The 57121-nt window shown below is 55.1% G+C and carries 59 protein-coding genes, 1 pseudogene and 1 riboswitch (1 of these 61 cut by a window edge); of the genes and pseudogenes, 22 read left to right on the top strand and 38 right to left on the bottom strand.

Translation table 11 applies throughout. The annotated features are described in order from the left end of the window. The 5 genes from LOL23_RS18105 to LOL23_RS19115 all read right to left on the bottom strand — a co-directional run. On the bottom strand, positions 1-707 hold the 5' end (the start) of the coding sequence (locus LOL23_RS18105) for an efflux RND transporter periplasmic adaptor subunit (protein ID WP_237174055.1). It extends 796 nt beyond the left edge of the window; only the first 707 of its 1503 coding nucleotides appear in the window; it begins with the start codon at positions 705-707; its stop codon lies beyond the left edge, outside the window. After that, positions 697-1977, bottom strand: coding sequence for a TolC family protein (locus tag LOL23_RS18100; RefSeq protein WP_237174054.1), 1281 nt, complete (start codon positions 1975-1977; stop codon positions 697-699). The genes LOL23_RS18105 and LOL23_RS18100 overlap by 11 nt, the downstream gene beginning before the upstream one ends. Positions 1978-2250: 273 nt before the next feature. Then, positions 2251-2625, bottom strand: a complete 375-nt coding sequence (locus LOL23_RS18095) for a DUF4148 domain-containing protein (RefSeq protein WP_237174053.1) — start codon at positions 2623-2625, stop codon at positions 2251-2253. A 193-nt stretch (positions 2626-2818) separates the two neighbouring features. Beyond that, positions 2819-3445 carry a cation efflux transmembrane domain-containing protein gene (locus tag LOL23_RS18090; protein WP_255772795.1) on the bottom strand — a complete coding sequence of 209 codons (627 nt, stop codon included), beginning with the start codon at positions 3443-3445 and terminating at the stop codon, positions 2819-2821. Between the two features lie 182 nt (positions 3446-3627). Then, complete coding sequence (locus LOL23_RS19115; protein WP_369414151.1) at positions 3628-3843, bottom strand: transposase; 216 nt, start codon at positions 3841-3843, stop codon at positions 3628-3630. Between the two features lie 255 nt (positions 3844-4098). On the opposite strand from LOL23_RS19115, the gene LOL23_RS18085 reads away from it, so the two are divergent. After that, positions 4099-4383, top strand: a complete 285-nt coding sequence (locus LOL23_RS18085; protein WP_255772794.1) for a DUF4148 domain-containing protein — start codon at positions 4099-4101, stop codon at positions 4381-4383. Between the two features lie 79 nt (positions 4384-4462). On the opposite strand, the gene LOL23_RS18080 is transcribed toward LOL23_RS18085, so the two are convergent. Next, entirely contained in the window at positions 4463-4711 is a 249-nt protein-coding gene (locus LOL23_RS18080) for a hypothetical protein (protein ID WP_237174052.1), read from the bottom strand. Here LOL23_RS18080 and LOL23_RS19110 point away from each other — a divergent pair. From LOL23_RS19110 to LOL23_RS18070, 3 genes are read left to right on the top strand one after another with little or no spacing between them, the layout of a single operon-like run. Beyond that, entirely contained in the window at positions 4616-4825 is a 210-nt protein-coding gene (locus tag LOL23_RS19110; RefSeq protein ID WP_369414154.1) for a GtrA family protein, read from the top strand. The two genes, LOL23_RS18080 and LOL23_RS19110, sit on opposite strands and share 96 nt — an antisense overlap. Next, the gene (locus LOL23_RS18075) at positions 4794-5840 is read left to right on the top strand and encodes a glycosyltransferase family 2 protein (protein WP_237174051.1); all 1047 of its coding nucleotides are present in this window, start codon (positions 4794-4796) and stop codon (positions 5838-5840) included. The genes LOL23_RS19110 and LOL23_RS18075 overlap by 32 nt, the downstream gene beginning before the upstream one ends. Positions 5841-5862: 22 nt before the next feature. Next, the gene (locus tag LOL23_RS18070) at positions 5863-7368 is read left to right on the top strand and encodes an ArnT family glycosyltransferase (protein WP_237174050.1); all 1506 of its coding nucleotides are present in this window, start codon (positions 5863-5865) and stop codon (positions 7366-7368) included. A gap of 60 nt (positions 7369-7428) precedes the next feature. On the opposite strand, the pseudogene tnpC reads toward LOL23_RS18070, so the two are convergent. The 23 genes and pseudogenes from tnpC to LOL23_RS17955 all read right to left on the bottom strand — a co-directional run bounded on the left by tnpC (position 7429) and on the right by LOL23_RS17955 (position 24805). Then, positions 7429-8918 (bottom strand): annotated as a pseudogene (gene tnpC / locus LOL23_RS18065) (IS66 family transposase). Between the two features lie 58 nt (positions 8919-8976). Beyond that, the gene (tnpB, locus tag LOL23_RS18060; RefSeq protein WP_237174049.1) at positions 8977-9309 is read right to left on the bottom strand and encodes an IS66 family insertion sequence element accessory protein TnpB; all 333 of its coding nucleotides are present in this window, start codon (positions 9307-9309) and stop codon (positions 8977-8979) included. Beyond that, positions 9306-9713, bottom strand: a complete 408-nt coding sequence (gene tnpA, locus LOL23_RS18055) for an IS66-like element accessory protein TnpA (protein WP_237174048.1) — start codon at positions 9711-9713, stop codon at positions 9306-9308. Before tnpA ends, tnpB begins: the two co-directional genes overlap by 4 nt. Before the next feature lie 562 nt (positions 9714-10275). After that, positions 10276-10809 (bottom strand): copper chaperone PCu(A)C, encoded by a 534-nt coding sequence (locus tag LOL23_RS18050; RefSeq protein WP_237174047.1) that lies wholly within the window; start codon positions 10807-10809, stop codon positions 10276-10278. 64 nt (positions 10810-10873) lie between these two features. Beyond that, positions 10874-11425 (bottom strand): M23 family metallopeptidase, encoded by a 552-nt coding sequence (locus LOL23_RS18045; RefSeq protein WP_237174046.1) that lies wholly within the window; start codon positions 11423-11425, stop codon positions 10874-10876. Between the two features lie 223 nt (positions 11426-11648). Further along, the gene (locus tag LOL23_RS18040; protein WP_237174045.1) at positions 11649-12299 is read right to left on the bottom strand and encodes a DsbA family protein; all 651 of its coding nucleotides are present in this window, start codon (positions 12297-12299) and stop codon (positions 11649-11651) included. Continuing rightward, positions 12296-12730, bottom strand: a complete 435-nt coding sequence (locus tag LOL23_RS18035; protein ID WP_237174044.1) for a disulfide bond formation protein B — start codon at positions 12728-12730, stop codon at positions 12296-12298. Before LOL23_RS18035 ends, LOL23_RS18040 begins: the two co-directional genes overlap by 4 nt. Positions 12731-12809: 79 nt before the next feature. Then, the gene (locus LOL23_RS18030) at positions 12810-13556 is read right to left on the bottom strand and encodes a cytochrome c biogenesis CcdA family protein (RefSeq protein WP_237174043.1); all 747 of its coding nucleotides are present in this window, start codon (positions 13554-13556) and stop codon (positions 12810-12812) included. Positions 13557-13591: 35 nt separating this feature from the next. Beyond that, positions 13592-14206 carry a TlpA family protein disulfide reductase gene (locus LOL23_RS18025; RefSeq protein ID WP_237174042.1) on the bottom strand — a complete coding sequence of 205 codons (615 nt, stop codon included), beginning with the start codon at positions 14204-14206 and terminating at the stop codon, positions 13592-13594. A 19-nt stretch (positions 14207-14225) separates the two neighbouring features. Continuing rightward, on the bottom strand, positions 14226-15077 hold the full coding sequence (ccmI, locus tag LOL23_RS18020) for a c-type cytochrome biogenesis protein CcmI (protein ID WP_237174041.1): 852 nt from the start codon (positions 15075-15077) through the stop codon (positions 14226-14228). Further along, positions 15074-15529 carry a cytochrome c-type biogenesis protein gene (locus LOL23_RS18015; protein ID WP_237174040.1) on the bottom strand — a complete coding sequence of 152 codons (456 nt, stop codon included), beginning with the start codon at positions 15527-15529 and terminating at the stop codon, positions 15074-15076. The genes ccmI and LOL23_RS18015 overlap by 4 nt, the downstream gene beginning before the upstream one ends. Beyond that, positions 15526-16050, bottom strand: a complete 525-nt coding sequence (locus tag LOL23_RS18010; protein ID WP_237174039.1) for a DsbE family thiol:disulfide interchange protein — start codon at positions 16048-16050, stop codon at positions 15526-15528. The genes LOL23_RS18015 and LOL23_RS18010 overlap by 4 nt, the downstream gene beginning before the upstream one ends. Continuing rightward, a complete protein-coding gene (locus LOL23_RS18005) occupies positions 16047-18008 on the bottom strand; it encodes a heme lyase CcmF/NrfE family subunit (protein ID WP_237174072.1) in 1962 nt (653 codons plus the stop codon). Before LOL23_RS18005 ends, LOL23_RS18010 begins: the two co-directional genes overlap by 4 nt. Before the next feature lie 5 nt (positions 18009-18013). Then, positions 18014-18460: a cytochrome c maturation protein CcmE gene (gene ccmE, locus LOL23_RS18000; protein WP_237174071.1), complete on the bottom strand. Its 447-nt coding sequence runs from the start codon at positions 18458-18460 to the stop codon at positions 18014-18016. Continuing rightward, on the bottom strand, positions 18444-18605 hold the full coding sequence (ccmD, locus tag LOL23_RS17995; RefSeq protein WP_237174070.1) for a heme exporter protein CcmD: 162 nt from the start codon (positions 18603-18605) through the stop codon (positions 18444-18446). Before ccmD ends, ccmE begins: the two co-directional genes overlap by 17 nt. Before the next feature lie 29 nt (positions 18606-18634). Then, positions 18635-19372, bottom strand: coding sequence for a heme ABC transporter permease CcmC (ccmC, locus tag LOL23_RS17990; RefSeq protein WP_237174038.1), 738 nt, complete (start codon positions 19370-19372; stop codon positions 18635-18637). 10 nt (positions 19373-19382) lie between these two features. Further along, the gene (ccmB, locus tag LOL23_RS17985) at positions 19383-20066 is read right to left on the bottom strand and encodes a heme exporter protein CcmB (protein ID WP_237174037.1); all 684 of its coding nucleotides are present in this window, start codon (positions 20064-20066) and stop codon (positions 19383-19385) included. After that, positions 20063-20677, bottom strand: coding sequence for a cytochrome c biogenesis heme-transporting ATPase CcmA (ccmA, locus tag LOL23_RS17980; protein ID WP_439652107.1), 615 nt, complete (start codon positions 20675-20677; stop codon positions 20063-20065). Before ccmA ends, ccmB begins: the two co-directional genes overlap by 4 nt. Before the next feature lie 810 nt (positions 20678-21487). Further along, entirely contained in the window at positions 21488-21871 is a 384-nt protein-coding gene (locus LOL23_RS17975) for a hypothetical protein (protein ID WP_237174035.1), read from the bottom strand. Between the two features lie 318 nt (positions 21872-22189). Then, on the bottom strand, positions 22190-23164 hold the full coding sequence (locus LOL23_RS17970) for a F510_1955 family glycosylhydrolase (protein ID WP_237174034.1): 975 nt from the start codon (positions 23162-23164) through the stop codon (positions 22190-22192). A 107-nt stretch (positions 23165-23271) separates the two neighbouring features. Next, a complete protein-coding gene (locus LOL23_RS17965; protein WP_237174033.1) occupies positions 23272-23649 on the bottom strand; it encodes a DUF4148 domain-containing protein in 378 nt (125 codons plus the stop codon). Between the two features lie 113 nt (positions 23650-23762). Further along, positions 23763-24008 (bottom strand): DUF2933 domain-containing protein, encoded by a 246-nt coding sequence (locus LOL23_RS17960; RefSeq protein ID WP_237174032.1) that lies wholly within the window; start codon positions 24006-24008, stop codon positions 23763-23765. A 245-nt stretch (positions 24009-24253) separates the two neighbouring features. Beyond that, on the bottom strand, positions 24254-24805 hold the full coding sequence (locus tag LOL23_RS17955; protein ID WP_237174031.1) for a hypothetical protein: 552 nt from the start codon (positions 24803-24805) through the stop codon (positions 24254-24256). A gap of 217 nt (positions 24806-25022) precedes the next feature. Between LOL23_RS17955 and LOL23_RS17950 the strand changes: the two genes are divergently transcribed. The 7 genes from LOL23_RS17950 to LOL23_RS17920 all read left to right on the top strand — a co-directional run bounded on the left by LOL23_RS17950 (position 25023) and on the right by LOL23_RS17920 (position 35075). Further along, positions 25023-25295: a hypothetical protein gene (locus LOL23_RS17950; protein WP_237174030.1), complete on the top strand. Its 273-nt coding sequence runs from the start codon at positions 25023-25025 to the stop codon at positions 25293-25295. A 75-nt stretch (positions 25296-25370) separates the two neighbouring features. Then, complete coding sequence (locus LOL23_RS17945) at positions 25371-26666, top strand: TolC family protein (protein ID WP_237174029.1); 1296 nt, start codon at positions 25371-25373, stop codon at positions 26664-26666. 9 nt (positions 26667-26675) lie between these two features. Then, entirely contained in the window at positions 26676-28205 is a 1530-nt protein-coding gene (locus LOL23_RS17940; RefSeq protein ID WP_237174028.1) for an efflux RND transporter periplasmic adaptor subunit, read from the top strand. Then, positions 28202-31351, top strand: coding sequence for an efflux RND transporter permease subunit (locus tag LOL23_RS17935; protein ID WP_237174027.1), 3150 nt, complete (start codon positions 28202-28204; stop codon positions 31349-31351). The genes LOL23_RS17940 and LOL23_RS17935 overlap by 4 nt, the downstream gene beginning before the upstream one ends. Positions 31352-31405: 54 nt before the next feature. After that, complete coding sequence (locus LOL23_RS17930) at positions 31406-31798, top strand: copper-binding protein (RefSeq protein WP_237174026.1); 393 nt, start codon at positions 31406-31408, stop codon at positions 31796-31798. A gap of 410 nt (positions 31799-32208) precedes the next feature. Continuing rightward, positions 32209-34464 (top strand): heavy metal translocating P-type ATPase, encoded by a 2256-nt coding sequence (locus LOL23_RS17925; RefSeq protein WP_237174069.1) that lies wholly within the window; start codon positions 32209-32211, stop codon positions 34462-34464. Positions 34465-34643: 179 nt separating this feature from the next. Continuing rightward, positions 34644-35075 carry a DUF305 domain-containing protein gene (locus LOL23_RS17920; RefSeq protein WP_237174025.1) on the top strand — a complete coding sequence of 144 codons (432 nt, stop codon included), beginning with the start codon at positions 34644-34646 and terminating at the stop codon, positions 35073-35075. A gap of 37 nt (positions 35076-35112) precedes the next feature. On the opposite strand, the gene LOL23_RS17915 is transcribed toward LOL23_RS17920, so the two are convergent. From LOL23_RS17915 to LOL23_RS17890, 6 genes are all read right to left on the bottom strand, one after another. Then, positions 35113-35487: a hypothetical protein gene (locus LOL23_RS17915; RefSeq protein ID WP_237174024.1), complete on the bottom strand. Its 375-nt coding sequence runs from the start codon at positions 35485-35487 to the stop codon at positions 35113-35115. Between the two features lie 161 nt (positions 35488-35648). Next, positions 35649-36065: a DUF411 domain-containing protein gene (locus LOL23_RS17910; RefSeq protein WP_237174023.1), complete on the bottom strand. Its 417-nt coding sequence runs from the start codon at positions 36063-36065 to the stop codon at positions 35649-35651. A gap of 70 nt (positions 36066-36135) precedes the next feature. Beyond that, the gene (locus LOL23_RS17905) at positions 36136-36609 is read right to left on the bottom strand and encodes a c-type cytochrome (RefSeq protein WP_237174022.1); all 474 of its coding nucleotides are present in this window, start codon (positions 36607-36609) and stop codon (positions 36136-36138) included. Positions 36610-36623: 14 nt separating this feature from the next. After that, entirely contained in the window at positions 36624-37130 is a 507-nt protein-coding gene (locus LOL23_RS17900) for a cupredoxin domain-containing protein (protein ID WP_237174021.1), read from the bottom strand. Between the two features lie 68 nt (positions 37131-37198). Next, the gene (locus LOL23_RS17895; RefSeq protein WP_369414150.1) at positions 37199-38425 is read right to left on the bottom strand and encodes a copper resistance protein B; all 1227 of its coding nucleotides are present in this window, start codon (positions 38423-38425) and stop codon (positions 37199-37201) included. After that, complete coding sequence (locus LOL23_RS17890) at positions 38422-40287, bottom strand: copper resistance system multicopper oxidase (protein ID WP_369414149.1); 1866 nt, start codon at positions 40285-40287, stop codon at positions 38422-38424. The genes LOL23_RS17895 and LOL23_RS17890 overlap by 4 nt, the downstream gene beginning before the upstream one ends. A gap of 286 nt (positions 40288-40573) precedes the next feature. Beyond that, positions 40574-40709: riboswitch (yybP-ykoY riboswitch) on the top strand. A 37-nt stretch (positions 40710-40746) separates the two neighbouring features. Between LOL23_RS17890 and mntP the strand changes: the two genes are divergently transcribed. After that, the gene (mntP, locus tag LOL23_RS17885; protein WP_237174020.1) at positions 40747-41310 is read left to right on the top strand and encodes a manganese efflux pump MntP; all 564 of its coding nucleotides are present in this window, start codon (positions 40747-40749) and stop codon (positions 41308-41310) included. A 298-nt stretch (positions 41311-41608) separates the two neighbouring features. Here the strand turns inward: mntP and LOL23_RS17880 are convergent, their stop codons facing one another. Continuing rightward, positions 41609-41893, bottom strand: a complete 285-nt coding sequence (locus LOL23_RS17880; protein ID WP_237174019.1) for a DUF2933 domain-containing protein — start codon at positions 41891-41893, stop codon at positions 41609-41611. A gap of 364 nt (positions 41894-42257) precedes the next feature. Between LOL23_RS17880 and LOL23_RS17875 the strand changes: the two genes are divergently transcribed. Then, a complete protein-coding gene (locus LOL23_RS17875) occupies positions 42258-42458 on the top strand; it encodes a hypothetical protein (RefSeq protein ID WP_237174018.1) in 201 nt (66 codons plus the stop codon). Between the two features lie 144 nt (positions 42459-42602). Beyond that, entirely contained in the window at positions 42603-43814 is a 1212-nt protein-coding gene (locus tag LOL23_RS17870) for a multidrug effflux MFS transporter (protein WP_237174017.1), read from the top strand. A gap of 276 nt (positions 43815-44090) precedes the next feature. On the opposite strand, the gene LOL23_RS17865 is transcribed toward LOL23_RS17870, so the two are convergent. After that, a complete protein-coding gene (locus tag LOL23_RS17865) occupies positions 44091-44417 on the bottom strand; it encodes a four-helix bundle copper-binding protein (RefSeq protein ID WP_237174016.1) in 327 nt (108 codons plus the stop codon). Between the two features lie 275 nt (positions 44418-44692). Here LOL23_RS17865 and LOL23_RS17860 point away from each other — a divergent pair, with 275 nt between their 5' ends. The 4 genes from LOL23_RS17860 to LOL23_RS17850 all read left to right on the top strand — a co-directional run bounded on the left by LOL23_RS17860 (position 44693) and on the right by LOL23_RS17850 (position 48494). Then, complete coding sequence (locus tag LOL23_RS17860; RefSeq protein ID WP_237174015.1) at positions 44693-45376, top strand: heavy metal response regulator transcription factor; 684 nt, start codon at positions 44693-44695, stop codon at positions 45374-45376. Positions 45377-45379: 3 nt separating this feature from the next. After that, positions 45380-46795, top strand: coding sequence for a Cu(+)/Ag(+) sensor histidine kinase (locus LOL23_RS17855; protein WP_237174014.1), 1416 nt, complete (start codon positions 45380-45382; stop codon positions 46793-46795). A 387-nt stretch (positions 46796-47182) separates the two neighbouring features. Further along, positions 47183-47542 carry a helix-turn-helix domain-containing protein gene (locus tag LOL23_RS19105; RefSeq protein ID WP_369414146.1) on the top strand — a complete coding sequence of 120 codons (360 nt, stop codon included), beginning with the start codon at positions 47183-47185 and terminating at the stop codon, positions 47540-47542. 697 nt (positions 47543-48239) lie between these two features. Then, positions 48240-48494 carry a helix-turn-helix transcriptional regulator gene (locus LOL23_RS17850; RefSeq protein ID WP_237174013.1) on the top strand — a complete coding sequence of 85 codons (255 nt, stop codon included), beginning with the start codon at positions 48240-48242 and terminating at the stop codon, positions 48492-48494. A gap of 182 nt (positions 48495-48676) precedes the next feature. Here LOL23_RS17850 and LOL23_RS17845 read toward each other — a convergent pair whose 3' ends face one another. After that, on the bottom strand, positions 48677-48856 hold the full coding sequence (locus LOL23_RS17845; RefSeq protein ID WP_237174012.1) for a hypothetical protein: 180 nt from the start codon (positions 48854-48856) through the stop codon (positions 48677-48679). Positions 48857-49017: 161 nt separating this feature from the next. Here LOL23_RS17845 and LOL23_RS17840 point away from each other — a divergent pair, with 161 nt between their 5' ends. From LOL23_RS17840 to LOL23_RS17825, 4 genes are all read left to right on the top strand, one after another. After that, on the top strand, positions 49018-50325 hold the full coding sequence (locus tag LOL23_RS17840) for a tyrosine-type recombinase/integrase (protein WP_237174011.1): 1308 nt from the start codon (positions 49018-49020) through the stop codon (positions 50323-50325). A gap of 15 nt (positions 50326-50340) precedes the next feature. After that, on the top strand, positions 50341-50586 hold the full coding sequence (locus LOL23_RS17835; RefSeq protein ID WP_237174010.1) for a hypothetical protein: 246 nt from the start codon (positions 50341-50343) through the stop codon (positions 50584-50586). 1164 nt (positions 50587-51750) lie between these two features. Continuing rightward, a complete protein-coding gene (locus LOL23_RS17830) occupies positions 51751-54429 on the top strand; it encodes an AAA family ATPase (protein WP_237174009.1) in 2679 nt (892 codons plus the stop codon). Between the two features lie 142 nt (positions 54430-54571). Next, the coding region (locus LOL23_RS17825) for an NACHT domain-containing protein (RefSeq protein WP_369414145.1) at positions 54572-57121 on the top strand (2550 nt) is incomplete at its 3' end.

The raw sequence follows: 57121 nt of genomic DNA, 5'->3' as shown, positions 1-57121 counted from the left end.
GCGGCACTCGAGATCGTCGCTAAAACCTGCCCAGCCTTTACTTGCTCACCGAGGGTCGCCGGCACGCTTTGGACAATTCCGGAAAGCCGCGGCACAACATGTGCGGTCCTGTCTTCGTTGAACTTGATTTCACCGGGAAACTTCAGGGTTTTCTCAAGTGTCGCTGGGGCTGCAGTATCTATTAATAGTCCAGTTGCTGTAATCTGCTCTCTTGATAGCTCGATTTTTCCTTCTTGGCGCTCGAGGTGAGCCGAGATGGTTTTGTTCTGTGCGCCAATCTTCAGTTCGACGCTCAAAGAGAAAAAATGCGGTTCTGCAATCACTTGTTCGCTTTGCAGATATCCGCTCGCTGGAGTGAAGCTGAGGGTCTGCACCTCTCCATTCGGTCTTGAAACCTGGCCCTTTGCTGTTATGTTGTCGAGCGCAATAGCCCCGCCCAACGAGCTCACCCAGATACGCAAGCGAGGCTCGCCGCTGCCTTCAGCCAGCAACAATTCAACGCCAATCTCTCCGGCTTGGGTTATCTCACCACCATTCGGCCCCTTCTCACGGCTATCCGCGTGACTCTCTTCGGTCGCAGAGTGGGCGTCGTGATCCTCATCGGCCGCGTAAGCCGCATTGGTAAACATAGGGGTCACGGCAATCAGTCCCAGGGCAAGTGCCACTTGCAGTGCTCTAGCGGTCAACGGTTGTCTGTTATTGTTCATACGTATTGTTTGTTTTTGGGGCTAAGATTCGCTCTATTCGTGCGAGGGCTTGATAACTATCGGATAATGCGGTGAGATAACGGGTTCGCGCTTGGAACAATGTGCGTTGCGCGTCAATGACTTCAGTAAATCCAAACTTACCTGCTTCGAACCCTTTCCTTGCAGTCTCGTAGGCGCGATTTGCAGTAGGAAGAACTAACGAGTCGAGCTTCCCTGCTGCAGCTTTGGAAATATCGAACGCGCTTGCGGCCTGCTGAAGCTCGACCATCAGGCGAGTTTTGAGTTCTCGGTAATCATCTCGGCTTTTATAGGCCAGCATCGATGCCTCATAGACATTTCCCTGATTCCGGTCAAAGAGCGGTAAGGGGATCGCTACACCAACGATGGTCTGGTTACGACCGAGTTCATTGTTTCGAGCTACTCCAACACTCAGCTCGATGTCTGGATACCTTTTACTGCGCTCGACTTGAATTTGAGCGCGACTTCGCTCAACGGCCAGTCGCGCCGATTCCACCAGAGGTGAGTCTCCAAGCGCGACTGCAAAATCGTCCAGTGTTGGTCTCGTTGGCAATGTATCGATATCTCCTCTCGCCTTCGTAAACATCGGTGACGGATTACCCCACAGTGCCGAGAGCCTTTGGCGAGCCGCCTTGAGTGCACTTTGCGCCTCATTCTGTTCAAGCTGTGCGTTCGCCACCTCGACCTGCGCCCGATTTTCCTCCAGCGGCGCCACCTTTCCTGCCGCGACACGCTGGGTGGCCACGTACAGCGCCCCGCTTGCGATATCGACCGCGCTGGCCGTCAAAGCGACTTGCTCTTGAGCGATGAGAACATCAAAGAAAGCAGAAATCGTCCGTGACCGAACGTCAGCGCGAACCCCCTGTAGATCACTCCTTGCAACATCCCGTGTTAACTCAGCGGCGGTGATGCGCGCACTGCGCTTGCCGCCCAACTCTATCGGAATGCTTAACGTACTAGTGGTTGTTCGTGTAGGCCTTCTGCTCGTGTCCTCGATTTCGAAGCTCAAAACCGGATTTGGGATTACACCCGCTTGGGTCACGATTCCCTCGGAGGACGCAGCGAGATATCGAGCGGCCGAAAGAGAAGGGCTCCTCGCGAGAGCTAGGTTCAGCGCCTCATCAAGTGTCAGCTCGGTGGCTGGCTCAAGTTGCACCGCCGGACTATCTCTAAGATAGTCATAAGCAGGCTGCGCGAATGCCGGCCCACTAATTACGGAGATAATTCCGATTAAGTAAAGAAAACTTCGCATGGAGTTACGCCAAAATGGTCCTGGACAACTGAACTGAAAGTAAAAAGGAGGTCGACATGCCGACCAATAAGGTTTTCATAGAGCTGGAAGACAGCCTTGTACTGCGAGGCGGCTCAACTCAGCCCTGTCCAGAAGTATCGATAGATGTGGCGCGCAGAGCCAAACGCGGCAATGAGGCCCACATTCATGGGACGCCGTACGCGTTCCGGGCAGGAATATACCAGGTAGACACATATCGGACCGTACTTGCTAGGCCAGCTTTCGATCCAAAGCTCAGTATGGAACCGGTTGCATAAGGCCTGCCGCTTCGTACGCCGCCAGTTCGGCTCGCACCTCGGCTCGAGTCTTGGAGCTTTTAACTGCGGATGCAGGCGGGTAATCGAGCTCGCCATTACTTAACATACCAGCCTTGCGAGCCGCATCCAGTTCGGCGAGTACCGTTTGGCGGGACTTGGAACTTGACCGATCCGAAATGACTGGGGGATAGTCGAGTTCACCGCTACTCAAGAGGCCCGAGGCCCGAGCCTCTTGCAATTCGGCGACCACTTGGGCTCGAGTTTTCCTTTCGGGGACATCAACTGGTGTGGCCTGAGCGGCGCCAGCCACCAGCGAGAAAGACAGCATTAGACCGGTAATCAAGGTCTTCATAAAAACTCCATCGGATAAATACTAACTACGGCGGAAAAGCTAGCCGTCGTTGACGTTCGCAACGCGCTTACGATGGAGATACTTTAATGAATCGTTCCGGACAACTAGGGGACACTTAGATTACTTTTTTGTTATCTGGCCCGAAGGCGCTTGGACTATCAGCGCTCCTCAATAGGACTTGAGCGCCGTTGACCTAGGAGGTTTTTGAATAAGCTGCAGTCTTAGCGGCCTCTTCAAGTATTTCTTTCCCGCCGTAGGCAGCGACCCCCGCCACTACTACACCGAGAAGTAGATCGGGCGCATTGGAATCTAGCCACATTACGAGTGCGCCTGAGACAACGATCCCAACGTTCGCGATCGAATCATTACTGGTGAAAATCGATGAGGCCTTGAAGTTAACGTCGTTGCCACGATGGCGCGACAACAGCCGTAGGCATACCAAATTCAGACCTGCATTGACAGCTGCCATCGCCATCATGGCACCGCCGATGGGAGCCTCACCGCCGAAGAACCGGCGAACGGCTTCCAAGAGCACGCCCAACGCCAGCCCTACCAGTAACCAACCGGATAAGCGTGCGGCCAACACCTTGATGCGTGCGGCACGACCGATGGCATAGAGGCTGACGCCATAAACCGACGCATCGGCAAGGTTATCCAGGGCCGCTGCAATTAACGCAGTTGATTCAGCCCAAAATCCAACCATTACCCCTGCCACACACTGCCCTAGATTGATCGTAAGCACCCACTTCAAAGTACTTCGATCGAGGGCCCGAATCTCATTGGTAGACTTGCCGCTATTCTTTGGTTGGCGCTCATTCATATTGTTGTTGGTCAGACGGTCTCGGGCGAAAGAGGTTTACTATCGTAGTGCACGATACGTTATCTGCCAAGGTGGACTAAAAGCTCGCCTCAAGGCTTGCGGCAGCTAGCGCAGGCTGTTCTGTCGTCTCAGCCTCAACCAACTCGGCCGACGCCAAGGCAACAAGCATAAACCGCAGCGCCTCAGCCCGAGCGTGCGGCGCTACTTCCGTGTGGCGATACCCGTTGCGCCAACGGGCATAGCTGGTTCGGGTGTAGCGTATGCTCGCGCGCCACCTTAGCCCCTATCAGGCCCGAGTCGAGCAATTGCTCGACCACTTTACGCTTGAGCTCCCGAGTAAACCGCCAGCGCGGCAAATTGTGATCTGAATCCGCGTTGCTCTTTCCCAAAACAGTCACTGGTTCCAACCATTTTTGATTGGAACCTATTGTCCTTATCCTACCACCGGCAAGACGGTACTGAGCAGAGCCTTACTGTACACCTATCGAAACGAATCAGATAAAGACCATTACGCTTTGGCTTAGGTGACAAAAAAGTAATGCGCGTGTTCGGAAACTGACTAGGCTGATTTCCTACAATGTATTCAAGCGACTTAACTTTCATCACGCGCCATTGCGCAGCCGCATGAGTTCGTAAATTCTAGGAGTAAACGTATGACCAACTTGAAAAAGAACCTTTTCGCAGCAGTGCTGCTGGCGACAACGACGATGGCGGTCAGCGCCCAGCCACTTAGCTCCGCTTTCGGAGAGCCCAAGACACGTGCTGAGGTGCGTGCAGATCTAGCATTGTGGAAAAAAGCAGGGCTGGATAACTTCTGGGCTGGCGAGAGCACACCCGATACCTTTAGCCGCGAGTACAGGTCTGCCTACGCCGAGTATGTTCGTATGCGTAGTGGCCCCGAGTATAACGCAGAAGTCCGGCGGCAATCGGGACGATAATTCAATTTGCCGTCGCTCTTCTCCGCGATGGGAGAGCGGTAATCACCACGCACTGCTGCACTAGTGCGTGGTTTTTTATCTAACGCCCAACTGCTAGTTTCCATATATGAACCGTGATGGCCTTTGCTTGTTGGGCGGAGATCGCGACCTGTTTTGGCCACCAGCAATCAGCGCCGTCGCGTCCGTAATTCACTACTTGTTTCAGTTTTACTGGACGTTCGATAATAACGGCATCCACAGTAAAGCCATTCCCGCTTATGCCCGCACGGTGATCTTGGGCTGGTGTATCAATACTGGACTCTTCTACTTTCTGATTTTGATTGCTCACGCGGATCATCGTCTAGCACAGGTTTGCACCACCGCTGTGGTCGCAGCCATGAATTTCGTTCTTTATAAAAGGATTGTGTTCCGTGAACGCATTACTCGAAAACTGGCACCCTGAGTTTCACAGGGACAGCAAGACCGAGTTGTCGGTGGTCATCCCGCTGTACAACGAGCACGAGGTAATCGTGCAAATGCATGAGCGTTTAACCGCCGTGCTCGTCAATCTCGGCATCCCTTACGAGCTCGTTCTGGTCGATGATGGAAGTCGGGACGGTACGCCTCATGCAATGAGTGAGTTGGCCCAGGAAGATCCGGCGGTGACGGCTGTGTTTCTAAGCCGAAATTTCGGAAAGGAAGCTGCGCTAACAGCGGGCTTGGAGCATGCTGCAGGCGATGCGGTCATCATCATGGATGCCGATCTGCAGGACCCCCCGGAACTTATCCCGAAGATGCTCCAAGCCTGGAAAGAAGGCGCAGACGTCGTCTGCATGCGCCGCCGCTCTCGAGCGGGCGAAACCTGGCTCAAGCGCCTCAGTGCGCACCACTTCTACCGGGTGCTCAATGCGATCAGTGACGTCGATATCCCACCCGATACAGGTGACTTTCGATTGCTAAGCCGCAAGGCGGTCTATGCGATAAACCAGTTGAACGAACGGAACCGCTACATGAAAGGCTTGTTCGCATGGATCGGTTTGCCCACCACGGTCATAGAGTATGACCGCATGCCGCGGGCAGCGGGCGTCACTAAATGGGACTATATGGGCCTTTTAAATTTGGCGTTCCAAGGCATTACCTCGTTCTCGATCGCTCCACTCCGTCTGGCGATGGCTGCGGGCTTAGTGACGGCGCTTTTCGGCATTCTTTTCACCCTATGGATTGTCGTCAAGGCACTTGTCTTGGGCGATCCGGTGCAAGGTTATCCATCGCTCATCTCCATGATCACAATTCTCGGAGGTGCCCAGTTGCTGTCAATCGGCCTGCTTGGCGAATACATCGGAAAGACATACTACGAAGCCAAGCAGCGCCCGGTGTATTTGGTGCGCGATGTAGTACGGCAAGGCAAATCCGTCGAGAAGGCGGCAGCCTGTTCTGCATCCGCACCTGTCGGAAAAGAGCTGTATGCGACGTTCTAGCGGAGGTACCCGGCTAACGCTTATGGCAGTGCTCTTACTGCCGCTCATTTCCATGCTGATTGTTCCGCTCTATGATACGAGCGAGCCACGCTATGCTGAGGTCGCCCGCATTATGGCGCAATCAGAAGATTGGATAACCCCTTGGTTTAGTGCTGGTGTACCCTTCTGGGGTAAGCCGCCGCTTTCCTTCTGGGCCCAGGCCCTGTCAATGAAAGCTTTTGGCTTCACTGAGTTTGCTGCACGTTTTCCGTCGTGGCTATGTTTGCTCCTATCCAACGGCATACTTGTGACAGGATTGCGATCATTGCGTGGGCCGCGCGTTGCACTTTGGACAGCAATCATCTATAGCACTTGCGTGCTCGTCTATATCAGCTCAGGCGCAGTGCTGACAGATCCCTTTCTCGCGCTTGGCACGACCCTTTCTATGGTGTCGTTTGCCATGGTGGCGCAAGGCTGCAATCACACCCTAGCGGATCAAGCAGGTAATCAGCATGTGAAATCAGATGGCAGGCAGAAGGCGCGCTGTTCACTGTGGTGGCAATACGGATTCTTCCTCGGCCTGGCTATTGGCCTTTTGGCGAAAGGGCCCTTGGCCGCGGTGCTGATCTTTGCGCCAATAGCCGTGTGGTATGCCTTCAATCGAAAGACTGCTGATCTCGCTAAGTCTTTGCCTTGGGGCAAAGGGCTGGCCTTAGTTGCGGCGCTAAGCTTGCCGTGGTACATCCTGGCTGAAATAAAAACCCCCGGCTTCCTAGACTACTTCATAGTGGGTGAGCACTTCCGCCGGTTCCTAGATCCGGGTTGGAGTGGAGATCTGTATGGAACGGCCCATCGTCAGGCACGCGGAATGATATGGGTCTATTGGTTACAGGCTTCTTTCCCTTGGGGAGTCCTGATGCTAGCGGTGATAATCGGCGCATTTCGCAGTTCGCGTCTTCGCGCGGCTATGAAGGCCATCGGTGGTGACTCATTGTGTAGTTATTGGTTGGCCAGTGCGTTGTTCACGCCATTGTTCTTTACCTTCTCCGCCAACATCCTTTGGACTTACGTACTCCCTTCGTTAGCCGCCTTCAGCATTTTCTCCGCCCTTGTAGCGAACCAGATATACACACAGTCCGCGTCCTCTGGACGCAGCCTACTAGGCGTTGCAGGTATTGTCCCGGCAGTCGCGACCGTGTTTAGCGCGATCGTATGGATCAACCCGGACTTGCGGAACACTGAGCGCGGTTTGGTCCGCTATGTGATGCAGCGCGGTGAACCCACTGTTCCGCTGCTCTATCTGTCGAAGCCGCCATTCTCCGCACAATTCTATTCCGCAGGGCAGGCCCGGGAAGTCAAGCAAGAAGAGCTGTCACAAGCAGTTCAATTTAGCGCACCGTTTTATTTAGCGATTCCTAAAGGAGAACAGAAAGTTGTGGCAGGTATTCTCGACATCTCACTGGAGGAACTGTACTCCAATAAGCGGTACATGTTAGTGAAAGTGCCTAAAGCCCCGGGAGTCACTGGTGCCCAATTTGCAGAAAGATAACCATGAGCGTAAGCGTTCGCTGAACACATATTGACACGGCCCCGTTAGGGGCCGTTGTCTTTAATCAGTCGTCTGCGGTGCCCAGTTGTGCGGCAAGAGTTCATCGATACGACTGGCCGGTTGTGTCGGCAAACGTGTGAGCACATCCTTTAGATAGGCGTACGGATCATGCCCGTTGAGCTTGGCTGACTGGATCAGTGTCATCACGGCAGCAGCACGTTTTCCTGCCCGCAGAGAGCCAGCGAACAGCCAGTTATTGCGGCCCACGGCAATGGGTCGAATCTGCTGTTCGATACGGTTGTTATCGATGGGCAACTGCCCATCGTCCAGGTAGCGCGTGAGCGCACCCCAGCGTTTTAAGCTGTAATCCAAGGCTTTGGCCGTGGCAGACCCTTCGGGAACACGCTGGCGCTGCGCCAGCATCCACTGGTGCAAGGTGTCGACCAGAGGTCTGGCCTGTTCTTGACGTATTCGCCTTCGCTCATCCGCGGGTAAGTCTTTAACCTGTCGCTCAATATCGTAAAGCTGGCCGATGTATTGCAGGGCCTGCTCGGCCAACTGGCTCTTGTTCGATGCATGCAACTCGAAGAACTTACGCCTGGCGTGAGCCATGCAGCCAATCTCAAGCACGCCTTGCGTAAAGAGCGCTTTATAGCCTGAGTAATCATCGCAGATCAGACTGCCTTCAGCTCCTCGAAGGCACCTGGGGCATACGCCCACAAGTAAGCGCGATGCGTCTTCTTGCTGCCCGGTTTGAGCATTTGAACCGGCGTTTCGTCTGCATGCATGACGCGGTGCGCTAGAAGCGCTTCGCGCAAAGCGTCGGCCAGAGGCTGCAACTGCACACCACAGACACCGACCCATTCGGCCATCGTAGAGCGGGCCAGCTTGACTCCTGCACGCTCGAAGATCTTCTCCTGGCGATACAGCGGCAGGTGGTCGGCGTATTTAGCTACCAGTACCTGAGCCAGCAGGCCGGTGCTGGCCATGCCCTTATCAATGACGTGAGCGGGAACCGGAGCTTGGGTCAATGTCTGGCACTGCTTGCAGGCCCACTTGCCCCGGATGTGACGTTCAACACTAAATACGCCCGGCACATAGTCCAGCTTCTCGGCTACGTCCTCACCGATGCGCTGCAACTGGCAGCCGCAGGCACATGTTGTGGAGTCAGGCTCGTGGCGGTGTTCGATGCGGGGCAGCTCGGGCGGTAGGGCTGCACGCTTGGGTTGTTGTTTAGGTTGGCTGACCGCAGGTGCTGCACGTAACTGTTCCAGCTCTAACTCAATGGCAGCGATGTCTGCCGCAACGGTCTCGTCAAGCAAGCTGCCTTGCTCGCCCGAGAGACGCTCTCCCTTTTTACCGAACTGGTAACGGCGCAACCCCGCTATCTCGTGCGTGAGCTGGGCAATCTTGGTGTCTTTGTAGAGAATCTCTTGTTGCTGGCGGACTAAGGTCTGGTCCTTCTCACCCAACTGTGCCATCAAGGCGCGAACCTGCTCACGCAAGGCGTGGGCATCAAGATCGTCCAGGTTCGGCGTGGGTGTAGTCATAGGCATCAGTGTGCCACGGCACAGGCGTAGCTCGCCATTGGCGCATGCCCCGATTGTTTTATATCGCGTCAATCACCGCAAACATGCCCAAGCGATGCCACGGTAAACCCACCACCAACGCCTGCCACTGCTCTTCATCTAAGGACAGATTATCCTGGCCAGGTCGAGGCCAGACGAATCGGCCCTGATTCAAGCGTCGGGCTGCCAACCATACGCCTAACCCGTCATGCACCAAGACCTTCAGACGATTGCCGCGCTTGTTCGCAAACACGTAGGCATGATGCGGATGGGCGGCACCGAAGACCTGGACGACACGAGCTAACACCGTCTCGGTGCCACCTCGCATGTCTATCGGTTCGACGGCCAGCCAGATCTGGTCGACGCGGATCATCGCATGACGTCTCGTAGCCAGGCTGCGCATTGTTCAGCGTGGCTTAGCGGCCACTGAATTGAGGCCTTCAAACCTGCTCGCTCAAGGGTGATCGTAATCGGAGGCGTCGCTTCTGGCTGCTGCGCTGTCTTGGGATGCACGCTAGGAGCAGGTAGCGCAATAAATTGAGCGGCTATATCCCGTTTGGCCGGTATCGACCGAACGAGAGTCTCGGGTTCGCCATAACGCTCATGCTCCTGGATCCAGCGACGCAGCAGATTGGCATTGATGCCGTGGTCCTGCGCAACGGAGGCGACAGAGATGCCGCGCTGCTGACAGTGCGCCACCAGGTCGGCCTTGAACTGCGGATCATATCGTCGGCGCCGCCTTGGCGCGTTCGGCTCAAGAATGTCTGAAGAGTACACGTGTCCACCTATTTAAATGGACACTTATGCTCTTAGATCTGCGGGCCTGCATCAATATGTGTTCGCTGAACGCTTACCCATGAGCGCGACTAAAGACGTTCACACCAGCTTACGATAGCTCGGTGTACTGACTTGCGGTGTGAGGCAGGGCAGCAGCGGCGATGTAGTGGTATAGCGCTAAAACTGCTCATCGCTTGGAGAAAAGGAAACGCGATGAGTCATTGCGTCTTGCAGCGCTCAGCAGTAAACGAGCGCGCACTCGCTCAATGAGGACGGCTGGAAGGGCCCGTCTTCAGCGGTAATTCGTCCCTACATGGACGCTCCCGGTTTGCCGGGCTTTCAATCATAATGGCTTAACGTAAAGATTGGACCCGTCCATTCGTACTTTGCTGAGGCGTTCGGCTCTGTCCCTGATAGAAGGTGCTGGCTGGCACCCTTATCATTTTAACGCGCTTACTGCCCGGGGGATTTCGGGTTTCGCCAACCACTGCCTATGTGTTTGCCATCATTATTGACTGCTTGAGCAATTGTGAATTTTAACTCCTCGTAATTGTGAGGAAGGCTACTCCGATACCGTATTAGGCGGTTTGACTTCACACATTGCCATGGTTGTTTCGCCTGAGCCAAATGTAAATTCAGCTTTAACTTGAGAGCCGATCGCCAGGGTTTGGTTGGGTTTTTCAAGCATGGCGTGATAGCTGCCGGGTCTAAATTTCAACTCCCCGGCTGCCGGAATCAGCGTGTTATGCGCCATGGCCATTTTGCTCTTGCCGTCCTCATTGGTCGTCTGATGTAACGATACCTCGTCAAACTCGGACATGGCCAAGCTAGTCAGCTTCGCGTCGTTCGTGCCGGTATTCTTTATCACAAAGTAGGCCGCTGAAGGTACGGGCTTCGGCAAGGAGCGAATCCAGCAGCCTGAAACTGTTAATGTTTGGGATACAGATCCTTTATTATCCTGGCTCGTACTGGCAGGTTGGGCTGTCTTTTCTTGGTTCTGCGCAGACGCAGCAGAGCCGTGTTGGCCGTGAACGTTGGCTGCATAGACGGCCGAAGCGCTGTAAAACATCAAAATACCAAAGACTATTTTCTTCATGATCCTCTCACGTTGCTAAATATGGGCGAGCGCGGGGGTGAAGGAACCGCGCCCTCATGTCTCATCAATTTATGTTTCCGGAAAAATACTCGTTTTCAACGAACAGCCGATCTACCTTCAATGGATTAATCGGCTGGTCGTCCATTCGGACTTCATAATGCAAATGATTACCGGTCACCATGCCGGTCGATCCGACATAGCCAATGGTGTCGCCTCTTACAACCGAATCGCCCTTCTTCAAACCGGATGCGAACCGACTTTGATGCGCATAGACTGTAGACAGATTAGCAGTGTGCTCAATAATGACAACTTTTCCATAGCCGTTTTGACGGCCGATAAACGCCACCGTGCCATCCGCTGTTGCTTGGATCGGCGTGCCCTTGGGCGCTGTATAGTCGACGCCATCATGGGTTTTCTGCTTCTTCAGAACCGGGTGACGACGCATGCCGAATTTGGAGCTCACTTGGAGTTCACTTTCCTTGATGGGCGAAATAAAGAATGACTTGCGAAGCCGGTCTACCCGTGGAGTGCCACTAGCGGCGTTCGTTTTATGGAGTTGAAATTCTTCGTGGACAATCGAAAAGCTCAATACCTCTGCAAGTGCGTTGGAAGACATCAAAGAGCTCGTCGCTAAAAGAATCATGGTTGCAGCGCCAAATGGCTTTGGTCGATTGCCAAGGATCAATAATTTTCTATACCAGGACATAATATTTCGAGTTACTTTTCGAGCTGAGTCGCGCCTTCTTTTCCTTGCCGCTACGCAACAGAGGCAGTTAGTAAGCACGGCCAATAGAGCAGAGCGGATGTCCGCAAGACGGCGTCTAAATCGTCGCTCCGCCTCAGTTGTAGGCCGCTTTCACTTCTTCTTCCACAAGTGTCTTGAGCGGCTCATAACCGAATTTGGGCAATGGCTTCCCGTTAACAAAAAAAGTAGGCGTTTGAGCTATTTCCAATGAACGAAGGTCAGCCTTGTCCTGCTCTAGGATAGCCAGCACTGTCGGCTCATTCATGTCTTTCCGCGCCTTCTCAATGTCCAGGTCCGCAGCAAGGTGATCCCAGATCAAGTTGACCTGCGGATTGTCGTGTGACGCCCATTGCGGCTGGGTCTTCAGCACAGTCTCTAACGTTGACCAGTACTTATTCTGGAGCCTGGAAGCTTCAAGAATCTTGACCATCTCCTCTGATCCCTCATGGAACGGAGCATATCGAACCACGAGCTTCACCTTGCCTGGGTTGGTATTCACTAACTCTTTGACGGCAGGATAGAAGGACCTGCAAGTCTCACAAGCAGGGTCGAAAAATTCCACGATCGTGACTTTTGCGCCTGCCGAACCGAATACTGGTGAATGCATGCGCACGAGCTCACTGATGTTAGTACTTGCCGCCTGTGCTTTTTTTCGAGTTTGGCTCTGCTCGTATATGAAGGCGCTCACAGAAAAAGCCATGACCGCGACAATGCTGGTTAAAACGACAATAGTCTGTTTTTTCACTTTGAAGTACCTTTTTTGATTAAGAGCAACGCGGCGATTGCAGTAAATGCCACTAATGACAATAGAGGAATGGAGATAAAACCGAATAGGTCTAGATTCACCTCGGCGCAAGACGGTCCTTGTCCACAAGGCTGAAGCGCTTCAGGAATAAAGCCGACATACAGGAGATTGTGATACAGGGCTACAAACCATCCAGCGGCCACGAGTGGTAATGCATATTTAAGAACGCCATCATCGGATGTCGCTAGCCCGATTGCCAAGATGAAGACCAGGGGAAACATAAAAATGCGCTGGTACCAGCACAGCTCGCAAGGGATGAACCCCATCGCTTCGCTGAGAAACAAGGCGCCAAGGGTTGCAGTAAGCGCAATGAGCCATGCTGCAAATACAAAACCCCACCGAGATCCCGAAAGTTGATTGGCTATCGCCATAGATGTGGATCCTTAAGAATTTGCTTCAACGACAACAGATCGAGATCGTGATTGCAATGTGTTTGAACATAGAGCCAACTTAGCCAATGCTTCCCAAGGCCGGAAACGTCTTAAGCAGCCAAATCGCAAAACGAACCAATTGCCCGCTGGCCACGGCGATGCCCATCACCACCAAAATCGTGCCAGTCGCTATTTGGAAGTAGCGGCCTGTCCGCCGCAGCGCGCCTAGACGGCGCATAAACCGCGTCATGAAGTAGGCCGAAAGCAGAAATGGAACGCCCAGCCCTAATGCATACACGCCTAACAACAGCATGCCTTGGCCTACACTCTGCGCCGTAGCGCCCAGCGCCAAAATGCCTCCTAGCACCGGCCCGATACAAGGCGTCCATCCAAAGCCAAAGGCCATGCCGAGCACACCAGCCGACCACGGACTGCCTCCACTTGACCCCGGCTCAAAGCGGTAATAGCGTTGCGTCCATAAGGGCGCTCGCACCACGCCCATAATCAGCAGGCCAGCAATGACAATAATGACTCCCGCGACGATATTGAGCTCATAGCGATAGGACAAGAACAGGCGTCCAATCGCAGTGATGCTGGCGCCCAGGACGAGAAAGACTAAAGAAAAGCCTAGAACGAAGCACGCACTCAGACCCACCGTTCGCCATCGTGCGATGCGCGCTTCTGTGGGCGACTCGGAAGGCGCTACCGAGCCGCCGCCAATATAAGAAAGGTAGCCTGGCACGAGCGGTAAAACACACGGCGATAGGAACGACGCGATGCCCGCGACGAATGCCGTCAATAACCCAAATACAGTTAGCTCAAGCATCGTACAGCCTCAAAAGAACGCCTTTTTTCATTGGCCTAACCCCCCCGGGGCGCACGCATCAGCGCCGCATCAATCAAGGCTTCGACCTGCGGGCTGTCCCAGGCGGCCGGACCCATGGCGCGCCCTATTTCGCGGCCTTCTTGGTCGATCAGCAAGGTCGTGGGAACGCCCGGAGCGCGAAGGATATTGGAAACCTGTGAAGTTGGATCGAAATAGCCGCGCAAGGTTTGTATGCCGAACTCCTGATAGAACGGCTTGACCAGAGCGGAGTCCCGATCAATCGATAAGGCCACCACCTCGAATTCTGGGCCACCTCGTTTGGCATTTAAGCGATCAAGCGACGGCATTTCTTCTCGGCACGGTGGGCACCAGGTGGCCCAAATGTTAAGCAGAACAACACGGCCCCGAAAATCAGCCAGACTTATTGTTTTGCCGGCCTCGTTCTGAAACGAGATGGCAGGCAGTTCGCGGGGAGTATGCCAACGCATAAAGCGCTGATCGCCTATGTCCACCGCAACATTGAGTACGCTTCCGGGAACGCCCTTTGAGGCGTTATTATCCTGGTAACGATATAGAGCCACCGCAATGGCGCCCACACTGGCCAACGCCACGGCGATCCAACCGATTTTCCTAAAAGTATGCTTCATCATTAAGGTCCGATATTCAGCACTATTGAGATGCGGGCTGGACTTGTTCGCGACGCGCCCGCTCTATGCTATTGGCCACTGCACGCGAGGCATCGGAGTCAGGGGGAAGCAATTCCAGCAACTGTTGCCAGTACTGGACAGCCGCCTCATAATCACGCCGCTCAAGCGCTGCCGCGCCAGCCAACGTCAACGCGAAGGGTTCTTTGGGATTAAGGCTTAACGCCTGCCCGAGCAGTTGCGTAGGCTTGCCTTTGAAGCCTTCCCTGCTACTTCTGGCCAGCGTTTCTGCATACTCCGACAAGACCAGGGGATCCGTTTCTATGGCGGCGCCTGCTTTGCCGAAGGCGTTAGCCGCGTCTTCATACCTCTCAAAATGTCGGTAAGAACGCGCCAGCATGAGCCAGCCTGCTGGATCGTCGGGGTTGCGTGCGAGCCGCGCGGCGAGCGAATCCACCATGGCTTGCACATCGGCCTGCGTAACGCTTGCAGGGCTTTGCAACGCGGTCGGAACAATCGCGGCAGGATTACCTATCGCCAGGTAGGTCAACGCGGCCGCAAGCGGAAGCACGATGGACAGCGCGATGGCGGCATACTTGCCGCCCTGCCCCGCCCAAGTGCCGGTTCGACCGGGTTCGACCTCTTCGAGTACCCGTCGTTGGAGCTCTTGCCTGGCTTCAGCGTGGTCACGCACGGATAGGGTGCCGCTCAGGCGGTCATGCTCCAACTCGAGCAACTGGTCGCGTAATACGGCTGCATTGACCGCCTGATGCTCAACATTGCTATCGCTCTGAGGGCTTCGCCAAAGCACAAGACCCAGTGGCAGAACGACACCGGCCACAAGAAGTGCGGCAATTAGAATAAAGATAAGGCTCATGGTTCTTTTCCGGTACTGATGGTGCGCTGCAAGAGCGCGTCCGCCCGCTCACGCTCTTCCTCGCTTAATAACGCGTTCATCACTCTTTTCTTACGGCGAATCAGCGATACCGCCAATACGATGAGACCAAATAGGAGGAGCAGCGCGGGTCCAAGCCAAAGCAGGAGCGTGGTGGCTTTAAAAGGTGGGCGATAGAGCACGAAGTCGCCGTAGCGCTGGACCATATACGCGCGAATCTCTGCGTCACTACGGCCGGCTTGAATCTGCTCGCGAATCTGCTGACGCAAATCGACCGCCAAGTCAGCTCTTGAAGCAGCGATCGATTCGTTTTGGCACACCAGACATCGCAGTTCTGCCGCGATGTCCAGCATGCGCTTTTCTGCGTTAGAGGCCGCCGCCCACGACGGCATCGCGATCACCGCGCAAAGCAAGGCCATCCACAAACGCTTCATTGCTGCAACTCCCTGATCAACGGCAGAAGCTTGTCGCGCACGGCGCTTGGCGTGACCGCACCGATGTGCTTGTAGCGAATGACACCGGCCTTGTCGATGACGAAGGTTTCTGGCACGCCATAGACGCCAAAGTCTATGCCCACCCGTCCTTGTGTGTCGGATATTGAAAGCGTATACGCGTCCCCATGGCGTTCCAACCATGCCAAGGCTTCGCTGCGCACGTCCTTGTAATTGAGCCCCACAATAGGAACGGCATGTGTCTTGGCTAAATCCATAATGACTGGATGCTCCTCCAGGCAGGCGTAGCACCACGAGGCCCAGACGTTGAGCAGCCACACCTTTCCTTTCATCGCCTCAGGCGAAAAAGTCTGCTCGGGCGATGCCAATTGCGGCAACGTAAAGTTAGGCGCCGGTTTGTCAATTAATGGTGACGGCACTTCGCTGGGTCTTAATGTGAGACCCACGGCGAGAAAGCCGACCAACGCAACAAAACCCACCAATGGCCATAAGAAACGGTTCACGAAGTGGCCTCCGCAAGCTTTGCAGAGGCACGTCGCGCTCGCTTTTTAAGCCGGTAGCGTCGATCGCTAATAGCCAGCAATCCGCCCAGGGCCATCAGTATGCAGCCGCCCCAGATCCAGTCTACGAAGGGCTTGTAGTAAACGCGTATGCTCCACGCGCCATCGGCCAGTGGCTCACCCAAGGCAACGTATACATGACGCAATCCGTTAGCATCAATTGCCGCCTCAGTCATCGGCATCGCCGATGAGGTATAGGTCCGTTTCTCAGGATGGAGCAGCCGCAGGATCTTTCCGTCGCGCGACATTTCGATGTCCCCCATGTCAGCGACATAATTCGGCCCCGGGGTTTTTCGTACCCCTAGAAACTTCAGGTCGTAGCCGCCCGCGGTCACGGTGTCGCCGGGCGCCATGCGAATATCCTGCTCGGTTTCGTAGCCCATGACGAGCGCGACACCCGCCACGAATACGGCAATTCCCAGATGCGCCACGTGCATGCCAAGCCAACTGCGGGGTTGCGCCAGCAATCCGCTGCGTGTCGCTCGCATGCGCTCAATGATTCCGATAACAACAGCCGTTGCAATCCACGTGGCCAGTGCTATGCCTAAGGCCACCATCGGGGACCAGCGACCTAACGCAATCGGCGTCGCGATGCCGACCCCGAACGCCACGGCAGCCGGAACATACAACCGTCTCAGCATGGCCCCTACTTTGGCCGACTTCCAATTGGCAATCGGCCCCACCGCCATCAGCAGCAATGCCGGCACCATAAGCGGAACAAAGACAGCGTTAAAGTACGGAGGGCCCACGGAGAGCTTGCCTAGCCCCAAGGCATCGATAAAAAGCGGATAGAGCGTGCCCAAAATGATCGAGCCTGCGGCGACGGCCATCAATACGTTATTGACGAGCAATAGGGATTCGCGTGACACAAGATCGAACCGCCCACCAAGCCCGACCTTTGGGGCGCGTAGCGCATACAAGAATAAGGAGCTGCCCACCACCACGGTAAAGAGCAACAGGATGAACACGCCCCGGCGCGGATCGGTGGCAAAGGCGTGTACGGATGTCAGCACGCCCGAGCGTACGAGAAATGCGCCCAGCAAGGAGAGCGAGAAGGTGCTAATGGCGAGCAGTACAGTCCAGCTCTTAAAACTGCCCCGCTTTTCGGTGACGGCTAACGAATGAATCAAGGCAGTGCCCACCAGCCATGGAATAAAGGAGGAGTTCTCTACCGGATCCCAGAACCACCAGCCGCCCCAACCCAGCTCGTAGTAGGCCCACCAGCTGCCCAAAGCAATGCCCAAGGTCAGAAATAACCACGCGGCCGTGCCCCACGGCCGAGACCACCGGGCCCACGTGGCGTCTAATTGCCCCGCGAGAAGCGCCGCAATCGCAAACGCAAACACCACAGAGAATCCCACGTAGCCCATATACAGCAGCGGCGGATGAAATATCAATCCCACGTCCTGCAGCAGCGGATTTAGGTCCAACCCTTCCATAGGCGGCGGCACCAGCCGTTCAAAAGGGTTGGATGTCAGCAAAACGAAGAGCAGGAACCCGGCAGCCACCAGCCCCAGCACACCCAGTACGCGTGCCACCATCGCGTCGGGCAGTTGTCGTGAGAACACACTGACCGCATACGCCCAGCCGGTTTGCATGAGCATCCACAATAGGAGCGAACCTTCATGTCCTCCCCAGACCGCGGCGATCCGATAAAACAGAGGCAACTGTGAGTTCGAGTTTTGCGCGACATAAGCGACCGAGAAATCCATAGCGACGAACGCCCAGGCGAGGCTCGCAAAGCTGATGATGACCAACAGGAACTGGACGCGCGCGGCGGGTCGGGCAAACGCAATCCACCGTGCATTGCCGTTAGCAGCGCCGGCAAGCGCGAACCCGCCTTGGGCTAGCGCCACGAACAAGGTCAAAATCAGAGAAAAATGGCCGATTTCAGGAATCATGGTCGTCATGGCCTCGTTGGTGGTGAGTTCTTGGCTGCCTGATCCAGCGCATGCTGGGCTTCGGGCGGCATGTAGTTTTCATCGTGCTTGGCAAGGACTTCCTCGGCGCGAAATAGTCCGCCTGGTTCAAGCCTGCCCTGAGCCACAACCCCTTTCCCTTCGCGAAACAAATCGGGCAAAATTCCCGTATAGGTAACAGGTATGGTCTTGGCCGTGTCGGTTACGGTAAATTTCACGGTGAGACCGTCACTTTGACGCTGCACACTGCCCGTTTGCACCATCCCGCCGATGCGAAAGCTGCGCTCTTTGGGCGCTTCGCCAGCACTAACTTGCGTGGGGGTAAAAAAGAACACAAGGTTGCTTTGAAATGCATTGAGCACTAGCGCCGTAGCGACGCTTAAGGCAGCCACGCCGCCCACGATGAGCGCAATGCGCTTATGTCTGTTTTTCATTGATGCCATCCCTTTCCAAGATTGATTGGCGCTCTATCTGTAGTAAGGCGCTCTTGCGACGCCGACGGAGCACGAGTAGCTCGAGGACGAGGACCGCGACGGTTACTGCCACTGATCCCCATACGTACAGCCCATAGCCGCCCATCGCAAAGAACTCAGCCGCGCTACTCCATCTCATCGTTTCACCTCGCTTATTTCTTCTAGCCAACTGGCATGCCGTTCGCGTTCCAGCACGATGCAACGTACACGCATCAATGCGACAGCCACCGTATACATCCAAGATGCCAAGGCCATGAGCAACATGCCAGCGAGCATGAGCGTGGCCATGGATGGAGCCCGCGTCAAAGACACCGAGGCCCCCTGATGCAAGGTGTTCCACCATTGCACAGAGAAATAGATAATCGGAATATTGACGACACCGACGAGCGCTAGCACAGCCCCTGCCTTGTCGGCACGGCGCGGCTCATCAATCGCCGATTGGAGCGCCATGAACCCCATGTAGAGAAACAACAGGATCAGCTCCGAGGTCAAACGCGCATCCCACACCCACCAGGTTCCCCACATCGGCTTGCCCCAGAGGGCGCCGGTCCAAAGCGAAAGGAATGTGAACATGGCGCCGGTGGGCGCCAGAGCCGACGCCATCATGGCCGACAGCCGGCTGTTGAAGGCCAGCCCCATCGCTGCCCAGAAAGCCATGACCAGATAAATGAACATCGACATCCAGGAGGCGGGCACATGCAAAAAGATAATTCGATAGCCTTCGCCTTGCTGTGCGTCGGTGGGCGCTACGAAGAAACCGACGTATAACCCGGCGATGGCCAATAACACTGCCCCTGCTCCGAACCAGGGAATCATCCTGCCTGCCAGAGGGAAGAACGCTCTGGGCGATGCATACTTAAACCAGTTGATCATTCAATTGCCTTTATTCCAACGCAATCCGCAGCGCCACGGTCGTGGCCAGGGGTGCGAAAAAGCCGGCCAGCACCAGTACCGCAGCCAGCAATGACAGATGTGAAACGGCATCTAAGCCGGCCGCCACGGCGTCCACCGAGCCAGCGCCAAAGATCAGGACCGGCACATAAAGAGGAAGCACAAGCAACGCCACCAGCACCCCGCCGCCTCGCAGGCCCAGGGTCAAGCTGGCGCCGATCGCCCCAATCAGACTGAGCACCGGCGTACCGATCGCCAGAGATATCGCCAACACAGACAGCGACGAGGTCGGTAAATCAAACTGCAAGGCCAGTAGCGGTGCGAGCAACACCAGGGGCGCTCCTGAGAGCAGCCAATGCGCTGCCACCTTTCCAATTACCAGCATGCCCAGCGGAGCGGGCGAAAGAACAAGTTGTTCGAGTGTGCCGTCGGCATAATCCTGTTCGAACAGCCGATTCAGCGACAACATACTGGCTAGTAACGCCGCCACCCACAGGATGCCAGGGGCGATCTGCCGTAACGTGTCGCGCTCGGGGCCGATGCCTAAGGGAAACAAGCTCACCACAATGACAAAGAAAATGACCGGCGTTAGCGCATCTGCCTTGCGGCGCATGGCGAGCCTCACATCGCGCCGTATCACCCCACTGAGCGCAGCCAATCCAAAGATGTCGCTCATACGCCTATCCGGATAACGTGTGGCCTGCTTACCAGCGCCATGTCCTGATGACTTGTTATGACCGCAAGCCCGCCAGAGCGCAAATGCGAGTCAATTAGCTCCGCCAACCAGCGCACGGCCTGCGCATCAAGGGCTGCCAAAGGCTCATCCAGTATCCATAGCGCGCGCCGTTGGAGAAGCAAGCGAGCCAAGCTCACGCGTCGCCTTTGCCCTTGAGACAAGAAACGTACCGGAAGGTCCTCCCTACCTTGCAGCCCGGCCTGGTGCAAGGCTTCGCGGACGAGGCAAGAGCCAACCGGATCGTCGGCTAATAATGCCCCAGCGACCAAGTTCTCTATTGCGCTTAACTCATCTTTCAGGCCCGAAAGATGGCCGCAAAAGAGCAACTCGTGCCGAAATTCATCGCGCAGCTGCTGGATGGGACTTCCTTTCCAGAGGACAGTTCCAGCCGACGGCGGTGTCAGCCCTGCCAACATGCGTAGAAGGCTGGTTTTGCCGCTGCCATTTTCACCTTGCACGAATAGGCACTCACCGGTTTCCACCTGGAAACTCAGGCGCGTAAATAGGCTGCGTTCGCCGCGCATGGCCTGGAGATCGATGCCTTCAAGCATCGGCATCCACCGACATTAAAAGTTTGAGCAATTGCGATATCTCCCTTGTCCACAATGGCGATCCGTGCGTATCCCACACAGATTCCCTAGGGGTTAAAGCGCACGCGCAATAACCCAGTGCACTTGCACCATGGCTGGCAGTAGAAGACTTAACGTTGCAGCAAGTATCTCGTTCGCGCTTGGGGCTGCGCAAAGTATGCCCTGCCGATCAGCTCGACGTGACGACTCTACGGTCGGAAATGAGGTAGCTGCGTTAACGAATCAGCGACGTGCCAACTTAGGCGACGTCTGACCACTGAGGCCGCTCGGGCCGCTCGTTGATCATTGCTGATAGATGCCGCGTCTCAACAGACTGACGGGCTGAACTGGAGGAAGGCGGGAATGTGCTGGTGTGCGAAACACCGATGAGGGGCATGCAATACAACACGTGACAAGAATGCGCGTCGTGTTCGACGTGTGCCTTCGCAGGTGCGTTGTCTTGCCCACTACTGGCTGTATCGACGAAGGCTTCTCGCGCATCGGAGTAACAAGGAGTTACGCACGCTGGCTGCTCCGGCTGGCAATACACGCTCACAACGCCCCAAGACGCTTGGAGCGGAAGCATAAGCAGCATAAAGAGAAGAAGCAGTTTTTTCATCGCGCTAGGGATTGTACTAACTACAGGCTTGATCCGCAAATATCCCAGGCCAATCCGGCAAAAGCCAAGCCAAAAATTGAGTTAGGCTCGAAAAAATCCTGCGGTGACGCAGAGCCAGCGTCGCTCTGAGCGCGGAGGGACGCTTTTACGCCCAACCGCTCTCAAACGATCTATCAGTTGGATGATGCCGGCGGTTCCAATTTATCGGCATACTTCATGGCAATATCGCCCATGGCGCGCATCATCTCGCCATGCATTTGCATCACGACTTTCCCATTCGCGCCACTTGGGGCGCCCATCATGGGACAACCGCCCATCATCCCCATCATTCCGCCGTCGCCCATCATGCCGCCGTTCATCATACCGGCGCTCATTCCGCCTTGCGCCATGGGGTTCATTCCAGACGGGCTGCTATTAGACATAGCCTCCTTCATTGCGCTCGGCCCATTTCTCGTCATAGCGGCATCGCCGCCGCTCGGAGTGGCAGCAAATGAGGCACTGCCCATAGCCAATAAAAGCGTAGTAAGAGGAACAATAAATAATACCTTCGTGTTCATGTGTATCTCCTAGGGTTGATAGACTAACTCTTGAACAACGGGCTTTGACCCCTTCGGCTCTCGTCCCGATCCAAATAAGATCCGTTCTCCACTTGCTTCAGGCTGCTACGACCGACTGGCCGCACTTCCATGATCAAGGGAGCGCGTTTAAAAGCACATCATTTTGCTCATCATAATTCCCATCCCGAGAAGCGCGACGACCGCAACCACGCCAATCACCGCAAAGACAATCAAAAGGATCTTCAACAGCTTGTTTTCCATATGCTTCTCGTTAAGAGACCATTAACTCATGCAGACCGTTGCGCGCCCCGGGTCTGCTCATAAAGCCGCGCCCTTATTAGCGATCTGCGTCCAAGAAATGCCTGAATCAGGGCTGACGTAAACACTACGCTTGAATGTCGCTATAGCGAACTCCTCATTGCGGACAGGGTTTTGTGCAATATAGGCAATAGCGTCGTCAGGTTCTACCGGAATTCGGATGTCCTGGGGCTCCATGCTGCCCGATAAATCAATTCGACTTAGCGCCGGCCCGCCGGCATAACTGCCAAACCATAGACGGTTGCCATCGAGGTCGAACCATTGACCAAGCACTTGCTTGGTCGCTACGACCCGCTTAAAGCGGTTGCCGCCATCGCGTGATAGATACAGACCTTCGCCGGCACCGGCGGCGAGTAGCGTGGGATTATTAGGATGCACGGCCAAACTACTGATTTTGGTTTTGAGTCCGTTAGCGGCGACTCGCTGCCAGGTCGCGCCATCTGATTCAGTGGCGTAAATGCCGGCTGTCTTCATTTGGCTATTCGCTTGGTGATTCACCACATAGATGGCGTTGGTTCCATAGCTGGTTGCCAAGGTATGAAAATCGGATTCGCCCTCCAAGCCCAATTTTTGCCAGGTCTTACCGCCATCATTGCTTTTAATAAGGCCGAAAGGGTTGACTAAATTGGATCCGGGCGCTGGATGCCCGCTGCTGTATAGCGCATCACGCGTTGCAGAAAAGCCCATATAGTCATGCTTGGGGCCGGTCATCGTAGACCAGCCACCCTGCGAATAGATAGCTATACCGTTATGGCTGGGGATGAGGATTTGCTGACCATCGGGGCTATAAGAGAGCCCGTGAATGTGCATCAACTCGACCTGCACCGCAGTCTCGGCGCTGGATGGCGCATGGCCCCCGTTTAACGACGCGGCGGAATTCGCTGCCATGGCCAGTGACTGCAAGCCCAGGCTCGATAAGGCGAGGATGCCTACGGCGCAAAGAGCCGTAGTCGCCGCTTTTTTCGAATTAATCATCTTTAGTCCTTGAGATCTCACATCCGGGGAACACAATGAAGAGAGAGAATATATTGTGGCCTCGGAAGATCAACCATTAATCGTTGTAGTTAACTGACCTTTCGCCGTTAGTATTCAACTGTGGGCAGCTCACCCGCCTGTATGGCCGCAGCAAGCTCGGCCCGTACTTCAGCCCGAGTCTTGGTACTATGGTCGGGCTCGGCAGGTGGGTAGTCCAATTCCCCATGGCTTAACGTGCCCGCAGCACGAGCAGCGGCCAACTCAGCTTGTACTTGTTGGCGGGTCTTGGAGCTGGGGGCTTGCTGCACCACCGGGTAATCCAGTTCACCGTAACTTAAAAGACCCTGAGCACGAGCCTCCTGTAATTCGGCTACAACCTGGGCTCGGGTCTTAGGGGCTGGCACAGCGGCATCAGAATTAGCCGCTTGCGCGGCACCAGCTACTAAAGAAAAAGAAATTATCAAAGCACTAAATACGTTTTTCATGATTGACTCCATCTACTAAATATTGAACTGACGCGATGCATTGCCGTTACGCGACGGCAAGGTGTTTTCATTTATCCGGCCGCTCCGCCCTTATAGGCAGGCGTACTGGTCGTCTATGATTGGCCTCCTGGCTTCACCTTACGGATCTGCGAGGTATCGCTGACTTTTTCTGCCCTTACATCGCTTTCCTTCTTGCATGAGCTCATGCTTTTCATCATGAACATCATCGATAACGGGCAAATAAGAATTAGCAGGAATGGTCCGGCCGCCGAAATAAGCTCGCGCGCGGCGGGCAGCGTGATATAGGCGATGGCGAGCAATATGCCCAGCCCTACACCTACTTTAATCATGGTTTTCATATCGCATTTCATGTTCGAACTCCTTGAATACCGTACGCGGACGAGGTCCATTCCCCATGCGCTATTGCACAGGGCACTACGTCGCGATTACGTCAGAGCGCAGCCGATAAAGCCGGGGGCCTATCGCGTTGCTCAACGCTTCATTTAGATTGGGGAGGGTCTGCTCAGCGCCATTCTGAGGCCAACGTGCAGGCGTTATGACCGCCCGTTAAAGCCGAATGGCGTTTGTCGCTCAATCCAGCGATTCAAATCTGGAAGCTACAGTGCAGAATAGACAAGGATGAATTGCGTCGAGAGTGACGAATTGTTGGAGCGGTGGGAATAGCCGTCACAACGGCCTGAAAGGCCGGCACGACGTGTGGTCTCGCAAGCACGAAGCCGGAGTCCGGATACGAAGGGATAGAGGTCTCTGAGCGTGGTATCCACGCTTGAGTAATGCAGGTATCGGTGCCCGCCTGGTCTACGAACAGGCAGTTCGAACCGCCAACCGAATAAGCGTCGGTGCTCGATGGGCAGGGCATATGCCCTGTTGCCCTCTCCAGCGTCTGCACCTGCATGCTGCTGGGCAGCGTGCAAGCTTGCGCAGACTGCGCCAGCAAACCAAACATCAGGACTGCGATAAACGCAATGCCAATGGAGAGGTTGCGCGAGACGTTTCTCATAATACGGTAGTGACTTTCGGTCGACGGATCAAAACAATAAGGCAATAAGGCAAGTATGGTGAATACGGCAAACTCTAAACCTTGCCACAGTGGGAAGGTCAAGCCCTTCTGAAAAAAATTTGCAGCATTAACCACACTATCTCAATGTGCACCGTATGCATTGACCGCATGAGCCTCTTTGACCCATAATTCCTCTTGATTGCAATTCTCATCGATCATGTACTTCCTGCGTCCCAGAACCCACCGATTATTGATTCTAGTGTTGTTCGCAACACTATTATTTTCGCGTGTGGCGTTAGCGAGCTACGTGTGTCCGTTGCCCCAGCTCCAAGCCATGGCTGCGGTCTCGCAGATGAAGAGCACTGACTGCACCGAGTCCGAGAATCATTCGACAATGATCGATGAAGCGCAACCGGCACTGTGCGCGCAGCATTTTTCCGATGAGAAGCAAGCAACGGGGGCTGCCACGCAACCGTTGGCGTCCGAACCGGCCTTTTTCATTGCCTATCCCCTCCCTCTTCCTCTCTTGCCGCAGGCGTGGCCAGTCGGTGCCTATGGCTTGGCTCCGGATGAAGGCGTCAAAGAAGAAACACTGTTTCTCCTGACGCTTAGACTGCGTATTTGATCTGACTCCGACTTTCGTTCCCAGGCGTACTGCTACTGCCGTGTCCTGGTTTTCGTTCGATTTTCGGAGTTACCCATGTTTGAACTCGTACGCGCGCTCGCATCGCAGCGCGCCACTATGCGCGGCCGCGCTCTGTCTGCGCTGCTGGCGCTCGCCAGCGCAAGCGCCTATGGCCAGGGCGTCGGCCTGACGCTTGAGGCGGCCCTTTCCCAAGCCACAAACCGCTCGGCGGCCATACAGGCCAGTCAGGCGTCCGTGCTCGCTAGCACCCATGCGGTCGTCAAGGCCGGTGAGCTGCCCGATCCTGTGCTTAAAGTGGGTATCGATAACGTGCCCATCGATGGGCCCCAGCGCTATTCAATCAGCCAGGACTTCATGACGATGCGTCACATCGGCATCGAACAAGAATGGGTGTCCTCGGACAAGCGCGAACGACGATCAAGCCTTGCAAATCGCGTTCTCGACAAGGAACGGGCGGGCGCTCTAGCACAATTCGCTAACACTCGCCAACAGACAGTGATCGCTTGGCTTAACGCGGCGTATGCACAACGTGCGCTTGAACTGTCAAGGGCCTTAGTAAATCACATGACACATGAGCTAGCCGCGACCCGAGCTTCCTATCAAGGGGCTGAGGCGAGTGCCGACGATGTGACACAAGCGCAAATCATGCTATCTCAAGCCGAAGACCAGTTGCTTAAGGCGAAGCAGACGTCGCGTTCAGCTTTGATCGCACTGAGTCGATGGGTTGCGTCGCCGGTCGATGGAGTTTCGGGCGATATACCGCAGCTGGAATCCCGCGTGAGTTCCCTTACATTGGAAGAACTCAATCAAGTTCAACCCGCGCTACTCACCGCTTGGCGCGAGATATCGGTCGCCGATGCGGACACTTCGGTCGCCAGTAGCAACCGAACGCCGAACTGGACCTGGGGGGTGACTTATCAGCAGCGGGGAAGCCAGTACTCCAACATGGTTTCCGTCGGCGTGAGCATTCCACTACCCATCTCGCGAGAGAACCGACAGGATCGGGATGTGGCTGAAAAGGCCGCCCTAGGCAATAAGGCGCGTTTGATGTTGCGCGAGAGCCAGCGCGAGGTTCAGGCCAATATCCAAAACCTATCGACCTCGCTTGCCAATGGGCGGGAACGGATTCGTAATCTGAATCGCAGCTTGCTGCCTGCAGCCGAGCGGCAGGTTCGGCTCATGACCGCCGCGTACAAAGCCGGCACGGGAACGCTGGCCAGCGTCTTTAATGCCAAGCGTTCTCAATTGGACGCCAAACTTCAGATCGTGGATCTCGAGCGCGATGTGGCTCAAATCTGGGCACAGCTCGAGTACCAGGTCATACCCAAGAACATTTCGCTCGGTCAATAAGGAATAGACATGCGACAAACTAACTGGGTGCGCGCCATGGCGACGCTCATTGCGGTGGGAACACTGCTCGGCATCGGCTACATCTTGGGATCGCACCGTACACGGGGCCCCGGGTCAGATTCTGCGCTGGCCGCTACCGTCGGCGATAAGGGGGAATCCAAGACGGATAGAAAAGTCCTGTACTGGCATGACCCGATGGTGCCGAGTCAACATTTCGACAAGCCCGGCAAATCGCCCTTCATGGACATGGCGCTACAGCCCGTTTATGCGGATGAAGGCGGGGCGGCAGCCGGCATCAAGGTTGATCCGTCACTTCAGCAAAATCTAGGGATACGCTATGCAAGCGTGAAGCGCGAAGAAACCAAGGAAGGTTTTGACGCCGTGGGCACAACGCAGTTTGACGAATCCCAAGCTGACGTAATCCAATCGCGGGTGACCGGCTACATTGACCAGTTGCACGCCAATGCGCCCATGCAGCGGGTCCTCAAGGGCGCTCCTATCGCCTCGTTATTCGTTCCGGGCTGGCTCGCGCCGCAAGAGGAATATCTTGCCTTGAAGCGCGGCCACGCTGACTCAGGCCTGTTGGCAGCATCCCGTGCACGCATGCGCGCCATGTCCATTCCCAACGAAATGATCGCTGCGCTTGATCGAACTGGAAAGGCGCAAAGCCATATTATCTTGAGGGCGCCGGCGACGGGCGTAATCACTGAACTGAATGTGCGCAACGGTGCAATGGTCACACCGGGCCAAACGCTCGCCAAGATAGCGGGTTTGAGCAAACTTTGGCTCGTGGTCGAAGTGCCCGAATCGATGGCGTTGCAGGTGCGCCCAGGCATGGGCGTGGACGCCGTGTTCGCCGGTGATTCAACACAACATTTCACGGGGCGCATCCGCGAAATTCTGCCCGGAATCAGCGCCACCAGTCGCACGCTTCAGGTGCGCCTGGAAATCGACAATACCGACTTCGCAATGACACCGGGAATGCTGATGCGGGCCCATATCAGCGCAGCCAAAGCAACGTCACGCCTGCTTGTGCCTTCGGAAGCGGTGATCACGACCGGCAAGCGGTCTGTAGTGATCGTCAGAAATGAAAATGGCGGGTTAGAACCTGTAGAAGTCACGATTGGTGATGATATAGGCAGCCGTACCGAGATAGTGAGCGGCCTGAAGGAAGGCCAACAGGTGGTGGCATCGGGTCAGTTTCTGATTGACTCGGAAGCCAGCCTTAAATCCGTCCTGCCCAAGCTCCAAAGCAATGCGAGCGATGGTGCGAGCACGGCCGCCGCTATGCCGTCCACGCCCACCTCGAGCTACGAGACAACCGGTAAAGTCGAGCAAGTCACGGCCACTGGCATCACGTTCTCCCATCAGCCGGTTCCCGCCCTAAGCTGGCCTGCCATGACGATGACGTTCAGCAAGCCTTCTGCAACTGCGTTTCCAGAGGTGAAGATAGGCCAGACAGCTCGCTTTGCTTTTAAGCAGTCAAGCGACGGATACGAACTGACCTCCGTAGAGCCGACCACTGGAGCCGGACAATGATTGCGCGCCTGATTCATTGGTCTATCTATAACCGGTTCCTGGTGCTTTTGGCGGCCCTCGTTATTACTGCGTGGGGCATCTTCTCACTTTTGAACACCCCGGTCGACGCATTACCCGACCTTTCCGACACCCAGGTGATCATTAAGGCGTCCTACCCTGGCAGAGCGCCACAAGTGGTCGAGGACCAGGTGACCTACCCGCTTACCACCACTCTGCTCGGCGTTCCGGGGGCCAAAACCATTCGGGCGTATTCGTCGTTTGGCGATGCGTTCGTCTATGTCCTGTTCGATGACCACACCGATCAGTACTGGGCGCGCTCGCGCGTGCTGGAATACCTGAATCAAGTGCAGAGCCGATTGCCGCAAGGCGCTACGGTTTCGCTCGGGCCAGACGCGACCGGCGTAGGCTGGGTCTATGAGTACGCCTTAGTAGATCGCACCAGCACGCACGACCTAGGGCAACTGCGAGCGCTTAACGACTGGTTCTTGAAATTTGAACTCAAAGCGGTGCCGGACGTCTCCGAGGTCGCCTCCATCGGCGGCATGGTGCGCCAATACCAGGTGGTGGTGGATCCTGATAAGCTGCGCGCCTATGGAATCACCCTCGCGACGGTCAGCGAAGCGCTGGGCAAAGCCAACCAGGAGTCGGGCGGCTCGGTGGTCGAACTGGCCGAATCCGAGTATATGGTGCGTTCTTCGGGGTATCTGCATTCCCTGGAGGATTTTAGGAAGATCGTGCTTCGCACGAATGAAGCCGGGACACCGGTCTTGCTGGATGATGTCGCGCGCATCCAGATCGGGCCGGAAATGCGCCGAGGTATAGCCGAGCTGAACGGTGAAGGCGAGGTTGCAGGCGGCGTCATAGTAATGCGCTCAGGAAAAAATGCATTGACCACTATCGACGCGGTCAAGAGCAAACTGGCCGATCTAAAGAGATCTTTGCCTCCCGGCGTTGAAGTCATCACGACATACGATCGCTCACAGTTGATCAAACGAGCGGTGGACAATTTAACGCACAAGCTCATCGAGGAATTCATTATCGTTGGGCTAGTCTGCGCGCTATTTCTTTTTCATTTGCGTAGCGCCCTGGTGGCCATTCTCTCTTTGCCATTGGGCGTGTTGGCCGCGTTCATCGTGATGCGCTATCAAGGCGTCAACGCCAATTTGATGTCACTCAGCGGCATTGCCATCGCGATCGGCGCGATGATCGATGCAGCGATCGTAATGATAGAAAACGCACACAAGCATCTCGAAGCGTATGAGCAGCAGCATCCCGATAAGCCCATTACGCCAGCTCAACGTTGGGAGCTAATCGCAACCTCGACGGCGGAGGTCGGACCGGCCCTCTTCTTTTCGCTGCTCATTATCACGCTGTCGTTTATCCCGGTTTTTGCGCTCGAAGGGCAAGAAGGGAAACTGTTTGCACCTTTGGCTTTCACGAAGACATACTCGATCGCGGCCGCTGCCGGGATTTCGGTCACGCTCGTGCCGGTGCTGATGGGCTACTTCATTCGCGGACGCATCCCGCACGAGATGTCCAATCCGCTCAATCGCGTATTGATTTGGATCTATCGGCCGTTGCTTGAAGCGACCCTGCGGCATCCTTGGGCGGTCATTGGGGTCGCGCTAGTAGCGCTGATGCTGACGCTGGTTCCCATGTCGCGCCTGGGCAGCGAATTCATGCCGGCACTCGATGAAGGCGACCTCTTGTATATGCCCACGGCCCTGCCCGGAATCTCAGCTCAAAAAGCCACCGAGCTCCTGCAGCAGACCGACCGGATGATTAAAACGGTTCCTGAAGTGGCGACCGTCTTCGGTAAGTCTGGCCGGGCGGACACTGCCACGGACCCGGCCCCACTCGAAATGTTCGAGACCACCATTCAGTTTAAACCTCGCGACCAATGGCGCCCGGGCATGACGCCCCAAAAGCTGATCGCTGAACTTGATCAAACCGTCAGAGTGCCGGGCTTGACTAATGTTTGGGTGCCTCCTATCCGGAATCGTCTGGACATGCTCTCCACGGGGATTAAAACACCGGTCGGGGTCAAAATTTCAGGTAGCGACCTAGCGCAAATCGACAGCATCGCGACGCAGGTCGAAGCAGCGGTAAAGACTGTGCCAGGCGTGACCTCGGCATTGGCGGAACGTCTCAATGGTGGCCATTACATCGATATCGATATCAACCGCCTTGCGGCGGCTCGCTACGGGCTTGCTATTACCGACATCCAATCAGTCGTCTCTTCAGCCATTGGCGGTGAGAACATCGGCGAGGTGATCGATGGTCGGCGGCGCTTTCCCATTAACGTTCGATACCCGCGCGAAGTTCGGGATTCTCTGGAAAAGTTACGCCGGATTCCTATCGTTACCGACAGAGGGGCTCAGATTTTGCTCGGCGATGTTGCGGACGTGAAGATTTCCGATGGTCCGCCCATGATACGCAGCGAAAACGCCCGACTGACCGGGTACGTCTATGTAGACATCCAAGGCGCCGATCTCTCGGCCGCAGTCAAAGCGATGCAGCAAGCCGTAGCCGAGAAAGTCGCGCTGCCAGCGGGATATTCGATCGCCTGGTCCGGGCAATTCGAATACCTGGAACGGGCCGAAGCAACACTACGAATGGTGGTGCCCATGACGCTCGCGCTGATCTTTGTGCTGTTGTTTCTTACCTTCCACTCGGCGGCTGATGCGCTACTGCTGATGCTGACCGTTCCGTTCGCGCTCGTCGGGGGCTTCTGGCTGATCTGGATGCTCGGTCACGCCATCTCGGTGGCGACCGCCGTTGGGTTTATTGCGCTCGTCGGCGTGGCGGCCGAATTCGGTGTCGTGATGCTGCTGTACTTAAAAACAGCGTTAAGCACTCGTCTACAAGCGGGTAAAACGCTCACCGAGTCCCTTCTGGTGGAGGCAATACGCGAGGGAGCTGTGCTACGGGTCCGCCCCAAAGCCATGACCGTCGCCGTGGTTCTGGGCGGCCTGTTCCCAATTATGTTGGGACAAGGTACCGGTTCGGAAGTGATGCAACGAATCGCCGCGCCCATGATCGGTGGCATGGTCACGGCACCTCTTTTGTCGATGTTCGTGATTCCGGCCGCGTGGTTCTTGTTGCAACGACGGCGTCTTAACCACCCCAACTCAAATCGTCACTGACATGGCGTACCTCTGGCACACAACTGCCATCCTTTCACTTTGGAGAAATGCTTTATGAATACATTAACTAGTCGTGCCATTGCGATCAGCTTGGCACTGGGAATGACCAGCGCCGTTTACGCAACCGAGGGCATGAAAATGGATATGGACATGAATAGCGCCAACGGTATGAAAATGGACATGGGCGCGAGCGCTGATCCAACAAAATCAACCAAATCCATGAACAACGCGCTGGACGATGGCGTCGTTAAAAAAGTAGATCGGCAAACCGGGATGGTGAGCATTGAACACGGCGAGCTTAAAACCGTCGGCATGCCTGCGATGACAATGGCCTACAAGGCCAAAGATGAGGCGATGGTCAAGCGAGCCAAAGAAGGCGAGAAAGTAAAATTCCGTCTGGAAAACCTGAATGGTACCTATACCATCACTGCATTGGAAAAGCGGTAATTAGTGTAAATCGGGCGCCATCCCAGCCACAGTGCGATGGCGCTTCTTTCAATGGCTCGCAACCATGGCTGTTTCAGTTTGGCTACGTTCCCATGGAGGCGCCTATCTTTTACGAATCGCTACCTCTCACGTACCCCTGTCGTCCCATGTCGCTTTAACACATGACAAAAATGTAATGCGCTAGAACACAAATTAGTGCTTGGAAAGCAGTAGGTATATGGCATTATGGAATATGCGTTGCCGCGTTCCTCTTAGACCCTAGGGGCAATCGCCTCGTCCAGAGGCTCGGTTTGCCGCTAACGCATGGAAAGGTTCTTATCGTCATGGCGCAGAACAACCTTAAACATCACCCCAACCGCAATGTGAAATTACAGGGTTTAGGACCACAATACACCGATCCGGTGTGCGGTATGCATGTAACAGCAGACTCTCCTCACCACGTTGAGCACGAAGGCAAGTCTTTTTACTTTTGCAGCGAGAAGTGTCTCGCGAAGTTCAATAGCGATCCAGAGAAATTCATTTCACCAACGAAGAACCATGATGGTGATGATATAGCTCTCGAGCAACCGACCGGGACGATATACACGTGCCCCATGCACCCGGAGATTCGCCAGGATCATCCAGGAAACTGCCCAAAATGCGGCATGGCGCTTGAGCCGCTGATGCCTAGCCTTGAGGATGACAACCCGGAGCTGAAAGATTTCACCCGACGATTCTGGTGGACCCTGCCTTTTACCATCATTGTCACCGTTTTGGCCATGTTTGGTCACCAGTTAGGCTGGTTCAGCGTGACTGCCCAAACTTGGATTGAGCTGGTGTTATCGATGCCGGTAGTATTGTGGGCGGGCCAGCCCTTTTTTGTGCGGGGCTGGCAGTCGGTGATCAACCGCAGCCCCAACATGTGGACGCTCATTGGCCTTGGTACAGGTGCCGCGTTTATATATAGTGTCATCGCCACTGTAGCGCCTGGCGTTTTCCCCGAAACGTTCATGTCCATGGGCCGGATTGCCGTCTACTTCGAGGCCGCAGTGGTCATCATCTCATTGACCCTGTTTGGCCAAATCTTGGAGCTGCGGGCACGATCGCAGACTTCCGCTGCCATCAAATCGCTGCTGGGGCTCGCACCCAAAACTGCTCGTCGTATCAACGCGGATGGTACGGAGGAAGATGTGCCCCTGACGCATGTTCATGAAGGCGACCGCTTGCGTGTACGCCCCGGGGAGAAAGTGCCCGTCGACGGCATTGTCGAAGACGGTGCCAGTTCTCTGGACGAATCCATGCTCACAGGCGAGCCTCTGCCAGTGAGCAAGCGCCCTGGCGACAAAGTGATCGGCGCGACGATGAACACATCTGGCTCGCTAGTGATTAGCGCTGAAAAGGTCGGCTCGGCCACGGTGCTCTCGCAAATCGTGCAGCTCGTTGCGCAAGCCCAGCGCTCGCGCGCGCCGATGCAACGGATGGCCGATCAAGTGGCCGGTTATTTTGTCATGGCGGTCGTGGTCATCGCCATCATCACGCTATTCGTCTGGGGTATGTTTGGCCCTCAACCGAGTTGGGTATATGGATTAATTAACGCTGTGGCCGTGCTGATCATCGCCTGCCCCTGCGCACTTGGCTTGGCTACGCCCATGTCCATCATGGTGGCGACCGGTCGAGGCGCCACGCAAGGAGTGCTGTTTCGCGATGCGGCGGCCATCGAAAACCTTCGCAAGGTCGATACGCTGATCGTTGATAAGACGGGTACTTTGACGGAAGGCCGGCCTATGTTCGAGCAAGCCATTCCTGTTGGCGACACAGAGGCTGACGAAGTACTGCGTCTGGCGGCAAGCCTCGATCAGGGCAGCGAGCATCCCTTGGCAGACGCCATTATTAATGCCGCCCGTGAGCAAGGCCTAGTCCTCGGTGCCGTCAGCGATTTCGAATCGGGCAGCGGCATCGGTGTTCGTGGTCAGGTCGACGGGAAAGCCCTAGCACTGGGCAACACCGCCCTCATGCAGCAAGAAAGCATCGATGTGGCTGAGGTAGCTGACACGGCAGAATCTTTGCGGGCAAAGGGTGCAAGCGTCATGTTCTTTGCAGTGGATGGCCAATTGACGGGCCTGCTGGCAGTTTCGGACCCGATCAAACAGAGCACGCCGGAGGCCGTGCGCGATCTCCAGAAGGCCGGGATCCGCGTGATCATGGCAACCGGCGACGGTATTGCAACGGCCAAAACCGTTGCGCAGCAACTGGGAATCGATGAAGTGCATGGTGAAGTCAAGCCAGCTGACAAGCTGAACCTCGTCGCCAAGCTTCAGTCTGAAGGACGGATTATCGCCATGGCCGGCGACGGGATTAATGACGCCCCTGCGCTCGCCAAAGCGGATGTCGGCATTGCGATGGGTACCGGTACCGATGTGGCCATGAACAGTGCTCAGGTCACCCTCGTCAAAGGTGACCTGCGCGGGATCTCGATTGCTCGCCACCTGTCGGACGCAACAATCGCCAATATGAAGCAGAATCTGGGCTTCGCATTCGTTTACAACGCCCTTGGCGTGCCATTAGCTGCTGGGGTCTTGTACCCGTTTGTGGGCCTGTTGCTTTCGCCCATGTTCGCCGCATTGGCGATGAGCTTGAGCTCAGCATCGGTCGTTTTCAACGCCCTTAGACTGCGCAAGTCGGTATGAATTCCATAGGTCAACTATGTTGATTTGGGCCTGATCGTTTGCGTCAGATACAACGTTTAGTTCATGCCAGCGATGGACCGACCGTCACCATGGCGGAGTCCGAATGAGCGGCTTAAGGGCATGGCGCATGCTGGCGAGTAGCGTACCGTCAATTTCGGCGAACTTACTGGGAAAAAATCATGCACATTCAAGCCAAAGTTGCAGGCCGTGCGAACACGCTCGCGTTGCGCCGCCTGTTGCCATTGCTGCTGGGAGCCAGCATGGCGGCCATCTCGTTTTCAGCGCCTGCTCAAACGACAATGACTCAATCGAATCAACCCGCCATGAATTCGGAAACCGCCAAGAGCGGTATGTCCATGGATATGCGGGGCTCCATGATGGAAATGCGCAAAAGCATGGATGCCATGAAGCCCTCGGGTGATATTGATTATGACTTTGCCGCCATGATGCGGGTTCACCACCAGGGCGCTGTAGACATGGCCGAGCTAGAGCTGAAAAAAGGTCAAGATCCTGAGATGAAACAGATGGCCAAAGAAATCATCGCAGCTCAGAAAAAAGAAATCGCGAAGTTCGATGAGTGGCTTGCAGCGCATCCAAAGCCATCGAAATAGCGTTCTTGACGGGTCTTCGGGTAGCGCTTAAGCCTCGTTATTGAGGTGAGGATGGCACTTCAAGCTTGTCGGCATACTTGATCATGATGTCGCCCATGGCACGCATCATCTCGCCATGCATCTGCATCATCACTTTACTATTGGCGCCACCAGCCGCGCCCATCATAGGACAGCTGCCCATCATCCCCATCATGCCGCCGCCCATCATGCCGCCGCCCATCATGCCGTGATCGTTCATCTTGCCTGGCTTCATATCGCCCATCTGGGCTGCGGCACCATTCTGCATCATGTCTGATTCAGCTTTCATGCCCGTGGTGGTGCCATCACTGCTGGACGTCGCTGCTATGCTTGCGCCGCCTACACCCAATAAGAGCGCCGTAATGGGTGCAATCAACAATACTTTCATATTCATTTGAATCTCCTAAATTCAGAAAATTGATTTTTTACAAACCAGCTTGAACTTATGATGCAAGAAAGATGTAGGTATAGCTCGTGGAGATGTTTTCCAACGTCAGAATAACGGAGGCATACTAATCACGGCGTACTCGGCTATATCGTTCTTGTCTGTAGATTTTAGTCCTTGGAAAACGGTTTACCGTTAAAGTCCACAGTAACCAGATTGCCGTCCAGCTTGCCCATGCCTGGCGCATTCAACGGCATGCCAGGCGCTGAGACGCCTTTTACCGAAGCGTCAGCGAGTAACTTGTTGACCGCATTGGCCGGCACATGTCCCTCTATGAGTTGGCCTGTAGCTTCCACTACGCCCGTATGACATGAACTGAGTTTCGACGGCACACCGAGTTTTTGCTTGACTGAAGCCATGTCGGCCGTTTTGATGGCTGTAACATTAAAGCCGGAATCCCGCATATGCTCGACCCACCCGGTGCAACACCCACAGTTAGGATCCTGATAGACCGTGATGGCCGTGCCCGCAGCATGGGCAAACGATGATGCGGAAGCCAAGGCAGCCGCTGCTAGCCATAATTTCATGAAACCTGCTCCAGCAAAAATGTAAATCTTGAATGATTCATACTATAGATAAAGACCACGCTCGGGCAGTTTAGTTCTGTCGTTGCAAGGTAACTTCTTTTTGCGCTTTCAGGACCTTGGGCGGCCAGCTGCTCTTGATATAAGCCAGTACCGCAATGATCTCTTGATCGCTGAGGATGTCCCGATACGCGGGCATGTCGCTGACATAGCCTGGCGGCGCCGTTTTCCCAGGAACCAGGCCGTTTTTCACCATATCGACCAACATCGCATCGGGATGGTGCCAGGTATGCCCGGTCTTGTCGTGCGGCGGTGCGGGTAGCCTGTCATTGGGCATGCGGTCACGCCAGTTCGGCTGCCCTTGCAGGGACTCGCCATGGCAGGCTGCGCAGTTGTTCGCATAGATGGCCTTGCCGTGCATCACAAGGGACTGATCCGCAGGGTCAATGAATGCCGGGCCAGATTGTCGCATCGTGGTGTAAAGGATGGCGGCGGCACCGATGATGACGACACCGGCCACCCCGAAAATCAATTTTTTATGCGACATTTCTATGTGATAAATCAGCTGACTTTTACCTTGCCGACCATCCCGGCCTCCATGTGGCCCGGTATCAGACAGGCAAAATCTACGGTGCCCGCCTCGTCGAACTGCCACACCAGGCCACCAATCTTGCCTGGCGCCAATGTAATCATATTCGGTTCGGCATGTTTCATCCCAGGCATCTTCTGCATCTCAGCCGCATGGGCCTTCAGATCGGCCATGGAGCCGATCACCATTTCATGAGGGATTTTCCCCGTGTTCTTAATAAAGAAGCGAACCGTCTCGCCTGCACGGACCTGGATGTCACCCGGCGTAAATCGCATGGTGTCGTCCATCGTCAGCTCGATGGTGCGAGTAACTTTGGCCGGGTCGCCGGGCTGGCCGGTTGGCGAAGGTTTCGACATCGTGGACATATCGTGCCCCGGCATGCCATGCGCCGGTGCGCCATGTCCCCCGGCATGGTTGCCTGCAGCCAATGCGAGGGCTGGCAGCACGCTCAAAGCCAGAATAGAAAGGGTCTTTTTCATTCGAATACTCTCTTAGAGTTTGTTTAGGCAGGCAGCCGTTTCAAGCCGCCCGTAGAGAAAAGGCGACATCAAAAACGAAAGCTCAGACCGGCCACAAAACGGGTTTCCTGCTTGGAGTCGCCCGCTGCCCGCGCGTAATCCGCCGTTTTTCCAAACTTGCTGGACCATTCGACGCCAACGTACGGGACAAACTGACGCGTGACTTCGTACTTGAGGCGCAAGCCCGCTGTGCCGTCCGTCAAGCCGCTACCAATGCCCCAGCGTTCATCGTCCTTGCCATAGAAATTCATCTCAACGCTTGGTTGGAGATACAGTTTCTGAGTCAACAGGATGTCGTACTCCGCCTTCAGCGCCAAAGCGGTGCGGCCGCTCGAGCCGACATAGGCCGTGGCATCGACTTCAAACCAGTAAGGCGCTAACCCTTTAAAGCCAAATGCCAACCATTCCCGGTTCGGCACGCCTTGGCCATGGTCGAATCGCACGCCAAGTTCCGTATCCCAGAACGTTGAAACCGCATGGCGCCACAGCAGTTGCGTCTCGGACTCTTGCAGCTTACCGCTTGCCACTTCGCCTTCCGCCTTGATCACGGCGCGGTTATAGGTGCTTCCATACCAGGCTTCCCCTTCATAAGCCCCCCATTCCTCGCCTCGCGCTCTAACGTACTCCAACCGATCGACGTTGACCGAACCGAAGTTATGCATGTCCGACATGATCAGTGCGTCTGACGGGGGCAAAGCATACTTGCCGGCATTGCGGACGTAGCCGTCGGAGTAGGCATCCGGATCACGGGCATCTGGCGGCGGCGATCCGCCCTGCATTTGCATATCGCCGTGATCCATTTCGCCACTGCCATGATCCATCGCGCTCATGTCGTGGGCAGAGGCCGGCGCATTAGAGCTGGACTGACCGTGCATCATCCCCGGCATGGCGGAAGCATCTTTGCTCGTTTCAGGCTGCTTCATGGGCATCTTCATGGCGTCATGGCTTTGCGCTGGGACTTTCCCCGCACCATGATCCATACCGGACATGTCCGTCGAACCGTGATCTATACCTGGCATACCCATGGAGCCATGATCCTTATCGGACATGTTCATAGAGCCATGGTTCATGTCTGAAGCCGTCGCTGGTGCACTGACCTTTGGCGGTTCCGAGGTGTGATCGGCATGGCCCGCATGCGTCTGCCCATAGGCGAGCACGGGCATCACTCCCACTGTAGCGATGGTCGCCGCAAGAAACTTCTTCTTCAATTGATTATTCACGGCCAGGATGCCTAACGTTTCGTTCATTGTCTTCATGCCACCACCACTTCGCGAAACATCCCTGCATCCATATGGAGCATCAGATGGCAATGCCACGCCCAGCGTCCGAGCGCATCGGCAGTCACAAGAAAGCTGATACGTTGAGCCGGCTGCACGGGTATCGTGTGGCGCCTGGCCTGGAATTGTCCATCGGGCGCTTCGAGCTCACTCCACATCCCGTGCAGATGCATAGGGTGCGTCATCATGGTGTCGTTGTGCAAGATGACTCGGACCCGTTCGCCATAACGGAAATGAACTGGGGTTGACTTTCCGAACTCCACTCCGTCGAACGACCAGGTATAGCGCTCCATATTTCCGGTCAGATGGAGCTCGATCTCACGCTCTGCGCTGCGCGGATCCATTGCACCGCCCACGGTGTGCAAGTTGGAGAGTGTGAGCACGCGCCGTCCGTTGTTACGCAAGCCGATGCCGGGATCGTCCAGGTTGGTGCGCGGCATATCGACCCGCATATCGATGCTGGGCCCATACTCGGTCCTGGCGTGGCGTACCTGGGTGTTGGCGCCAGCCGCAGACATCGCGCTGTGGTCCATGCCAGCCATGCCTGCGTGATTCATCCCTTGCATGCTGCCGTGGCTCATCCCCGCCATATTGCCGTGGTTCATTCCTGCCATACCGCCATGACTCATGCCTCCCATGGAAGATTGGCTGGCTGCGCCATGACTCATTCCCGCCATGCCCCCGCCCATAGCGCCCATCATGTCCGCCATGGTCAACCATTCCACGGGGTCAAGCGCCGGTACTGGCGCTTCGAGACCAGCATGCGTGGCTAGCGTACCGCGCGCATATCCCGTGCGGTCCATTGCTTGCGCATAAACGGTGTAAGCGTCGTCCTTGGGCTGCACCAGCACGTCGTAGGTTTCCCCGGGCCCGAATCGGAACTCGTCCACCGTAACGGGCTCCACATTGACCCCGTCGGCTTGAACGACGGTCAACTGAAGGCCCGGGATGCGTACATCGTAGAAGGTATTAGCCGCTCCGTTGATAAAGCGCAGCCGCACCCGCTCTCCAGGTCGAAATAGCCCCGTCCAGTTGCCCGCTGGCGTCGTACCATTCATCAGGTAAGTCAGCACGTTCGCGGACAAATCGGCCAAATCCGTGGGGCTCATGCGCATCTCGTTCCACATTTTGCGCTTGTCGATAGCCGCTTTCAGACCCATCTGGGAGGCATCCTGAAAGAAATCCACGGCCGTGGGCTGGTTGTAGTTGTAGTAGTCGCCTTGCATCTTAAGCTTGGCCAGGACCCGCATCGGGTCCTCGTCGGTCCAGTCAGAGAGTTGAACGACGTACTCCCGATCCGCGCGTATTGGATCGGCTTGCGCCGGATCGATAATGAGCGCCCCATAGACCCCCGTGGCTTCCTGCATGCCCGAGTGCGAGTGGTACCAGTAGGTGCCGCTTTGCTGCACCTTGAACCGATACGTGAATGCTTCGCCCGGTGGGATTCCGGCAAAGCTGATGCCCGGTACGCCGTCCATCTGAAATGGCAGGATGATGCCGTGCCAATGGATCGAGGTAGTTTCCTTCAGGCGGTTCTTGACGCGAATAGTGATCGTATCGCCTTCCCGCCAGCGCAATGTCGGGGCGGGTAGCGAGCCGTTCACCGTCGTTGCTATGCGAGGGTTGCCGGTGAAATTCACGGGCGATTCACCGATTTCCAGATTGAACTCGGTCCCGCTCAGCACAGCCGCGGAGCCGGTAGTCGTTCCGTCCGATGGGGTTCCAGCGCCGCGGGCAAATGGCGACAAGCCCAGCAACACGCCACCGGCCGCTAATCCTTGGACAAAACGACGGCGGGGTATGGCCGGGAGGGGAACGGCTAGCGTAGTTGGGCGTTTCACGCGAGAGAATCCTGTAATGTGTCTTTAGTTGAGAGCGTCGCCTGCCAACTCATGTTCTAAGCGACAAAGCGTCAGTACGTGACTTTAAGCAGGCGCGGATGTCACACACGTGACGCCCGCATTACTTTTCTGTAATGAAGGAAGATGGCTCTGGATTTATTGCAAAACTTCTTAATCGAGGATAGAAAACAGGACGAAAAGTTGACTGCTTAGGAAATCCGGACGATTCGACCTTGGAACCCGCACCTTCGATTTACTGTGTAGGCCGAGTGATACACTCTCGGTACCTCTCTGGGGAGTAGCCTGCTTTCAACTTCGGTTGAAAGGGTTGCGTCAACATTCTTGGCTCCTGAGCCATGGCGCAAGCGGCCGAAAGGCATGGCGAGACCATAGATTTTTTCGTGCGCTGCCGAGCCGTACGGGAAAATCCATGTGTCGCTCGGCTGGAACTACTCTCGCATGAATTTTTTCTCTACGATGATTCTAGCGTTGGCAATGTCGACCGATGCGTTTGCTGCTGCCGTGGGAAAAGGGACTGCCCTTCGCAATCCTCGCATTTCAGAAGCGCTGCGAACCGGTGTTATTTTTGGTGTGATCGAAGCCATCACGCCGTTGATCGGCTGGGCGCTGGGTTCCATGGCAGCGGAGTTCGTCGCCGACTGGGACCACTGGATCGCTTTCGGCTTGCTTTTGGTTTTAGGCGCATGGATGATACGCAGCGGACTTCGAGCTGACGAGCCCGAGGCCGCTCCCGCAATTCGCCACTCATTTTGGTTGCTTGCGGCTACGGGGTTCGCCACCAGTATTGACGCTATGGCCGTCGGCGTCAGTCTTGCCTTTGTCGACAACAACATTCTCGTAACGGCGGCGGCCATAGGGTTAGCGACGCTTCTGATGGTGACGCTCGGCGTCATGGTCGGCCGCTTGATTGGCAAAGTGGCTGGCAAATGGGCGGAAGTTCTCGGCGGACTCGCGCTGATGGGTGTCGGCGCGGCCATTCTGTACGAACACCTCACCATGTAAGAAGCTGGCAAAGCAGGCGCGGCTGAGTAGCTGTGCCTGATCTTATGTGCTTAGCTCGTTTATTACAACGGTTCCGTGGTGAGCTCATCTTGTATGCTTGGTTGCAGACGGATCTGGTCCGTCGTGATCAAGCTTGATGGGGCGAGCGATATTGGGAGTTAAATTTCCCTTCAATTGCCCATCATCCAGAACATCATAATGCCCATGAAAACGAAAGCCAAAACCGCGAGCAACCCAATTGCGGCCAGCGCTAGGACAACTATTCGTGTGCGTTTGGTTCTCATGGCGTGATGGCCTGTCAAAGCGCTTTTTCGCTACCTAGTGAACGTTGGTTATCGCCTTTGCTAGCCGTTTTGGGCATCGGCCCTTGCATGGACTCGTCTTTCTTTGCTCCGTGGTCGACGTGGCACGACTGCATACCTTTCATCATGAAAAGCATCATCAACGGACAAATCAAGAAGAATAAGAAAGGGCTTACCGCTGCAATCCATTCACGCGCCGTAGGCACCGTCGCGTAGGCCGCAGCGACCAGCACGGCCAGCCCAAGACCGGTCTTCACCATCATTTTCATATCGCATTTCATCGCAGACTCTCCTTGTGGTCAATTCGCCAGCGGTCCATGGACAGGTATGGCGACGAGCCCACTGTACCTTTCCCCCGCTGTCAAATAGATTGCATCGGCATTACATCTTGGTCATGTCCGAAAAAGTAGCTTCTGAAGTAAAAGATTTGTTGCCTCATGTACAAAACACTCGCCCGGCTTTTTTGGCGCCGACTCACGTGCGCGGAGGTTCTGCGTTTACAACGAAGTGGAAAAACTACCGCATCTCATTGACATTGTCACTGTGGGAACGTCTATCGTGCAATTGATTAACGTGATGAGGATCAAGTGAAACAGACAACGCTTCCCGGACCACTGTAATCCTGCTTGAGGAAGTAGACATGCTATGGAAAAAAAATACACGAGTTTGGGCGATGACATCCTGGCTGCTTTCAAGCGCGCGTGTGACGAAGGAGATCTTTTGGTCGCCGAGCATTTATTGCGTGCGCTCGAGACGATGGCTGATCGGGCAGGAGGCGATGAACGAGTGGAGCGCGCTTACCTCCACGTAGCTCGTTCACCGGGAGACACCGAACATCGCCGATAGCCGTCTAATGTCAATGGACGCAATGGTGGCTCGCGAAGCGATCGCCACTTCGTTCTTGCTCTTTCGCTGGCCGAAATTTTAGAGAAGGCCGTAGCAAAAGGTCGCTCTGTCTGCAATCCTTGAAAAATACATCGAAAATCGAATATGACAACTTCTATAGACAGTGCAGCGCAGAATGAGCCGACGGTGAAGTGGCTGGCCTGGTTGCTCGGCAGCTATACGATGTTGGGCCCGTTTTCTATTTCCATGTACATGCCTTTTTTTCCGATGCTGATGGTGAGCCTCGGAGCAACGCAGCTCGAACTTCAACAGACGCTCAGCGCTTACCTTGCTGCCTTTGGGGTCATGATGCTTCTGCATGGACCACTATCCGACGCAGTTGGGCGCCGTCCCGTCATTCTGGCCGGACTAGCCGTTTACTTCGTAGCGTCCATTGGCGGGGCATTGGTCAGTTCGCTTGGTCTGTTGATCTTTTTCCGTACATTGCAGGGGCTCTCAGTGGGTGCGGGCAGCATCGTAGGGCGTGTAGTCATTCGAGATCGGCTCGAGGGGCCTGCAGCTCAAAGACTGCTCGCGCAGGTGGGCATGATATTCGGCTTGGCTCCTGCCATTGCGCCAGTTTTTGGGGGATGGCTGCAGAACTGGTTTCCCTGGCAATCGGTATTCATTTTCATGGCCGTTTTCAGTGCGCTGCAACTGGCGGCCAGCTACTTCTCTCTGCCGGAGACCCTGCCACAGGACCAACGGACATCGATGAGGCCAGCGTCGTTGCTGCGTAGCTACAGCACTGTGCTAAGAAGCAGGCCGTTCTGGCTATTGACCCTCGCCTTAAGTTGTAATTTCATAGGCTTTTTCTTGTATGTTTCCGCCGCGCCTATTTTCGTTGTTCAGTATCTCGGATTAAGTAAGGCAGAATTCGGGTGGCTGTTCATTCCTGCAACGTCCGGCATAATCTTCGGCGCTTACTTGTCAGGGAAACTCGCGAAACGATTCACACCACTGAAGACGGTCAGCTATGGCTGCCTAATGATGGCGGGTGCCACGGTGCTCAACGTGGTGTACAACGGCTTTCTGCCGCCCGTTCTACCCTGGGTCATTTTGCCCGTGGCACTTTATACCGTTGGCATGTCGTTTGCGACCCCAACCCTTACATTGCTGACGCTCGACCTATTCCCCTCAGCACGTGGGATGGCGGCATCCTTGCAAGGTTTTATTCAAACCATGGTCATGACGTTGGTCTCAGGGCTGGTCGCGCCACTAGTAGCCGATTCCGGTCTGGCTATGGCGCTAACAGTGCTCTGTTTTCTTGGGGCCGGCTGCCTGGCTTGGTTTTGTCATACAAGGATGAATCGTTAGTCGATGTACTAAAGAGGAGCACAACGAAGTATTGGTACAAAGCCTCAAGGCAGAATCCAGATTTACGCACGAACGCCGAAGTCGTACCTCCACGACGCGCGCTCTGGGAAGAGGTGACTGTATATCTCCCCCCTACACTGCCTTGGTCGCTCAACACCAAGATCAGTAATGGGGCGCGCAGCCTTGATCATGCGTCAAGTACTGCGCCCAATAAGTACTTCAGTTAGCGCACCGTCTCTAGGGCAACGGTTCTGCGCACGCGGCCCTTCAGGCCTTCTACGCCATCCGCCTGCACTCTTCAGCACATTTGCGGCAAGCCTCGGCGCAGCGCTGGCAGTGATCCATTTGGTGTTTGGCGCATTCATCTGCGCAAGCTTGGCAAACATCCGCGCACAAACTGCAAAGGGCTTGGGCGAATTCACTTCCCCTAGCCATATAACTGACCGCCATGCGGCAAATTTGTGCACAATCCATGTCCAGTTTTATGCAGCGGGCCATGCTGTTAACGTCCTGTTCTCCCAGGCATGAAACGGCGCAGTGGTCGCACTCCGTAGCGCAGGCATAACAAGCGTCTATGCATGATTGAAACTTTTCATGAGGCATATCGATCTCCAAAGAAGTTGAGGTGTGTGGCCACCATCATGCGGTGCCACTTCCCTCATGCAGCAAGTTGGATACCGTACGGGCAGTAATTTGCCTATAAATGCTGGCATTTCCGTTCCAACTCAGCTCTGCGCATGACGGCTTCTGCCGTAGCATTACAATTTTGTAATGCTCACGTCATGTTTCCGTCAGCGACATCGCACTAAAGTCGGACTATGGACGGCAGAACACTCTTCTTTTGTCGTGATAGCCGATGGACTTACAGGATCGAACCCATGAAATTGCTGTTGGTCGAAGACGAGACCAAAACCGGTGATTATGTACGCCAAGGGCTAGTTGAGTCCGGCTTCGTTGTGGATCTCGTACGCACTGGCTTAGACGGGCATCATTTGGCCCTGACTGGTTCTTACGATTTGATTATCTTGGACGTCATGCTGCCCGATGTGGACGGTTGGCGTATCGTCCAGGCGCTACGTGATGCGAAATCGTCAATGCCGGTACTTTTTCTGACTGCCCGGGATAGCGTGGAAGATCGGGTCAAAGGGCTAGAGCTGGGCGCAGACGATTACTTGGTAAAACCGTTCGCTTTTTCAGAGCTTCTAGCGCGCGTTCGTACGTTATTAAGGCGGGGCGCCACTCCTGCTTTCCAGGATCAGTTACAGATCGCCGATCTCGTTCTCGATATTCCACGCCGCCGAGCTCAGCGCCAAAACGTGCGTATTAATCTTACGAACAAAGAGTTTGCCTTGTTGGAGCTCTTGGTACGCCGGCAAGGCGAAGTGCTGCCTCGCTCGTTGATCGCTTCCCAGGTTTGGGACATGAACTTTGACAGCGACACCAATGTCATTGATGTCGCGATCCGACGCCTACGCGCCAAAATCGATGACGATTTTGATCCTAAGCTTATCCACACGGTTCGCGGCATGGGTTACATGCTCGATGTGACACTCCCGGAATAGTTGATGAAAAGACGGCCGGCATCCCTAGCTGTACGGCTTACCGTTTCTATTGGGGCGGTCATAACGGTCGTACTAATCACATTCGGCTGGATCGTAGAACGGTCGATCAACAACCACTTTATCCAGCAAGATATCGATGAACTGAATGCCGTCGTTCAGGCCTTAAAGCACACGCTAGCCACGCTACCGCCTGATATAGCACCCGCAGAATTGAACCAGCGGTTTGCCAATGCCGTGTCTGGCCACCATAACGCTCAATATCGCATTTCCTCGGATTCCGGTGCTTTGATCTATGCTACGCCGGGTTCGAACTTGGACAGGTTCGCTCAAATCGCTCAGCCCGTCGAGAAGATCACTATCGACACGGTTGGCATATGGCAAGACCATGGCGTGACATTTCGAGGAGCTGTACTACGGACCGGAAGCGACAGTTTCCCTGCGCCGCGCATCTTAACCATCGCAGTCGCCACGGGTATCAATTTCCATCTGCATTACCTGGAGAGCTTTCGGGACTACCTTCGGATCATCACGGTTGTGGCCTGTCTCATTGCGATTTTGGCCACATGGCTCGCCGTGCATCAAGGCCATGCACCGATACGCCGCATCAGCCGCGAAATCCGAAAAATCAGGCCTGATCAGCTGCATATACGACTCGAACCGCACGCCATGCCTACTGAACTAGTCGAGCTCGCCAGGTCTTTTAACGGAATGCTTGAGCGGCTTGAGGACGTCTTTCGCCGTCTCTCCGATTTTTCAGGCGACATCGCGCATGAGCTTCGAACCCCCATCACGAACTTGAAAACCCAAACTGAAGTCGCACTTTCTCAGTCCCGCAGCGTCGAACAGTACCGGGAGATCTTGTACTCGAACTTAGAAGAGTACGAGCGCATGGCCAAAATGGTCAGCGATATGCTGTTCCTCGCTCAGGCCGACAACAATTTACTTAAGCCTGAGCTCGTCGAGATTGACCTTGAAGCCGAGATCAAGGTGCTATTTGACTACTTTAGTGCCTGGGCCGAAGAACGCGAAGTGCAACTGGACGCTGTCGGCGGCCCAATGCTCGTCCGTGGGGACAGGCTCATGATACGCCGGGCCCTAAGTAATCTACTGTCGAACGCCATTCGCTACACACCGCGTGGACGTAGCGTTACGGCATCGCTCAGTCTTGAATCCGACAAGGCAATCTTCTGTATCGCGAACCCAGGGCCGGTCATAGCTCCGGAACACCTCACCCACATTTTTGAACGGTTCTACAGGCCGGATTCATCGCGCCATCGCAGCAGTGAAGGTTCGGGGCTGGGTTTAGCTATCGTGAAAACGATTGTGGAGGCCCATGGAGGGCGAGTCAGCGCCAGTTCGACGGCGGACGCAACCCAGTTCGAAGTAGTGTTTCCAGCGTCGCAACATTCAGTGCGCTAGCAACGCTCCTGAGCCGCTATGGCTGTTATCGCCGCGTTCCGAGAGCAAGCCTATCCCCGCTTTAGAACAACGGTCGAATTCAAAAAGCTGATACCCCACATCCAATAATTCCCATCTGCCTTCATCTGACTGGCCACAATCTCGGCATGGCGCGACGCATGCTGATGACTGATAGATGAACGGTATCTCGCAGCGAAGGGCCGTTGTCTTTACAATCTTTGCCTCTCATGCTGTGCCGTTAACTGTCACAATGACCCAAGGTGAAGTGAAGTATATTGTCGATCGTGCAAATTTATTAGATATGTATTTTCTCGTCGGTCATATACTGATTCACAATCGTGTCATAATGTATCAAACTACTGGAAAAAATCCCTGACCCTTTACATCATGAGCATCGGCGAGCGCCTACGTATCGCACGTACGAAACGAGGCCTAACCCAAGAAGCGTTGGCCGGCCTGGTTCAGGCTTCCCTGACCCAGGGCGCCATCGCACATATAGAAAGCGGTCGAAGCGAGTCCTCCCGCCACATGGTTTGGATCGCTGCAGCCCTTCGAGTCCGCGCTGAATGGCTCGTTACCGGACAAGGGGAAATGTTTGAGGATGAGTGGCCCTGGCCCGGAATATCTAGGGATTCCGTATCAAAGCTGCCAACGGTGGTCTTGGAAGACATTGGCGATTACATCGAGATGAAACTCGCCAAGCATGGCACGAACAGCGGCGGCGGAAAAACAGAATCAGGCAGCTAAACAGCTATTCAAACGAGTCGCCGTAGCCCATCGTCGCTTCTAGACGGTCGCTGAAAAACTACACATAGCCCAGGCGCCACCTTTAGCCTACAACGAGTCAGAGCGATTCACTTTGCTTCATTTCGAAGCGCGCCAAGCATCGTCCTTATAAATTTACACGATCCATATGACTGATTCATATTAGTTTTGTATTGACTCTTCTAAATAGATACGTAATGATTGCACCAAGCCTGCTCTTTAACAACGCTACACCGATGAATACCGCGCCCTGCCCAACGACGGCGGTGCGAGTGCGCGGCTACCCGAGTCGTCAGCATCTTGCGGGGCGACAGGCACCTGGGTAGGAGCAAAACAGGTGAAAAATCATCACTCCCCCGGGCCGGTAGAGACTGGCGCAGACTGAGGGAAACTGATGACGATCCGTACCCACGGACGCCGGTACTGCCAACAAAGGCAGGCCACTCTCGACGGATGGCGCGTAATCCGTTGATGACAGCGGCAAAGACCGCAGTTCTCAGCATCCCGACGAACCGCGACAGCGGGCCAGCGGCGGGCTCCGCCGAGAATGATCGAAGCATACGGCCCCCATCGTGGCATCTTGGAGGGCCGTCCACAAAGGCGCCGGTCGCGCCTGCTTTGGAAAGCATCCTGAACTTCATTCTCCCAGGGTGCTTCCCAAGGTCTAACGGAGGAAGAAATGAAGGAACAGCAGGACCAGCCACAAATCTTTGGCTACCCGTCAACCAGATACCACACCCCGCAGCCGCCCGATCAAGCACTTCTTTACCGGATCCACACGGCCGAAGCCAAGCTTGGGGTATCCCGGTCAACTATCTATCGGCTGGTCAACGAAGGCGAGCTGGTACTGATCAAGATCGGCAAACGATCCAGCGGCATCACGGCAGCCAGCGTGCACGCGCTTATCGAGCGTAACAAGGCGCTTGTCAGTTAGGCCATCGCGCCATTTATTTTCATCGAGGCCGTCCGGAAAGGGCTACAAATTTCGGACGGATATGTTCTTTGTCCGAAAACAAATACCAAATCCAGCGTGCTTCAAGTCGTCGCCGACCTGAAGCAACGCTTGAATACGAATCTCACATAAGCGGCTTATGAGAGCGTGACATTAACTACAGCTCACACAGTTACGGCGCATATGGAATCGAACCGCAGGCCACTTTTGTTGTTTTTTAGCACCTGTACCCCAGCTTGTACCCCACCGTTCCCGTTCGATGGAAAAAGCGCATAGATGTTGGCTTCAACCGCGTTGATTAGATTCCGCCCCAGGCCACCAACGATTTCTTTTTTGAGTTCCATTGCAACCTAGCAAGACTCAAAATCAACATAGAAATCAATGACTTCTGCGTCACATCATCGCAGATAGTCGCAAGTGGTCGCAGTGGGTTTCACATTTGGCACCCCCCTGGCTATTACCCAAAATATCGTTGGGTAATAACTACGGAATCAGGGTATTGCAAATGCTGACCACCAAACAAATTGAAGAACTTCACCACAACGGACGCGACCGCTTAGTCGCAGATATATCCGGTCTTTTCCTACGCATACGCCCTTCGGGCAAGTCTTGGGCGTTTCTTTACACCCACCCCACATCAGGCAAGCAAGTACGCATCTCTTTTGGTACCTATCCAAAGGTACAGCCCACTACTGCACGACAACTGGCACGCGATGCCTTTCAATTGATCGCTGTCGGTAAAGATCCCAAAAGCGAAAAGCTGGAAAAACGCGAAGCCGCACGCCTGCGAGATCTCGCCAGCTTCGAACAAGTTGCTCGTGACTGGCATAAACACGCTACCGCCACGCATGAATGGACGGCAGGCTACAGCCACCGTGTGCTTCGTATGATGGAGCTGCATGCATTCCCACGCCTGGGGAAGCTGCCAATCGGGCTTATTACGACCACAGACGTATTGGATACCTTGCAGGCAATTTCGTCCTCTGGCACCCGCGAAACGGCTGTACGACTGCGGGAATCAATTCAGCGGACGTACCGCCATGCGGTCACGCGCAATGTACTGCTGCCCACTGAAAATTTCATGGCGAAAGGCGTCGCAGACTTTACCTTGCCTGCCCCACGCGTCAAGCATATGGCGGCAATTCTCGATCCGGTGAAGCTTGGTCAACTGCTACGCGACCTGGATGCCTATCGCGGCAGCGTGATTACCAAGACAGCTTTACAGCTGATGCCCATGATTTTTCAGCGTCCAGGCCAAGTCCGACAAATGCTGTGGGAGCAACTCGACCTGAACACCGCCGTCTGGAGCTGTCCAGGAATTCAGGTGAAGCAAACCAAAACCCGCCGAGCTCAAGGTGGCGGAGCGGATCACATCGTGCCACTACCGTACCAGGCGGTCGAAATCCTTAAGGGTCTACAAAACATTACCGGCCCCTCCGGGCCTGTTTTCAGAAGCATCAGCCGACGCTCTGAGAAAAGCCGATTTAGGTCCGACAACACCGTTAACGCGGCCATAAGGAGCCTTGGGTACTGCACACAAGATGAAATCACCGGCCACGGTTTCCGTGCGACTGCCCGAACACTAATTCGTGAGCGTCTTGGCTTTGATGCTGAGATCATTGAGCGTCACCTAGCCCATGAGTCCAAAGAAGAGCTCGGAAGCGCCTATGATCGAGCACAATTCGACGAGCAGCGTCGTCAGATGATACAAGTGTGGGCTGATTACCTTGACCAGTTAAAGAGCCAAAGAAACCAATCGGCACAGACCCAAAGCGATGTCACTATTGCTGCATCTATGCTTGATGCTAACTAGAAAAAAGGAACCTTCATGGCGACATTCACCACTTATTACCGCGCAACCACAGCCCAGGATAATATAAGGCAGGTTGCAGAAAAACTTAGTTCTACGGTAAGCAATGCCATATCGGACGGATACTGTGTGCTGTCTATTACTCCTCATGTGGGTATCATTGATGGTATTTCTTGCACAATTGGCTACACAGTTTTTGCGTCTAAGAAAACGCCAGAAGAAAATACACAATCTGATCCTCTCTCCATGGTCATCGCCGTTTGAGAAAGCTAACCGTTGTTGACCGCGTAGAAAAGCCCGTATGGCGGGCTTTTCTGTTTAGGCAACGTCAAAGATACTGCATAGGGCGCTTGCCGCTGCGGCGTTGTCTGTCACCATTCATCTGTCTAAATCTAGGCTCGGCCTGACAAATACTATCGGACAAGAAACGACCCAAAGCGGACATCGGAGCAATGAACTAGGCCGATAACAGGCCCCATGGATTCATTGAACATAACGCCCGTGTCCAGCCGTGTCAGCTTGCTGGCATCTACTGCAACTGTTTGTTATGTGCGCATCAAGCGTGCACCAGTATCCTGTATTTGCTCTATTTTCCTACGTCTCAAGACGAGACAAACCTACCCGAGAATCAAGAGTCGCTTGTCGCCATACTCGCAGCACCCTTCGGGCGAAAGCCGTTTTAGCCAAATCAAGGTTCCGCTCGATGAGATTCCTGTCAGCGCTCGTTACTCTCATCCCTACCATATCAATAAAGTCCGAGAAGAACTGTTGCCAGCTTTCCGGCCAGTTTTTGTAGAAGTCAACATAAGGTGAGAATTCTCACCCTTTAAAAACAATGACTTACAGAGCTCCGGGAACCAAGATCGGCTCAGTTGCGCTCATAAGGTGAGAATCCTCTCCCAGTCGGACTGGCGACCGCTACTTGGACAGCTCCTGTCCAAGGATCACCCATCAGTCAAGAAGTTGCGCCATGTCCCAACCCCACAGGAGTTAAGCCCTTTATTCTAAAGGATTTCTCCCTGAGCTTGAGCGGGCCTCTGATGCGTACCCATGAGGTTTTTGACCGCTCCAAGGCTAATAGCTAACGATCAGCCCTCCCGTGGAGGCACAAGCGCCGTAACCTTGGGCGAGACCCACGCTTGCGCCAGGCTGGACGAATTGGGCAGGGCAAGTCCAGGGGGCGACGGTGTTCGTGGACAGATCCCGTTCCGCAGCCCGAAGCCACCCCAAGTCGTCAGGCCGGCGAATGAAGTGAGGAATCCTGGAAAACCTGCAGGGCTTCGCTTCGCATAGCTCGATACATAGCACGACAGCGCTCTCGACCGGCCACACTTTATGTCCGAGCAGACCTCCTTTTAGCAGAACTGGACATTTGTTAGTACGATTGCAACAAAAGTCGCAATCCGTAACCAACGACATGGAGGGGGTATGGCTTCCGCAAGGCAAGATTTTGAGAGCTTTGTCAGATGGCTCTATCGGCCAGAACAACAGAGTTCGGTAGATGCTCGTCGTCTAGCTAGACTGGCATTAGATAATTTTGATGCGTTAGCGGGGACCTCTAGGCAGCGCAATCAACGGTCAGCCTTTATCGTCGAACTGATGCGTCAACACTTGGAGCATACCGTCGATGAAGCGCCGGTGGCGGGGGCCGCAGTGCAGGAAGGAGCATGGCCATGGACTCGGTTACGGCGCCTCACGCTTGGGCCATTCCGAGGATTCAGAACTCCGGAGCCGTTCGACCTAGACAAGCAAATTACTCTTTTCTACGGCCCCAATGGAAGTGGCAAAACAAGCCTGTGTGAAGCACTGGAATATGCCCTGCTAGGAGACGTAGAGGAAGCAGGACTTAAACGTATAGCGGCACGCACCTACCTCATGAACGTCCATGCTCAACGCTTTGAGGAACCGGCGCTCAGTGCAATCGATCATGAAGCCCGCGAAATTGAAGTAATTGCAAACCCTGATACCTACCGCTTCTGCTTTATCGAGAAGAACCGGATTGATGCGTTTTCTCGAATCGCTGCACGCCCGAATGCCCAGCGCGCCGAGCTGATCGCAACGCTTTTTGGCATGGAGCAATTCAGTGATTTTGTCAGCCATTTTAATGAGAGCATTGATACCCAGCTCATTCTAACTGCAGAGAAGCAAGGGACTCTAGCCGCTCGCCGTGCAGCACTGAAAGTTGATCACGAAACAGTCCAAGGCGAGGACGCTGCGTTACAGAAGCTCGACAATGAAGAAGCTGAGCTGGCACGAGCGTATGCACCCGACATTTCGTATGCTGACCTCAAGCACTTAGTTGGGAGTGCTGAAACCCCCAGCCGCCTTCAAGAGCTTGATGCCATCCTGGAAACGATTCCCCCAGCGACGATAGGCGTCACTAGGCAGAGCCTTCAGGCCGCTTTTGAAAAAGCACACACGATTCAAAATGAACTGGATGAGATTACCGCAACTCTCCGCGCTCAGAGTGACGAAGTATCCTTCAAAGGACTTTATGACGCCGTCGTCGCACTTCAGAAGACAATAGGTGATCGCTGCCCAGCTTGCGATACACCATTGAATGGCCCGGCGCATGTCACAAGCAATCCATATGACAAGGCTGCAACTGGTTTAAAGCAACTCGAAGCGTTAGGACAGTTGCAGGAAAAGCAGCAGTCTAAGCAGACAGATGCAGCGCGCGCCTCTCGCGAACTTCGAAAAATATTTGGATCGCTACAGACCTTCCTCACTACTCAGCAAGAAGAGGAAACACCCCTCGGAGCATATCTTTCTAGTCTACCAGAAGAACCCGAAGGCGCATGGTGGAGGAACATCCGCCCAGCGACAAGCGGGGAGCACGAAGAGACGCCGTCACTCGAACAGTTGCTCGAACAGTTGCTCGAAGTGGCTGATCGCATAGCAGCACAGGACATAGCGTCCGAACGTACACTGCAGGAGCGTCAACCCCATGTTGCTGAGCGACAAAGACTCGCTGAGTTTCAGCTCAAGGTGCAAACGCAGGATCTCAAACGTCAACAGCTGCGGGAGAATATCGCCGCAGCAAATGGCAGAATTAATGATTTCGATATAGAGAATGCTGAACTAATTGCTGAAGTTGAGCAGGAAAAACGGGACATCGAGCGTGACTCTCCATTCAAGGTAGCCTATGACCTGTTCTTGGAATCACTGAGGTCGTACCGAAGCCAGCTCCCAGGCCAATTGATGGCAGGGCTCAATGAGGCCGCTATGAAGCTCTACAACTCGTTCAACCGAAACGACCTAGACGCCGACAAACTAGCTGCTCTTTATCTCCCACTGGCGGGGGATGACAAAATCGAGATTGAGTTTCGGGGAAATCCAGGTCGGCGTGTGGACGCACTCCATGTGCTCAGTGAAGGGCATATCCGCTGCCTTGGGTTGGCGATCCTGTTGGCGAAAGCCAAGAGCATTCAATGCCCAATCATCGTTTTTGATGATGCCATCAATGCTATAGACCATGACCATCGTGGCGGCATCAGAGAAACAATCTTTGAGAGTGATCATTTCCCACAAACTCAACTTATTGTGACTTGTCACAGCAATGAATTCATTAAAGACATACAGCAGCATTTACCTGTTCAGCGGCGTAACAACTGCCAAGTGTATCTACTCCGTCATCACGATGGAAATTATCAACCTCGCGTAACAGGCAATGTACCCAGTGCAAACTACATTACCAAAGCAAGAGAAGCCAGAGATGTGCTGAATGACCGTGATGCCTTGGCGTCGTCGCGTCAAGCGCTGGAGATGCTGTCTGAGAAGGTTTGGCGTTGGTTAAGCAGTCACGATCAAGGAGTCCTGAATTTGATGCTCGCTGGGGTCAATGCAGAACCAGCACTGCGGAATCTTTGCGAAGCGTTGGCGAAGAAACTCAGAGACGCACAGACGTTCAATCACGCCAATAAAGCGCCTATTCTCGCTGCCTATGGTCGCATCCTCGGGATTCCGGCAACCAATTTGATATGGACGTACCTGAATAAAGGTACACATGAAGAGGCTGATCGCGATGACTTTGACGGGGATCTGGTGGAATCTGTTGTCGCAACCCTTGAAGAGCTTGACGGACTTGACCTGAGGCCGGGCAGATAGTCCGTTTTGAGATATTTTAAAGTGTAGTAGTTCCGACTTGATCTGACAAAAACCGTCGGGACTGCCAGACAGGAAACGACCCGAAGCGGACTTTCCCCGCGGTTGAGCCAGTACGACAAGCCGAAATTAAAGGAACACCTAAATGAGAATGAGCACGGCCAGCATCGCATCGATCCCGACGGATGATCATGTCGAGGACGCCGGCCGTTTGCTAGCGCCCGCCTATTTCCCGCGCCGGCTTGCGATCAGCGAGAAGGATTGTCTCGACAGCCGTGTCGACGAAGCTGGACTTCTCTCTATGCCCGGAAACAAGATCGTGCTCGGTGAGCCTGGCATGGGCAAGAGCGAACTGATGCGCGAGCTCGGACGACTGCTTGAGGTTGAGCCACTTACCGCCATCCGCTTCCTCAATGCCAGGAATCCAGTCAAGCTGCTGCCGACGGGTAAACCATTGTTGATCGATGGTCTCGATGAAGCAATGTCGCGGCGCGAGGGCGACGCGGTCGACGCGATCTTGGCTCAGCTCGAAGAAGCGGGGTCACCGCCGTTCATTCTCTCGTGCCGATCGCGCGAATGGCAGGCGCGCAGCGTGACGAGTTTGCGTCGGCTTTACGGCGCCGAGCCGCGTGTCCTGACGCTCGAATCTCTTGATCGCAGTGAAGCGCAGGCGTTTCTGCTGGCGCTGAATCCGAGCTTGGATGCTGATCATGTGCTCGATCACCTCGCGAGCTATAGTCTCCAAGATCTTTACCGTAACCCACTGACGCTTGGCTTGATCCGGCGTGTCGCGGAAATCGACTCGCAATTGCCGGCGACGCGCGCAGCATTGTTCGAGCGCGTCTGCACCCTTATCTGGCCTGAGCATGATGTCGATCGGCAAGACGAGGGCCTGGCCCAACTGACGCAGGAAGAAGCACTCGACGCCGCAGGTGCAATCGCCGCCGGACTGCTGTTCGATGGAGCTGAGGCCGTCAGCGCGGCAGGCGCTGCGCAGGTGCAGCAAGGCGATGTCCGGCTCGCAGATCTGGAGGCCTTGCCCAAGGCCAAGGCCGCACGTGTGATCTTTTCGTCCAAGCTGTTTCACAGCGTCGGATCGTCGCGCGCGAAGCCGATCCACAGAGTCATCGCTGAATATCTCAGTGCGCGCTGGCTCGCATGCCAGGCGGTGACGCCGCGCACGCAGCGACGCCTGCTCGCCCAATTACATGGCAGCGGCGGCGTTCCGGCAAGCCTGCGCGGGCTTCATGCTTGGCTCGCCTATCACAGTCCGGCGATGGCCGAACGGGTCATCTCCGCGGACCCCTATGGCGTGCTGCGTTACGGTGAGGCCAACGCGCTAACGCCGCATCTGGCGGCCTGCCTGTTCGAGGCGCTGAGTCGGCTCGCCGAGGATAATCCTTATTTCCGAGCGGCAGACTGGGACAGCAAGACCGCAGCCGGATTGATGATACCTACGCTCAAACACAAGATTGAGGCGATCATCGCCTCGGCGGCGAGCAGCGAGCATTTGCGCTCGCTGCTGATCGAGGGGCTTCAAGGTACGCCACTTGCAGCCCAGCTTGCCGATACGTTGGAATTGATCGTACTCGCACCCGAGCGCTTTTATCGCGAGCGCTACGATGCGGCTGTGGCCCTGCTCCCGCATCGTGACCGGGCGTGGTGGCGCACGACGATCGCGATGCTCACCAATCAGGGCGGCGAGGATGCACCGCGGCTTGCGCGTCAAGTGATCCAGCTGATCGATGCCGACGTCTCAGACGACCTGTTGGTCGAAACACTTTTCGCTGAAATGGGGGTAACCAGTTCTCCGCTACGCCGCCGGACGGGGCGGCGCGTCCATACCATCCGCAGCTATGAGCCACTATTTGCCGTGATCTCGTCGGAGCGACTGGTCGGGGTGCTCGACCTGATCTCCGATTATGCAGAGCTGCTACGCAATGCAGACTGGGAACTTACCGACGAAGTGGCCGATATCATTGCCAATCTTGTTGTTCGCGGTATTGATGAAGGCATGATAGGCGTCGTCGAGGCACCGTCCCTGTGGCGCTGGCTCGAAATAATCGAGCAAGTGCAACACTATCATCGCGACTCCCAGCAGACGCTCGCAGCGCGACTGAGAACGCACGACGCATTGCGCCGCGCAGTCCAAGCGTACGTGCTGGCGAACGATCGCCGTAAGGACAGCCTTTGGGTTACTGTACTCCATTTGCAGCGTCGCTTCCTACAACTGGCTGAGCGACCTGACGACATCATCATCCTATTCGATCGGCTCGCCCTAGGCGACAACAAAGATCCGGTGCTGCGCCAAGACTGGCAAGATTTAGTGCGTATCGCCTGGGGAGCTGATGGGTTAGATCCCCGCGTGCGCGCGGCTGCGGAGCGATTCCGCCGTGGCGACAAGCCGCTCGGCGATTTCCTGCGTAAGCTCGAAAATCCCGAGAAGCCCAAGTGGGCGGTCCGTCAGGAGAAGGAAGCCGCAAAGCGTGAGCGTAAACGCAAGGTTGCGTTTGAGGAGGCACGTCGCTCATTTGGCATGATGCGTGACGATCTGCGCGCTGGGAAGTTGGGTGCGATCTTGCAGCCGGCACAAGCCTATTTCGACCGCTTCTACGACCTGAATCGAACCGGAAATCGCGGAGGCTGTTGGGTTAAAGTAAAACAGGTTCCTCAGCCGGTGCTGCAAGTTGTCGAT

Origin of the sequence: Paracandidimonas lactea (assembly GCF_021653995.1) — a bacterium.
GTDB classification, from domain to species: Bacteria; Pseudomonadota; Gammaproteobacteria; order Burkholderiales; family Burkholderiaceae_B; genus Allopusillimonas; species Allopusillimonas lactea.
The sequence above is the reverse complement of the archived record's forward strand: the minus strand, read 5'-3'. Positions and strand labels throughout refer to the sequence as shown.

Bases quoted from the DNA above. Each gene is read 5' to 3' on its own strand.
- LOL23_RS17925 (WP_237174069.1), top strand. From the start codon at position 32,209: ATGCATGTAACAGCAGACTCTCCTCACCACGTTGAGCACGAAGGCAAG.
- LOL23_RS17855 (WP_237174014.1), top strand. From the start codon at position 45,380: ATGAAAAGACGGCCGGCATCCCTAGCTGTACGGCTTACCGTTTCTATT.
- LOL23_RS17870 (WP_237174017.1), top strand. From the start codon at position 42,603: ATGACAACTTCTATAGACAGTGCAGCGCAGAATGAGCCGACGGTGAAG.
- LOL23_RS18090 (WP_255772795.1), bottom strand. From the start codon at position 3,445: ATGAATGAGCGCCAACCAAAGAATAGCGGCAAGTCTACCAATGAGATT.
- LOL23_RS17935 (WP_237174027.1), top strand. From the start codon at position 28,202: ATGATTGCGCGCCTGATTCATTGGTCTATCTATAACCGGTTCCTGGTG.
- LOL23_RS17905 (WP_237174022.1), bottom strand. From the start codon at position 36,609: ATGTCGCATAAAAAATTGATTTTCGGGGTGGCCGGTGTCGTCATCATC.
- LOL23_RS17845 (WP_237174012.1), bottom strand. From the start codon at position 48,856: ATGGAACTCAAAAAAGAAATCGTTGGTGGCCTGGGGCGGAATCTAATC.
- ccmE (WP_237174071.1), bottom strand. From the start codon at position 18,460: ATGAAAAACAGACATAAGCGCATTGCGCTCATCGTGGGCGGCGTGGCT.
- LOL23_RS17960 (WP_237174032.1), bottom strand. From the start codon at position 24,008: ATGAAAACCATGATTAAAGTAGGTGTAGGGCTGGGCATATTGCTCGCC.
- LOL23_RS17895 (WP_369414150.1), bottom strand. From the start codon at position 38,425: ATGAAGACAATGAACGAAACGTTAGGCATCCTGGCCGTGAATAATCAA.
- LOL23_RS17945 (WP_237174029.1), top strand. From the start codon at position 25,371: ATGTTTGAACTCGTACGCGCGCTCGCATCGCAGCGCGCCACTATGCGC.
- ccmA (WP_439652107.1), bottom strand. From the start codon at position 20,677: ATGCTTGAAGGCATCGATCTCCAGGCCATGCGCGGCGAACGCAGCCTA.
- LOL23_RS17950 (WP_237174030.1), top strand. From the start codon at position 25,023: ATGAAGAGCACTGACTGCACCGAGTCCGAGAATCATTCGACAATGATC.
- LOL23_RS17930 (WP_237174026.1), top strand. From the start codon at position 31,406: ATGAATACATTAACTAGTCGTGCCATTGCGATCAGCTTGGCACTGGGA.
- LOL23_RS17900 (WP_237174021.1), bottom strand. From the start codon at position 37,130: ATGAAAAAGACCCTTTCTATTCTGGCTTTGAGCGTGCTGCCAGCCCTC.
- LOL23_RS17970 (WP_237174034.1), bottom strand. From the start codon at position 23,164: ATGATTAATTCGAAAAAAGCGGCGACTACGGCTCTTTGCGCCGTAGGC.
- LOL23_RS18025 (WP_237174042.1), bottom strand. From the start codon at position 14,206: ATGATGAAGCATACTTTTAGGAAAATCGGTTGGATCGCCGTGGCGTTG.
- LOL23_RS17840 (WP_237174011.1), top strand. From the start codon at position 49,018: ATGCTGACCACCAAACAAATTGAAGAACTTCACCACAACGGACGCGAC.
- ccmI (WP_237174041.1), bottom strand. From the start codon at position 15,077: ATGAGCCTTATCTTTATTCTAATTGCCGCACTTCTTGTGGCCGGTGTC.
- LOL23_RS17875 (WP_237174018.1), top strand. From the start codon at position 42,258: ATGGAAAAAAAATACACGAGTTTGGGCGATGACATCCTGGCTGCTTTC.
- LOL23_RS18050 (WP_237174047.1), bottom strand. From the start codon at position 10,809: ATGAAGAAAATAGTCTTTGGTATTTTGATGTTTTACAGCGCTTCGGCC.
- LOL23_RS18100 (WP_237174054.1), bottom strand. From the start codon at position 1,977: ATGCGAAGTTTTCTTTACTTAATCGGAATTATCTCCGTAATTAGTGGG.
- ccmB (WP_237174037.1), bottom strand. From the start codon at position 20,066: ATGAGCGACATCTTTGGATTGGCTGCGCTCAGTGGGGTGATACGGCGC.
- LOL23_RS18030 (WP_237174043.1), bottom strand. From the start codon at position 13,556: ATGCTTGAGCTAACTGTATTTGGGTTATTGACGGCATTCGTCGCGGGC.
- LOL23_RS17915 (WP_237174024.1), bottom strand. From the start codon at position 35,487: ATGAATATGAAAGTATTGTTGATTGCACCCATTACGGCGCTCTTATTG.
- LOL23_RS17860 (WP_237174015.1), top strand. From the start codon at position 44,693: ATGAAATTGCTGTTGGTCGAAGACGAGACCAAAACCGGTGATTATGTA.
- LOL23_RS18005 (WP_237174072.1), bottom strand. From the start codon at position 18,008: ATGATTCCTGAAATCGGCCATTTTTCTCTGATTTTGACCTTGTTCGTG.
- LOL23_RS18085 (WP_255772794.1), top strand. From the start codon at position 4,099: ATGACCAACTTGAAAAAGAACCTTTTCGCAGCAGTGCTGCTGGCGACA.
- LOL23_RS17865 (WP_237174016.1), bottom strand. From the start codon at position 44,417: ATGCCTCATGAAAAGTTTCAATCATGCATAGACGCTTGTTATGCCTGC.
- LOL23_RS19105 (WP_369414146.1), top strand. From the start codon at position 47,183: ATGAGCATCGGCGAGCGCCTACGTATCGCACGTACGAAACGAGGCCTA.
- ccmD (WP_237174070.1), bottom strand. From the start codon at position 18,605: ATGGGCGGCTATGGGCTGTACGTATGGGGATCAGTGGCAGTAACCGTC.
- LOL23_RS18015 (WP_237174040.1), bottom strand. From the start codon at position 15,529: ATGAAGCGTTTGTGGATGGCCTTGCTTTGCGCGGTGATCGCGATGCCG.
- LOL23_RS17835 (WP_237174010.1), top strand. From the start codon at position 50,341: ATGGCGACATTCACCACTTATTACCGCGCAACCACAGCCCAGGATAAT.
- LOL23_RS17880 (WP_237174019.1), bottom strand. From the start codon at position 41,893: ATGAAATGCGATATGAAAATGATGGTGAAGACCGGTCTTGGGCTGGCC.
- mntP (WP_237174020.1), top strand. From the start codon at position 40,747: ATGAATTTTTTCTCTACGATGATTCTAGCGTTGGCAATGTCGACCGAT.
- tnpB (WP_237174049.1), bottom strand. From the start codon at position 9,309: ATGATCCGCGTCGACCAGATCTGGCTGGCCGTCGAACCGATAGACATG.
- LOL23_RS18095 (WP_237174053.1), bottom strand. From the start codon at position 2,625: ATGAAGACCTTGATTACCGGTCTAATGCTGTCTTTCTCGCTGGTGGCT.
- ccmC (WP_237174038.1), bottom strand. From the start codon at position 19,372: ATGATCAACTGGTTTAAGTATGCATCGCCCAGAGCGTTCTTCCCTCTG.
- LOL23_RS17965 (WP_237174033.1), bottom strand. From the start codon at position 23,649: ATGAAAAACGTATTTAGTGCTTTGATAATTTCTTTTTCTTTAGTAGCT.
- LOL23_RS17910 (WP_237174023.1), bottom strand. From the start codon at position 36,065: ATGAAATTATGGCTAGCAGCGGCTGCCTTGGCTTCCGCATCATCGTTT.
- LOL23_RS17940 (WP_237174028.1), top strand. From the start codon at position 26,676: ATGCGACAAACTAACTGGGTGCGCGCCATGGCGACGCTCATTGCGGTG.
- LOL23_RS18070 (WP_237174050.1), top strand. From the start codon at position 5,863: ATGGCAGTGCTCTTACTGCCGCTCATTTCCATGCTGATTGTTCCGCTC.
- LOL23_RS17830 (WP_237174009.1), top strand. From the start codon at position 51,751: ATGGCTTCCGCAAGGCAAGATTTTGAGAGCTTTGTCAGATGGCTCTAT.
- LOL23_RS17850 (WP_237174013.1), top strand. From the start codon at position 48,240: ATGAAGGAACAGCAGGACCAGCCACAAATCTTTGGCTACCCGTCAACC.
- LOL23_RS18035 (WP_237174044.1), bottom strand. From the start codon at position 12,730: ATGGCGATAGCCAATCAACTTTCGGGATCTCGGTGGGGTTTTGTATTT.
- LOL23_RS17920 (WP_237174025.1), top strand. From the start codon at position 34,644: ATGCACATTCAAGCCAAAGTTGCAGGCCGTGCGAACACGCTCGCGTTG.
- LOL23_RS18045 (WP_237174046.1), bottom strand. From the start codon at position 11,425: ATGTCTTCCAACGCACTTGCAGAGGTATTGAGCTTTTCGATTGTCCAC.
- LOL23_RS17975 (WP_237174035.1), bottom strand. From the start codon at position 21,871: ATGAACACGAAGGTATTATTTATTGTTCCTCTTACTACGCTTTTATTG.